Here is a 43,497-nt window from a genome sequence, read left to right on the forward strand (position 1 = left end):
GGCTACGCCGCCCTCGGCCCGCGGTCCCCCTCCCGCCGCTTCGCGGGGGAGGTGAAGCGCGGGGTCCGCTTCCAGCGCGCCTAACCCCCGCCGGCGCCGCGCTGGAAGCTTTCGACCAGGCTGCCGCAGACGAGGCGCCAGCCGTCGACCAGGACGAAGAAGATCAGCTTGAAGGGCAGGCTGACCACCACGGGGGGCAGCATCATCATGCCCATGCTCATCAGGACGCTGGCCACCACCAGGTCGATGACCAGGAAGGGGACGAACAGCAGGAAGCCGATCTCGAAGGCGCGCTTCAGCTCGGAGATCATGAAGGCGGGGGTGACGACCCGGATGGGGATGTCCTGGATGTTGGCCGGGCGCGGGGTCCGGGACAGGCGCATGAAGAGGCCCAGGTCGTCCTGGTCCACCTGGCTGAGCATGAACTGCTTCAGCGGCCCGCCCGCGGCGTCGAAGGCGGCGGGCAGCTCCATCTGCTGTTCCAGCAGGGGGCGGACTCCCTCGTTGTAGGACCGCTCGAACGTGGGCCCCATGACGATGGCGGTGAGGAACAGGCTGAGCGAGATGATCACCGCATTCGGCGGGCTCTGCTGCAGGCCGAGCGCCGTGCGCAGCAGCGACAGCACCACCACGATGCGCACGAACGAGGTGGTCATGATCATGATCGACGGCGCCAGCGACAGCACCGTCAGGAGGCCCACCAGCTGGACAACCCGTTCGGTGAGGCCGGCGCCCGTGCCGAGGTTGACGTTCAGCGTCTGGGCCACGGCGGCGGCCGGCAGGATCATGGCCGCCGCGGTGGTGATGGCCGCGATGAGGCCGGCGCGGCGCCAGTCCTCGGCGGGGAGCGTCCGGACCGCCTTCCAAAGCTCGCGCATCACGGGGCGTCCCGGGAGGGCAGGTCGCTCAGCAGCCGGCCTTCGCCCAGCAGGATCAGGCGCTCGCGCCCGTCGCACTCGACGATCAGGATGCGCCGGGCCGGGTCCAGCACCAGGCTCTCCACCACCTTCAGGCGGCGGTCCTTGCGCTGGCTGGCCAGCCGGGCCATGGCGTCCGGGCCGTACTTGCGCAGCGCGATGGCCGCGAGGCCGATCAGCCCCAGGGTGAGGGCCAGGGCGAAGACGGCTCTGAGGAAATTGGAAAGGTCCATGGGCGACGCTTCTGGCGGCGGATACGCGCCCATTCGCCCTTGAGTCTCTTAAGCGCGGATTAACCCTGTTGATTAAGGATCAGGTCCCATGAACCTGGCCGAAATCCCGCTCTTCTCGATGCTTCGGGGCCGCATGGGCTACCTCACCGAGCGCCAGAAGGTGATCGCGGAGAACGTGGCCAATGGCGACACGGCGAAATACGTCCCCAACGACCTGAAGCCCTTCAGCTTCGACGCCCGGATGGAGGCGCAGAAGAAGGCGCAAGGGATCGGCGGCCTGCCGATGATGGCCGCGACCCAGGCGGGACACATGGCGCCGAAGAACGAGCGGCGCGGCCTGGGCGCCCAGTACAAGACCATCAAGAGCCCCGACTCCGAGACCACGCTGAACGGCAACGCCGTGGTCCTGGAGGACGAGATGATCAAGATGAGCGAGGCGCGGATGAACTACGACGCCGCCATCAGCTTCTATCAGAAGTCCATGAACCTCCTGCGCATGGCCGCGCGCCGGCCCGGCGGCTAGGAGAGACTAGATGCCCGAGATCAAACCCGTTTCCGGCATCGCCCAGGCCGTCGCGGCCTCGGCCCTGCGCGCCCAGCAGGCGCGGATGCGGATCATCGCCGAGAACCTGGCCAACGCGAACTCGACGTCGCGGACCGCCGGCGGCGACCCTTACCGCCGCCAGGCGCCGGTGTTCGAGCCGACCAAGGTGGCCGGCGCCAAGGGCGTCAAGATGGCCAAGGTGGAGCCCGACCAGTCGGACTTCCGCCAGGAGTACGACCCCGGCCACCCGTCCGCCGACGCCAAGGGCTATGTGAAGCTGCCCAACGTGAACAGCCTGGTCGAGGCCATGGACATGCGCGAGGCGCAGCGAGCCTACGAGGCCAACCTGAACGTCATCGAGACGGCGCGCTCCATGGAGATGCGCACCCTCGATCTCTTGAAGAAGTAGGGCCTGACCGATGATGACGCCGCTTGCCGCCGCCAAGGCCTACGCCGCCACCCAGAAGGGCATGGGCGTGGGCGACAGCGTGGGCTCCACCGGGGCCCAGGCCCTGCCGCAGGGCGGCGGGTTCGCCGACGTGCTGAAGTCGGCCATGACCGACGCGGTCCACGCCTCGAAGCACGCCGAACACCAGATGGCCGCGCAGGTGGCCGGCAAGACCGAGCTGATCGACGTGGTGACCGCGATCTCGGCGGCCGAAGCCAGCCTGGAGACGGTGATGGCCGTCCGCGACCAGGTGATCTCGGCCTACCAGGAAATCATGCGGATGCCGATCTGACGGCTTGCCCTCCCCATCAAGGGAGGGAAGGGCCTATTTGATCTCGGCGCAGCCCACCCGGGCGCCCGCGCCGCCGATCGGCTGGCTCTGGTGGTCGTCGGCGCCGGCGTGGATCAGCACGGCTGAGCCGTCCGCGTCCTTCAGCGCCGCGAGCGTGGTGAGCGAGGAGAAGACCTCGGTCACGCCGGTCCCGTCCGCGGCGACGTAGAGGTTCGGCAGGTCGCCGGTCTCGTTGGCCTTGGGGTTGAGCAGGCCGTGCACCCGCTCGCCGCCGCCGTGGGTGTGGCCGCCCGCCGAGGTGAAGTCGGACTTGGAACAGTCGGCCTTCTCGTGGAAGTGCAGCCCGTGCCAGCCGGGCGTCAGGCCCTTGGCCTCCACCTTCAGCAGCACGCCCTTCGGCGCCTCGACGAGGGTCACCTTGCCGATCGCCTGGCCCGCCCCGTTCTTCAGCTCGGCCACGGCCTGGGGCGCCTGGGCGGTGGCGGACGAGGCGCAGAGGGCGGCGGCGGCGGTCAGGGCGAGCAGGCGAGGGGACATGGGGCGACTCCGGTTTGAACGGGAGGCTAACGTCTAGTCCTGCCCGACGGCTCCCCCAACCCCTCGCGAGGTGCTAGGCCTCGGCCATGGCCGCAGCGATCATCGAACTGGCAGGCGTGTCGAAGCGCTATGGCGGCCACGCGGCCCTCGACGAGGTCGGCCTGTCGGTCGGCGAGGGCGAGTTCGTGGCCCTGGTGGGCGGGTCGGGCTCCGGCAAGACCACCCTCCTGAAGACGATCAACGGGCTCGTGCGGCCCGACGCCGGCCGCATCCAGGTGGCCGGCGAGGACGTGGCGACGGCGCCGCCGCACCTGCTGCGCCGGCGGATCGGCTATGTCTTCCAGGAGGTGGGCCTGTTCCCGCACCTGAGCGTCGCCGAGAATATCGGGGTCACGCCGCGCCTGCTGGGCTGGGACAAGGCGCGCGTCGCCGCCCGCGCGGCCGAGCTTCTGGCCCTGGTCGACCTGCCGCCCGGCGTGGCGGAACGGCCCCCCGCGGCGCTGTCCGGCGGCCAGCGGCAGAGGGTGGGCGTGGCGCGCGCGCTGGCCGCCGAGCCGAAGCTGATGCTGATGGACGAGCCGTTCGGCGCCCTCGATCCCGTGACCCGCGACGCCCTCGGCGCCGACTACCGCGCGCTGCACGAGCGCCTGGGCCTGACCACGATCATGGTGACCCACGACATGGCCGAGGCGGTGCTGCTGGCCGACCGCATCGTGGTGCTGAAGGCGGGGCGGATCCTGGCCGACGGCGCGCCGGCGGCGCTGCTGGCGGGGAGCACGGATCCCGATGTGCTGGCGCTGCTGGAGGCGCCGAAGCGCCAGGCCCGGCGGCTGGCCGAGAGGCTGGGCGCGTGAGCGGCCCGCTGGCGGCCGCCTTCGACCTGCTGCCCGAGTATCTCGGCTGGCACGTGCTGCTCAGCCTCAGCGCCCTGGCGCTGGGGCTGGCCATCAGCCTGCCGCTGGCGGTGGCCGCCGCGCGGAGCCCGCGCCTGCGCTGGCCGGTGCTGGCCTTCGCCAGCCTGATCCAGACCATCCCGAGCCTCGCCTTGCTGGCGCTGTTCTATCCGCTGCTGCTGGCGCTCTCGGCCCTGTCGGAGGCGCTGGTGGGGCGGGGGTTCTCGGCGCTCGGGTTCCTGCCGTCGCTGCTGGCCCTGACCCTCTATTCCGTGCTGCCGATCCTGCGGAACGGGGTGGCGGGCATCACCGGCGTCGATCCCGCCATCGCCGAGGCGGCCGACGGCGTCGGCATGACCTCGCGCCAGAAGCTGCTGCAGGTGGAGCTGCCCCTGGCGGCGCCGGTGATCATGGCGGGGGTGCGCACGGCCGCGGTCTGGACCATCGGGGCGGCCACGCTCTCGACGCCCGTGGGCCAGACCAGCCTGGGCAACTACATCTTCGCCGGGCTGCAGACCGAGAACTGGGTGTTCGTGCTGTTCGGCTGCGCGGCCTCGGCGGCGCTGGCCCTGACGGCCGACCAGCTTCTGGGGCTGGTGGAGACGGGCGCGCGGACGCGGCGGCCGGCGTTCGTGGCCGCGGGGCTGGCAGGCCTGGCCATCGGGGCCGGCGTCGCCCTGGCGCCGCTGGCCAGCTTCGGCCACGCCGCCGCCTACACGGTGGGGGCCAAGAACTTCTCCGAGCAGTACATCCTGGCCGAGCTGATCGCCGGGCGGCTGGAGCGGGCGGGGGCGGCGGTCTCGCGCAAGGAGGACCTGGGCTCGGCCGTGGCCTATCGCGCCCTGGCGGCGGGCGAGATCGACGTCTACGTCGACTATTCCGGCACCCTCTGGACCAACGTGCTGGGGCGGGCGGACAATCCGGGCCGCAAGGCGGTGCTGGACCAGCTCACCGCGGAGCTGAAGCGGCGGGACGGGGTGCTGGTGCTGGGGTCGCTGGGCTTCGAGAACGCCTACGCCTTCGTGATGCGGCCCGACCGGGCGCGGGCGCTGGGGATCGCGAGCCTGGCGGACCTGGCCCGCGAGGCGCCGCGGCTGAAGCTGGGCTCGGACCTGGAGTTCCTCTCGCGGCCGGAATGGCGGGCGGTGGACGCGGCCTACGGCTTTGCATTCCGGTCCGAGCGGTCGTTCCAGCCCACCTTCATGTACCGGGCCCTGGCGGGCGGCGAGGCCGACGTGATCAGCGCCTTCTCGTCGGACGGCCGGATCGCCGCCGACCGGCTGGTGGTGCTGTCCGACCCCAAGGGCGCGATCCCGCCCTACGACGCCGTGATCCTGGTCTCGCCGAAGGCGGCCGCCGACCCGCGGCTGGTGGAGGCGCTGCGGCCGCTGGTGGGGGCGGTGCCCGTCGAAGCCATGCGGGCGGCGAACTACAGCGTCGACCGGGACGCCGGGAAAGTGACGCCCGCCGAGGCGGCCCGGGCCCTGGAGCGGCTCGTCGCCGGGAATTGAGGCGCCGCCCGCGACATCTACGCCTGAGGCGCGAACCCTGTTGCCGAAGCGTCACGCCGCCGTTGTAGGGTAAACGAAGTGTTTATGCGGGCCGCGGCCCGTCGTTGGGGGATCGTCTATGAAGTTCAAGAGTTTGGCGGCCGGGGCCGCGCTGGCGGCGCTGGTGTCGGCGGCTGTCGCCGGCCCCGCGGGCGCCGTGGTGATCAGCAACGGCCAGTTCAGCGTGGGGATCAACGAATACGGCCAGTTGTACGACTCCGGCGTGGGCTTCCGCCGCGACGCCGACGGCGCAGACGTGATCAGCCCGGGCACGGCGCGCGAGGCCTGGGGCCTCAACGCCGACTACGCTGACCTGGAGTTCTATGGCGTCAGCGGCGTCACGGCGGGCAGCTTCGATTTCACCGCCGACAGCGCGCTGGTGAGCGTCCTGACCGACGGCGGCTTCCTGGTGACCCAGTCGTTCGAGTTCGTGGCGCCGAACATCCTCGGCATCGTCACCCAGGTCACCAACACCACGGGCGGCGACCTCTCGGCCCTCTTCCAGCGGGTAGTGGACTTCGACGCCAGCGCTCTCGAGCCGGAGACGGACAACGTGTCCGGCGTCTACGGTCCGGGCGGCTTCGAGAGCGGCTTCTTCGGCTTCGAGGATCCGTCGCCGCTGAGCGGCGCCTTCCTGGGCCCCTGCGACGGCGGGTGCGACGAGACCGGCGACAACGGCGCGGCGATCCGCCTGAACCTGGGCGTGCTGGGCGCGGGCCAGAGCCGCAGCTTCACCTACTTCTACGGCCTGGGCGCCGTGGGCCAGAGCCGGGACGAGCTGATCGCCCAGACCCTGGGCGCCGGCGCCGGCAACGTCCTGGCCGCCGTGAGCCAGGACGGGTCGGTCAGCGCCACCATGGGCGCGGCGATGAGCGCCGCCGTTCCCGAGCCGGCCACCTGGGCGATGATGCTGCTGGGCTTCTTCGGCCTGGGCGGGATGCTGCGCCGCCGGCAGGCCGCGCTGGCCTGATCCAGCCCACCCGGCTGCGACAATCCGGACCCCCGGCGAGCCTCGCCGGGGGTCCGTTCGTTAATGGCCTCTAGCCCTTTGTTAACCATGTCGGGGGAGATTGGCGCGTCGGCGGGAGGTTCCGTCCGGCGAGTCTTCCCGAAGAGGTTTCCCATGAGCGGCGCCGAGGTTCTGGACGTCGGGCGCGACGCCATCTGGCTCACCATCCAGCTCTGCGCGCCGGTCATGCTGGTCGGCCTGGTGGTGGGCGTGGGCATCGGCCTGTTCCAGGCGCTGACCCAGATCCAGGAACAGACCCTGATCTATGCCCCGAAGATCGTCGCCATCTTCGTCTCGCTGCTGGTCTTCATGCCCCTGATGGGCGCGCTGATGAGCGGCTTCATGCGCAACATCGCGGCCCGCATCGCGGGCATGTAGGCGGGGAGGTCCGGCCCCGTGGAGTCGTACGCGACCGCCCAGCAGGTCTTCGCCGCCGGCCTCGTCTTCGCGCGGATCGGCGCGGTGATCATGCTGCTGCCCGGCCTGGGCGAGACCCTGGTGCCGCCGCGCATCCGGCTGTCGTTCGCCCTGGCCTTCACCCTGATGATCTTCCCCCTGATCGGCGGCGCGGTCCCGCCGATCCCCAGCGGCGCGGCCGACCTGGGGCTGGCGGTGATCAAGGAGGTCCTGATCGGCCTGATGATCGGCGCCATCCTGCGGCTCTTCATGACCTCGCTCTCGGCGGCCGGGGAGATCGTCTCGATGGCGACGACCCTTTCGTTCTCGCAGACGGCCAATCCGATGCAGGCCCAGCCCTCGACGTCGCTGGGCACCTTCCTCGGCATGATCGGCATCGTGCTGATCTTCGCCACCAACCTCGACCACCTGTTCATCGCCGCCATCGTCAACTCGTTCGAGCTGTTCCCCTTCGCCCGCGACATCCCCGTCGCCGACGCGGGCCAGCTGGCGGTGCAGACCGTCAGCCGCTCGTTCGGCCTGGGCCTGCAGCTCGCCGCGCCGGTGGTGGTGTTCTCGCTGATCCTCAACGTCGCCACGGGCCTGGTCGGCCGGGTGATGCCGCAGTTCCAGGTGTTCTTCGCCGCCACGCCCCTGATGGTGCTGGGCGGCCTGTCGATCTTCGCCCTCAGCCTGGGCGTCATCGGCATGGTCTGGATCGACCGTTTCCGTGAACTGGCCGGGACGTTCGCCGGCCAATGAGCGACGCGCCCGAAAAAGAGTCAAAAACAGAAGAGGCGACACCCCAGAAGCTCGAGAAGGCCAAGGCCAAGGGCGATGGGATCAAGACGCCGGACCTCGGGCCGTTCGCGGTCCTCGCCGCCGTGTCGGGTGTCCTGGTGATGGGCGGCGGCTGGATGGCGCAGAACCTGGCCCATCGCCTGCTGCCGTTCTTCGCCCATCCCGCCGACATGTCGCTGGAGGGCCGCGGCGGGGTCGAGATCCTGCGCTATGCGATGATGGCCGGCGCGCCGGCGCTGCTGATGGTGCTGCTGACCGCCGCCGTCGCCGGCTCGGGCGCCAGCCTCATGCAGACCGGCCTGCGGTTCACGCCCGACAAGCTGAAGCCGGAATTCTCGAAGATCTCGCCGAAGAAGGGCTTCGAGCGGATGTTCGGACCCGACGGCCTGATGCAGTTCGCCAAGTCCCTGGTGAAGGTGACGGTCATCGCGATCCTCGCCTGGTGGATCCTGAAGCCGGTGGTGCCGAAGTTCTCCTCGCTGTCGGCCCTGGACGTGGGCGCGATCCTGCCGTTCTGCCTCGACGTCCTGAACCGGCTGCTGTTCGCGGTGGTCGGCCTGAGCCTGCTGGTGGCGGGCGGCGACTGGTTCTGGCAGCGCCAGCGCTTCCTCACGCGCCAGAAGATGACGAAGGAGGAGGTCAAGGAGGACTACAAGAACAGCGAAGGCGACCCGCACGTGAAGGCGCGCCAGAAGCAGCTCCGCTATGAGCGCGCGCGCCGACGGATGATGCAGGCGGTGCCCGAGGCCACCGTGGTGGTCATGAACCCGACCCACTACGCGGTGGCGCTGAAGTACGAGCAGGGCGAGACCGCCGCGCCGATGTGCGTGGCCAAGGGGCTGGACAGCCTGGCCCTGAAGATCCGCGCCGTCGCCGAGGAGGCCGGCGTGCCGGTGATCGAGGACCCGCCGCTGGCGCGGGCGCTCTACGCCGCCGTCGACATCGACGAGATGATCCCGCCGGCCCATTTCGAGGCCGTGGCCAAGATCATCGGCTTCATCCTGGGCGCGGGGAAGCGCCGCGCCGCCCACCGGTAGAGGCGGTTCGCCGACTTTGCCCCCTGACGCCGTAAACCGTTGTGACACAATGCAGACCAACGATTCGCGAGAGGCGCTGACGCTGCCCATGGCCGAGCCTTCGTCCAAGCCTTCGAAGGTCGATCCGTTCATCGCGCTCGCGGTGTTCTTCTTCCTGCTGGCCGCCGCCTTCGCCTTCGCGCCCGCCCTCAACGCGGGTCTCGAAACCCTGGCCGGCACCATGCTGCTGGTGGGCCTGGCGGGGGTCTGCTGCCTGGGCCTCTTCGTGCTGCGGGGGCCGGTCGAGACGCCGGCCGAGACCGAGGCGGGCGCCGAGGCCTTCCTGTCGGCCCTGGGCGAGCCGTCGGCGGTCGCGGCGCCGGACGGGCGGCTGCTGACCACCAACCCGGCCTGGCGCGAGGCCATGGGCACGGCCCCCCGGCTGCCCAAGAGCGGGGCGGCCGCCTCCAGCCTGTTCGGCGCCCTGGCCTCCGCACGCCGCGGCGAGCTTGGACGGGCGATGGTCAAGACCGGCGGCCAGGAGCGCGAGGCGCTGGTCTCGCCGCTGGGGCCGCGCCGGTTCCTGGTGCGCCTGACCGGTCGCGGGACCGGCCCCCTGGCGTTGCCGTCTTCCGCCATGGAGGTGCTGAACGCCGTGGCCGGAGCCAAGGCGCCGCCGCCCAAGGTGCTGGACGCCTTCGCCGCCGCCTCGCCGTTCGGGGCGGCGCTGCTGGAGGGCGAGGACCCGTTCGAAGCCAAGATCATCGAGGCCAACCCCGCCCTGGCCGCGGTGGCCAAGGGCGGCGAGCCCGGCCAGGTGTTCGGCGATCTCATCGAGCCCACCAGCCGGCTGGACGCCGCCCTGCGCCTCAGCGAGGCCCGGGACGGGCACGCGCCGCTGGAGGTGCGCCTGGCGCACGACCCGACGCGTATCGCGCACCTCTACCTCTCGCAGAGCCCAGGCCGCTGGGTGGCCTATCTGGTGGACGTCTCGGACCAGAAGCAGGTCGAGCTGCAGCTCTCCCAGAGCCAGAAGATGCAGGCCATCGGCCAGCTGGCCGGCGGGGTGGCGCACGACTTCAACAACCTCCTGACCGCCATCCTGATGCAACTGGACGTGCTGTCGACGCGCCACCCGGTGGGCGATCCGTCCTACGAGGGCCTCAACGAGATCAAGCAGACGTCGATGCGGGCCGCCGACCTGGTCCGCAAGCTGCTGGCCTTCTCGCGCAAGCAGACCGTCCAGCGCGAGATCCTGGACGTGGGCGAGATGGTCTCGGAGTCCGAGGTCCTGCTGCGCCGGCTGCTGTACGAGGACGTGAAGCTGGTCACCGACTACGGCCGCAACCTGCCCCATGTGCGGGCCGACCGCAGCCAGCTCGACACCGCTGTAATGAACTTGGTGGTCAACGCCCGCGACGCCATCCGCAGCCACGGCGGCGGCGTGATCCGCATCCGCACCGCCCGGGTGACCCAGGAGGAGGCGCGCGGCCTGGGCTATCCCACCGCCCAGGGCGACCAGGCGATGATCGAGGTCTCGGACGACGGCCCCGGCATCCCGGCGGACGTGATGGACAAGATCTTCGACCCCTTCTTCACCACCAAGCCGGTGGGCGAGGGCACGGGTCTGGGGCTGGCCACCGTCTATGGGATCGTCAAGCAGTCCGAGGGCTGGATCGCGGTGGATTCCAAGCCCGGCCAGGGCGCGGCGTTCCGCATCTTCCTGCCGGTCCATATCGCCCCGGCGGCCGAAGCGCCCGTGGCCCCGGCGCCCGCCGCCGCGCCGAAGCGTCCCGCCGCCCGCGACCTCTCCGGCGCCGGCCGGATCCTGTTCGTCGAGGACGAGGATGCGGTTCGCGGCGTCGCGGCCAAGCTGCTCCGGGCGCGCGGCTACGAGGTCATCGAGGCGGCCAGCGGCGAGGAGGCCCTGGAGATCGCCGAGGAGCACGCCGGCCAGATCGACCTGATGATCTCGGACGTGGTCATGCCCGGCATGCAGGGGCCCGACCTTCTGAAACAGGCCCGCCAGTACCTGGGCAGCGCCCCGGTGATGTTCATCTCGGGCTATGCCGAGAGCGAGTTCTCGGACCTGCTGGAGGGCGAGCGCAACGTCTCGTTCCTGCCCAAGCCCATCGACATCAAGACCCTCGCCGAGCGCGTGAAGCAGGAACTGCAGAAGGCGGCCTGATTTAGATTCGACTTATATAAGTCAGAGCTGTAGAAAGCCCTTCGTTCATGGAGGAGCTGGCATGCTGTCGAACGCCATCGGCGCCGAATTCCGCGCGGTTACGGATCGGGAATGGGAGGGCCGCCCCGCCAAGGCGGTGGTCGCCGCCCGGGTCTATCCCACCGACCCCGACGACCTCTGGGACGCCCTCACCAACGCCGAGCGCCTGCCGCGCTGGTTCTCTCCCGTCAGCGGAGACCTCAGGCTGGGCGGCCGCTATCAGGTCGAGGGCAACGCCGGCGGGACCATCCTGCGCTGCGAGCCGGCGCAGGCCCTGGACCTGAGCTGGGAGTTCGCCGGGGCGACGAGCTGGGTGACCGTGAGGCTGGCCCGGGAGGGGCACGGCGTCCGGCTCACCCTGGAGCACATCTTCCCGGCCACCGATCTGGACGGAGAACACTGGCGGAAGTATGGGCCCGCCGCGGTGGGCGTCGGCTGGGACCTCGGCTTCCTGGGTCTTGGCCTGCACCTCGCCTCGGGCGAGGCCAAGCCCCCTGAGACCGATCCGGCCTGGATGGCCTCCGACGAGGCGAAGGGCTTCATGCGCGCCTCCGCCGACGCCTGGGCGGCCGCCCACATCGCGTCGGGCGAGGATCCCGAGACCGCACGTCGGATGGCGCAAAACACCGCGGCCTTCTACACAGGCGGCTGATGCATGCGTTCGATGTCCTGGGCGATCCTGTCCGCCGCCGGCTGCTGGAACTGCTGGCCGAGGGCGAGCGGTCGTCCGGCGACATGACCACCGTCGTCCAGGCCGAGTTCGGAATCACGCAGTCCGCCGTCTCGCAGCATCTGAAGGTCCTGCGCGAGGCCGGCTTCGCCAGCGTCCGGATCGACGGTTCGCGGCGGATCTATGCGGTGGACGCCGGGCCGATGCGCGAAGTCGACGCCTGGCTCGACCGTTTCCGGATGTTCTGGGCGCCCAAGCTGGAGGCGCTGGCCACCGAGGTGGCGCGGGGCAAGCGCAAGCGGGAAGGCTAGCGCTTGCGTCCGCCCCGCGGCGGCGCGATGGATCGTCCTTCCGCCAACCGGAGTATGGGCATGAGCGACAAGACCCTGCCCACCCAACGCACCGGCGCGACGGCTCTGGGTGCGAGCGCAACCGGGGCCACCGCCCTGTTCGCCGTGTCCGCCGGCGCCCTGGCCGTGGGCGCGCTCGCCGTCGGCGCCCTGGCCATCGGCCGGCTGGTGCTGGGCCGCGTGACGGCGCGGACGGTGCGGATCAAAAAGCTCGAGATCGACGAACTGACCGTGGGCCGGCTCACCGTCCGCAAGCCGGACTAGAGACCGCCCTTGCGCCCGGCCCGGCGCCGCGCGACCGTGCCGGCAATCAGAAAGAACGGTACGGGAGGACGATGGGATGGCGAGCGTGAACCCCAATGGGCCGCTGAAGGGCCGCACGGCCCTGGTCACCGGCGCGAGCCGCGGGATCGGCGAGGCGATCGCCGTGCGGCTGGCCATGGAAGGCGCCAAGGTGGTGGTGTCGGCACGCACGGCCGAGGCGGGCGAGAGCAAGCTGCCCGGGACGCTGCACGACACCATCGACCGCATCCGCCGCCTGGGGGGAGAGGCGGCGTTCGTGAAGGCCGACCTGTCCGACGCCGCCGACCGGGAGCGCCTGGTCGCCGAGGCGGCGGCGCTGTACGGGCCCGTCGACATCCTGATCAACAACGCAGCGGTGACCTTCTTCATCCCGGTGGAGACCTTCCCCAAGAAGCGGTTCGACCTGATGATGGAAGTCCAGGTCTGGGCGCCGTTCCACCTGAGCCAGCTGGTCCTGCCCTCGATGCGCGAGCGGAAGGCCGGCTGGATCGTCAACATCTCCTCGCCCGCGGGCCTGCACCCCAAGCCGCCGTACAACCGCCGGGGCGGGGGCACAGTGTATGGCATGTGCAAGGCGGCGCTGGAGCGGTTCACCACCGGCCTGGCCTCGGAGGTCCATGACGACGGCATCGCGGTGAACGTGGTCTCGCCGGGCCTGGTGGACACGCCCGGGGTGGCCGTGCACGGCCTGATCAACGACCAGACCCGGGATCGCGTGCAGCCGATCGAGTACATCGCCGAGGCCGTCTACCGCCTCGCCAGCGGCGACCCGAAGACCATGACGGGGCGTATCGACTACGCCGAGCCTTTGCTCAAAGAATTGGGGATCGCTCCCACCGAACTGGCCTGAACCCCATGCTCGAGCAGACCGTCGACATCGCCACCAAGGACGGAAAGACCACCACCTTCATCGCCCACCCCGAACGCGGCGGACCGCACCCGATCGTCCTGTTCTACATGGATGCGCCCGCGATCCGCGAGGAGCTGCGGGACATGGCCCGCCGGATCGCGACGGCCGGCTACTATGTGATGCTGCCCAACCTCTACTACCGGCGTGGGGTGCTGGAGCTGGCGAGCCTTCCGCCGCTGCCCGAGGCGGAGGCGCGGGCGCGCATGTTCGAACTCATGGGCTCGATCAACATTCCGCTGGTGATGGCCGACACCGACGCGCTGCTGGATTTCGCGGATCGCGATCCGGCGGCGAGCCCCGGCCCGGCGGCGGCCATCGGCTACTGCATGAGCGGGCAGTACGCGATCAACGCCGCCGCGCGCCATCCGGAGCGCATCGCCTGCGCGGCCTCGCTGTATGGCGTGCAGCTCGTCACCGACAAGCCCGACAGCCCGCACCTGGCGGCGCAGAAGACGAAGGCGGAACTGTATTTCGCCTGCGCCGAGCACGACACCTATGCGCCCCTGGAGATGGTGGAGGCGCTGGATGCGTCGCTGAAGAGCGCGGGGGCCAATGCGGAGGTCGAGATCTATCCCGGCGTCCACCACGGCTTCGCCTTCCCGCAGCGCCCGGTCTACGACAAGGGCGCGGCCGAGCGGCATTGGGAGCGGCTGTTCGCGCTGTTCAGGCGGAACCTGGGGTAGGGGGCGCCTGGGCCACCACCGGCGGGACCCAGCCCGGCTCCAGCGCCTTGCGGGGGTGGAGCGAGCTGACCATGCCCATGAAGGGCGGCCAGATGTCGTAGCCCAGCAGGGTCTGGAGGCGGCGCGACATGGTGCGGGCGCGCTCCGGCGGGACGCCGAGGAAGAAGTTCTCCTGCGTCCGGCCCCAGGGCTCGCAGTACTGGTTGGTGAAGGCCAGGCGGGGCTTGTCGCTGCGGTTGGCGCCGCCGCGGTGGACGGTCGTGCCGGCCATGACGAAGCAGGCGCCGGCCGGGATCTCCATCGGGACCAGCATGGCGGTCATCTCCTCGACCGTGTTCGGCCGGCCCCCGGCGCCGTGGTCGCCCCAGAGATGGCTGCCGGGGATCACCTCGGTGGCGCCGTTCTGCGCCGTAAAGGGATCGATCGCGCCGATGACGGTCATGCTGAGCGGCGGCCGGGGCCGGGGCTGGCGGTAGAAGCCGTCGTCGGTGTGCAGGTCCTGGGCGGCCTCGCCCGGGTTTATCTGGATCGACTGGCTGGCGGTCAGGAGGTAGCCCGGCTGCAGGAACCGGTCGAGCAGCGCCAGGATGCGCGGCTCCTCGGTCAGGTCCTCGAAGACCTTGGCCCGCGCGACCAGGGTGTAGATGCGCTCGGTGCTGAAGCCCTCGAAGGCGTTGCGGCCCCGGTGCGCGCCCATGTAGGGCGCCAGGCCCTCGCGCACCGCCTCAAGCGTGCCCTGGTCCATGAAGTCCCGGATCACCGTGAAGCCCTGCTCGCGGATCTCCGCGGCATGGGCGTCGGCGTCGAATCGGGCGGTGGGTTTGTCCATCTCGCTGCGCCTCCCTATTCTGCAAGCATAACACGACGACCGGAGGACGCCCGATGAGCCAGAGCCTGAACATCCGCCGCGTGGCCGGAGCGCTTGGGGCCGAGATCTCGGGCGTGGACCTGTCGCAGCCGCTGGCCGACGAGACCGTCGCCGCGATCCGCCGGGCCCTGGTCGAGCACCAGGTGATCTTCTTCCGCGACCAGGACCTGACGCCGGCCCAGCAGGTGGCGTTCGGCCGCCGGTTCGGACCGCTGAACATCCACCCCTACGTCACCGGCATGGCCGGCCATCCGGAGGTGATGGAGATCATCAAGGAGCCGTCCGACCGGATCAATTTCGGCGGCGGCTGGCACTCGGACATGAGCTTCCTGGAGACCCCGGCGATCGGCTCGATCCTCTATGCGGTCGAGCTGCCCGAGTGGGGCGGCGACACCCTGTTCGCCAGCCAGGCGGGGGCGTTCGAGGCCCTGTCGCCCGGCCTGCAGAAGACGCTGGAGGGGCTGAACGCGGTCCATTCCGCCAGCCGCGAATATTCCGCCCAGGGCCATTCGGCCCAGAAGCGGGGCGCGATGCAGGTGGCCGAGGCCGACGGCTATGTGGGCGAGTACGTCCACCCGATGGTGCTGGTCCACCCGGAGACGGGGCGCAAGGCGCTGTACGTGAACCCGGCCTTCACCCTGCGGATCGAGGGGTGGAAGACGAAGGAATCCAAGGCGCTGCTGGACTATCTGTTCGACCACTGCCGCTATGAGGCTTTCACCTGCCGGTTCGCCTGGGCGAAGGGCTCGGTGGCGTTCTGGGACAACCGGTCGGTCTGGCACTTCGCCCTGAACGACTACCCCGGCCAGCGCCGCCACATGCGGCGGGTGACGGTGGACCCTTGGCCGGCCGCCCAGGCGGTGGCGGCGGAGTAGGGTCCGCCCACGTTGTCATCCCGGTTTCGCGAAGCGAAGACCGGGACCCCGATGTGTTGAGCTTGAGGCGCCGCGCTGCGGTGCGAGCTCGCCTGGCGCATCAGATCGGGGTCTCGGTCTTTGGCCTGGCGGGATGACAAGCTTAGCGATCGAGCCACGCCTCCACACTGCGCGCGGCGGCGAGGCCGGTCGCGAAGCTGGCCTGGAGGAGGTAGCCGCCGGTGGGGGCTTCCCAGTCCAGCATCTCGCCGGCGACGAAGACGCCCGGGCGGGCCTTGAGCATCAGATCATCGTCCACGGCGTCCAGCCGCACGCCGCCGGCCGAGGAGATCGCGCGGGCGAGGCCCTGAACGCCGGTCAGGCGGACGGGGGCGGCCTTGATGGCGGCGGCCAGGGCGCCGGGCTGGGTGGGCAGGTCCTTGCCGTGGGCCTCGCGCAGCAGGTTGATCTCGACGGGCGACAGCTTCAGGGCCTTGCGCAGGTGGTTGGAGAGCGACTGGCCGGGCTTGCCCTGGCTGAGCCGCGCGGTGAGGGCGCCGGCCGTCATCTCGGGCCGCAGATCGAAGATCGCCTGCGCCGAGCCTTTCGCCGCGATGGCGTCGCGGAGCGGGGCGGAGAGGGCGTAGAGCGCGCCGCCCTCCAGGCCGTAGCGGGTGACCATGGCCTCGCCGCGGACGGTGCGGTCACCAAAGGCGAGGGCGATCCCCTTGAGCGGCTGGCCGGCGAAGGCCTGCATCACCGGGCTCCAGGCCACATCGAAGCCCATGTTCGCGGGGCGGAAGGGCGCCACGTCGCCCAGCCAGGCGGCCCAGCCGCCGTCCGAGCCGAGCCTGGGCCAGCTCGCGCCGCCGAGGGCGAGGAGGGTGGCGTCGGGGCGCTGGGTGGTCTCGCCGTCCGGCGTGCGGAAGCGCAGGGCGCCGTCGTCGGTCCAGCCCCGCCATTCGCTGCGGGTGCGGATGGAGACGCCCAGATCCGCCAGCCGCGCCAGCCAGGCGCGCAGCAGGGGCGAGGCCTTCAGCGCCTTGGGAAAGACGCGGCCGGACGAGCCGACGAAGGTGGGCTGGCCCAGCCCCTCGGCCCAGGCGACGAGGGCGGAGGGCGGAAAGGCTTCCAGCAGCGGACGCAGCCTGTCCGCCGCGGCGCCGTAGCGCCCGGCGAACGCTTCGAAATCCTCGGAATGGGTGAGGTTCAGGCCGCCGCGGCCGGCCATCAGCAGCTTGCGGCCCACCGAGGGCATGCGGTCGTGCAGGGTGACCGCATGGCCCGCCGCCGCCAGGGTCTCGGCCGCGAACAGGCCCGCGGGCCCGCCGCCGATCACCGTGACGGCGGCCATGCGCCTAGTCGCCGCCGGCCATCGCCAGCAGGGCGGCGAGGCCCACGGACATGCCCTTCAGGCTCTCCGGCTTGGCCACGTCGATCCACTCGTCGACCGCGTGGGCGCGACCGCCGACCCCGCCCGAGCCGATGGTCACGGCCGGGATGCCGAGGCTGATGGGGATGTTGGAGTCGGTGGAGCTGGCGCCCAGCACCGGGGTGTAGCCGGCGGCGCGCACGGCGGCGGCGGTCACGCGCACGATCTCGGCGTCTTCCCGGGTGGCGCCGGTGGGCCGCTCGCCGATCTGCTTGATGTCGGCCGAGATCTGGCCGGCGCGGGTGGAGCGGGCGGCGTTCTCGGCCTTCACGGCGGCGTCCACGATCTGCAGGAACTTCGCGTCGATCTTGGCGAGCTCCTCCTTGCTCTCCGAGCGCATGTCGACTTCGAGCCAGATGGCGTCGGGGATCGAGTTCACGCTAGTGCCGCCGCCGACCACGCTGGTGGCGTAGGTGGTCTTGGGCTGGGCGGGCGTGACGATCTTGTTCATCTCGACCACGGTCGTCCCCATGGCCGCCATCGGGTTGACGAGGCCGTAGGCGCCGTAGCTGTGGCCGCCGGGGCCCTTGAAGGTGACGCGATAGCGCTTGGAGCCGACGGCGCCGAAGGTGACCCGCTCGGCCGAGGTTCCGTCCATCGAGAAGAAGGCGGCGATGCGGTCCTTGTACTTGCCCTTGGTGAAGATGTAGCGGACGCCGCGCAGGTCGCCCGGCCCCTCTTCGCCCACGTTGCCGACGAACAGGATGTCCTTCTTCGTCCTGACCTTGCCGGCGTCCAGCGCGCGGACATAGCCCAGCAGCACCGCCAGGGAATGGGTGTCGTCGCCGACGCCCGGGGCGAACAGCTTGGTCCCCTCGCGGCGGACCTTCACGTTGGTCTCCTCGGGGAAGACGGTGTCGAGGTGCGCGGCGATCACCACCAGCGGGCCGCCGGCGGGGCCGGTCCCGCGGCGCAGGCCCATCACGTTGCCCTCGGCGTCCATCTCCACGTCGGTCAGGCCGTGGGCCCTCAGCATGGCCATGTAGGCCTCGGCCCGCTTCTGCTCCTTGAACGGCGGCGCGGGGATCTCGGTGAGAGTGATGGTGTCCTCGACGATGCGGTCGTGCTCGCGGTCCAGGGTTTTCATGGCGGCCTGGAAGCCGGCGCTGTCGCGGATCTCCTGGACGGTCCGCTCGGCGGACGAGGATCGCGGCGCGGCGGTCGCGCCGGCGGCCAGGGTGAGCGAAAGGACGGCGGCCAGCCCAAGCCGCGAGACGCGTAACATCGTGATGGAATCCTTGCTTGCGAGCGGGGTCATATCAACCGATCCGACCACCCTTCGCTAGGCCGGAAGGGCAGGATGTTCCGCATTACCGGGAATTAATGCGGCGATCCGTGCGCCTCGCTTGCCGGTCGCCTGCCGCGGCCTCTAAGCCTTCGCGTCACATAACCTGTAACTGGGAGGCGCGTTCGTGCAGAACCGTCGGCAGCTGATGATCGCCGCTGGGGCTCTCGCCACACTGGCGGCGACGAGGGCCACCGCTCAGGCCGGCGGGGCCGAAGCCCAGCTGGCCCGGTTCCTGGACGAGGTGTTCAAGGAGACTCTCGACGAGCAGCCCGAGCTGGTGACCTCGCTCGGCCTCGACAAGGGCGAGCGCGCCGCGGCCAAGGCCCAGCTGCACGACGCCTCCCTGGCCGGCGTCGAAAAGCGCAAGGCGCGCAACACCGACCAGCTCCGCCGGCTGAAGGCCATCGACCGCAGCAAGCTCTCGGGCATGGCGGCGGTGAACTACGACACCCTGCTGTTCGAGCTGCAGACCACCGAGGACGGCAACCGCCGGTTCAAGTACGGCGCCGCCGGCTCCGGCAGCCCCTATGTCCTGGCCCAGATCTGCGGGGCCTGGCAGGAGGTGCCGGACTTCCTGGACAGCCAGCACTCCGTCGAGACCCGGGAGGACGCGCAGGCCTACCTGGCCCGCCTCGAAGCCTTCGCCGCGATGATGGACGCCGAGGTGGAGCGCGTGCGGCACGACGTGGGGCTGGGCGTGATCCCGCCCGACTTCGCCATCGCCGGCGCCCTCAAGGGCATGGCGGTGCTGCGCGCGCCGGCCGACAAGTCGACCCTGGTCACCTCCCTGGCGACCAAGGCCAAGGCCAAGGGCGTGGCCGGCGACTGGATGGGCCAGGCGACGGCGGTCTACGACGGCAAGGTGATCCCGGCCCTGGACCGGCAGATGGCGCTGCTGGAGAGCCTGAAGCCCAAGGCTGTGCACGACGCCGGCTGCTGGCGCCTGCCCGACGGGGAGGCCTACTACGCCCAGGTCCTCTACGCCCAGACGACCAGCCGGATCACCCCGGCCGAGGTCCACAAGCTGGGCCGCGAGGTCACCGCCGAGCTCTCGGCGCGGGCGGACGTGCTGTTCAAGGAACTGGGCTTCACCAAGGGCACGGTGGGCGAGCGCTACATCGCGCTCTACGAGAGCAAGAAGGGCGTCTATCCCAACACCGACGAGGGCAAGGCCAAGATCATCGCCGACCTGAACCAGGTGGTGGCCGGCATCCAGAAGCGGCTGCCCGAACAGTTCGGAACCCTGCCCAAGGCGCCGCTGGAGATCCGCCGCATCCCGCCGGCCACGGAGGGCGGCGCGTCCACGCACTACGAGGCGGCCAGCCTCGATGGCTCGCGCCCCGGCGTCTACTGGCTGAACCTGCGCGACACGGCCGAGAGCCCGTACTGGTTCCTGCCCACCACGACCTATCACGAGGGCAATCCCGGCCATCACATGCAGATCACGCTGCAGCGCGAGGCCGACCTGCCGATGATCCGGCGCGTGATGGGCTTCGGCGCCTATGCCGAGGGCTGGGCGCTGTACTCCGAGCAGGTCGTCCAGGAGATGGGCCTCTACAAGGGCGAGCCGCTGAACGAGCTGGGCTACATCCACGACGCCCTGCTGCGCTCGGCCCGGCTGGTCACCGACAGCGGCCTGCACGACCTGCGCTGGAGCCGCGAGAAGGCCATCGCCGAGATGCGCGCCATCGAGGGCGACCCCGAGCCGCTGGCCGCCCAGGAGATCGAGCGCTACTCGGTGTGGCCGGGCCAGGCCTGCAGCTACATGGTCGGCAAGGTGACCATCCTGCGCCTGCGCGAGAAGGCGAAGAAAGCGCTGGGGGCCAAGTACGACCCGCGCAAGTTCCACGACGCGGTCCTGCTGTCGGGCTCCATGCCGCTCACGGCCCTGGAGAACGTCGTCGACCTCTACATCGCCGGAGCCAAGGCCTGATGGACCGCCGCACATTCCTCGCGACCGCAGCCGCGGCGGCGCTGGCCCCCGCCGCGTACGCCGCGACCCCGGAGGACGCCAAGCTCCGGGCCGTCTTCGACCGGTTCTTCGAAGACAACCTGGCCGACTCGCCCGAGGCGGTGACCCGGCTGGGCCTGGACAAGGGCCCCCGCGCGGCGGCCAAGTCGAAGCTGGACAGCGCCTCGCTGGAGAACCTGGCCCAGTCCAAGGCCCGCACGGTCCGCCACCTGGCCGAGCTCAAGACCATCGATCGCGCCAAGCTGAGCCCGTCGGAGCAGCCGAACTACGACGCCGTGCTGTTCACGCTGGAGGGCGATGCGGCGGCCGGCAAGCGCTACGCCTACGGCATGGAGGGGGCGGGCCAGCCCTACGTCCTGTCGCAGCTCACCGGCGCCTACCAGGACATCCCGGACTTCCTGGGCTCGCAGCACGCCATCGAGACCAAGGCGGACTGCGACGCCTACCTCGCCCGCCTCTCCGCCTTCGGGACGGTGATGGACGAGGAGGTGGCGCGGGTGCGCCACGACGTGGGCCTGGGCGTGATCCCGCCGGCCTTCATCCTGGAGCGGGCGCTGCAGCAGATGCAGGGCCTGCGCAGCTCGGCGCCCGCCGCCTCGCCGCTGACGACCCAGCTCACCAGCCGCGCTGCGGCGAAGGGTGTCGCGGGCGACTGGGCGGCGCAGGCGGAGAAGATCGTCGCGTCGGACGTCTATCCCGCCCTGGATCGCCAGATCGCCCTGCTGCAATCGCTGCAGCCCAGGGCGAACCGCGACGCCGGGGTCTGGAAGCTGCCCGACGGCGAGGCCTATTACCGCGACGCCCTGCGCAACTTCACCACCACCACGCTCACGCCGAAGGAGGTCCACGAGATGGGCCTCGAGACGGCCAAGGAACTGGGCGCGCGGGCCGAGGCGATCCTGCGCGGGCAGGGGATGACCAAGGGGACGGTGGGCGAGCGGATCGCCGCGCTCTTCAAGGACACGCGCTACCACTATGCCAACACGGACGAGGCCAAGGACAAGCTGATCGCGGACCTCAACGCCATCGTGGCGGAGATCCGGCCGCGCCTGCCGTCCATGTTCGGGACCGTGCCGAAGGCCAATGTCGAGATCCGGCGGGTGCCCAAGTTCATCGAGGCCGGCGCGCCCGGCGGCTACTACAACCGCCCCGCCCTGGATGGCTCGCGGCCGGGCATCTACTGGATCAACCTGCGGGACAGCGCCGAGAACCCGTCCTGGACGCTGAAGACCCTGACCTATCACGAGGCGGTCCCGGGCCATCACCTGCAGCGCTCGCTGCAGCAGGAGGCGGACCTGCCGATGCTGCGCAAGATGGCCGGCTTCCCGGCCTTCGCCGAGGGCTGGGCGCTCTACTCCGAGCAGGTCGCCCTGGAGATGGGCGAGTACAAGGACGATCCGCTGGGCGAGCTGGGGCAGATCCAGGCCTCGCTGTTCCGCGCCGCGCGCCTGGTGGTCGACACCGGCCTGCATTCCATGCGCTGGAGCCGCGAGAAGGCGATCGAGACCATGAGCTCGATCGACGGCAGCCCTGCGTCGTCCGCCACCACCGAGATCGAACGCTACTGCATCCGCCCGGGCCAGGCCTGCGCCTACATGGTGGGCAAGCTCACCTGGCTGCGCCTGCGGTCCAAGGCGCAGGCTGAGCTCGGACCCCGCTTCGACATCCGCAAGTACCACGACGCCGTGCTGCTCGGCGGCGCCATGCCCCTGACCGTGGTCGAGGGCGTGGTCGACCGCTGGATCGCGGCGCAGAAGGCTTGAGAGACCCGATGACCCAGATCGACCGCCGCCGCTTCCTCGTCACCACCGCCGGGGCCGCCCTCGCCACCGCCGCGCCGGCGTTCGCGCAAGGCGCGGCCGAGGATGCGAAGCTGCGCGCCCAGCTCGACAGGATGTTCGAGCAGACGGTGGACGACAGCCCGCGGTTCGCCACCTCGCTGGGCCTGGACAAGGGCGCCCGAGCGGCGCTGAAGAGCCAGCTCGACGACAATTCCGCCGCCGGCAAGCAGAAGCGCCTGGAGCGGGCCCGCCGCTGGGTAGGCGAGCTCAAGGCCATCGACCGCGAGAAGCTGTCGGCCGGGTCCAAGGTGGACCTGGACGTGGTGCTCTATGCGAACGAGCAGGCGGTCCGGAACGGCGACAAGTACCGGTTCGGTGACGTGGGCGGCAACTTCAGCCCCTACGTCATCAGCCAGCGGGGCGGCGCCTATGCCAACGTGCCCGACTTCCTGGACAGCCAGCACCGCATCGCCAATGCGGACGACGCCCAGGCCTACCTCTCGCGCCTGTCGGCCTTCGCCAAGGCCATGGACAACGACGTGGCGCGGCAGGCCACGGACGTCGCCGCCGGCGTCGTGCCGCCGGACTTCGTCTGCGACCTGGCGCTGGGCCAGATGCGGGCGTTGCGGGGCCAGCCGGCGGACAAGGTGATCCTGACCACCTCCATCGCCCGGAAGGCCGCGGCGGCGAAGCTGGACGGCGACTGGGCGGCCCGTGCGCAGAAGATCGTCGAGACCGAGGTCTATCCGGCCCTCGACCGGCAGATCGCGGCGATGGAGAAGGTTCGCGCCAAGGCCAAGCCGGACACCGGCGTCTGGGCCCTGCCGGGCGGGGACGCATACTACGCCGACGCGGTGAAGGCCTCCACGACCACCAACTATTCGCCGGAAGAGGTCCATCAGCTGGGCCTGACCCAGGTGGCCGAGATCGGGGCGCGCCTGGACGCGATCCTGAAGGCCCAGGGCCTGACGCAGGGCACGATCGCCCAGCGGCTGATGAAGCTGAACGAGGACCCGCGGCAGGTCTATCCGGCCACCGACGCCGGCCGCGAGCAGATGCTGGCCGACCTCAACAAGGACGTGGCCGACCTCTACGGCCTCCTGCCGCGCGCGTTCAACAGCCTGCCCAAGGCCAAGGTGGAGGTGCGGCGGGTGCCGGCGTTCATCCAGGACGGAGCGGCCAACGGCTACTACCAGAGCGCGGCGCTGGACGGCTCGCGGCCGGCGGCCTTCTACATCAACCTCAAGGAGACCAGCGACTGGCCGCGCTATAACCTCAAGACCCTGGCGGTCCACGAAACGGTGCCCGGCCACCACCTGCAGATCGCCCTGGCGCAGGAGAGCGACCGGATCCCCATGCTGCGGCGGGCGGGCTTCGGGTTCTCGGCCTTCTCGGAAGGCTGGGCGCTGTACTCCGAGCAACTGGCCGACGAGATGGGGGCCTATGAGGGCGATCCGCTGGGCCAGGCGGGCTACCTGCAGTCGCTGCTGTTCCGGGCCGCGCGCCTCGTGACCGATACCGGAATCCACTACAAGCGCTGGGGCCGGGCCAAGGCGACCCAGTACATGGTCGACACCATCGGCAACACAGAGAGCCGGGCCCAGCGCGAGGTCGAGCGCTACTTCTCCTCGCCCGGCCAGGCCAACAGCTACAAGGTCGGCCACACCGTCTGGGCCAAGGTCCGCGAGGACGCCAAGGCGAAGCTGGGCAGCAAGTTCGACCTCAAGGCCTATCACGACGCGGTGCTGCTCTCCGGCGCCATGCCGCTGACGGTTCTGGAGCGGCACGTGCAGGCCTGGGTCGCCTCCCAGGCCTGAGGTCGGGGAGGGTCTTTTCGGCCGTTCACGAAAAACCGACCGTCGGTACAGTCGTCATGGGCGCGGATTGGCGCCAACCTCCCGGCCTCGAAGGTTTGGGAGGGACAGCCATGAAGATCCGCGTCGCCTTGCTCGCCGCCGCCGCGGGCCTGTGGGCCGGCGGGGCCGCCGCCCAGCAGCACGACATGTCGAGGATGACCGGCATGAGCATGGGCCTGCCGCCCATGCCGTCGATCTACGCCGGCCAGGCCGACAAGCCGGGCGCGCCGGTGTTCCAGGGCCTGGGCGCCCACACCATGAAGGTGACGGCCACGCCCGAGGCGCAGAAGTTCTTCGACCAGGGCGTCAACCTGGTGTTCGGCTTCAACCACGCCGAGGCGATCCGCTCGTTCCGCGAGGCGGCGCGGCTGGATCCCAACTGCGCCATGTGCTGGTGGGGCGTCAGCTTCGCCCTGGGCTCGAACATCAACCTGCCGATGCCGGACGACGCGATCCCGGCGGCCTGGATGGCGCTGAAGAACGCGCAGGCGGCCGCGCCCAAGGTCAGCGAGCGCGAACAGGCCTGGATCGCTGCGCTCGCCACCCGCTACGCCGAGAAGAAGGGCGCCGACCGGGCGGCCCTGAACGCCGCCTTCGCCGCCGCCATGGGCGACCTGGCGGCCAGGTATCCCGACGACATCGACGCCCAGACCTTCTGGGCCGAGGCGATGATGGACACCCAGCCCTGGGATTACTGGGAAGCCGACGGCAAGACGCCCAAGGGTCACGGCGCCCAGATCGTCGCCACCCTCGAGAAGGTGATGGCCACGGCGCCGGACCATCCCGGTGCGCTGCACCTCTACATCCACGCCGTGGAGGCCTCGACCACGCCGGAGCGCGCGGAGGCGGCGGCGGACCGGCTGCTGAAGCTGATGCCGGGCGCCGGGCACGTGGTGCACATGCCCAGCCACATCTACTACCGGGTCGGCCGCTACGCCGACGCCGCGGCGGCCAACGAGGCCGCGGCCAAGGTGGACGAGGACTACATCATCGCCTGCAAGGCGCAGGGCTTCTATCCGGCCGGCTACTACGGCCACAACATCCACTTCCTCTGGACCTCGGCCGAGATGGAGGGGCGCTACCAGGCCGCCATCGACGCCTCGCGCCGGCTGGTGAAGGCGGTGGACGCGCCGAACCTCGCCAAGCAGCTCTCGGTGGCCGAGCTCTACAACTTCACCCCGACGGTCACCCAGCTGCGGTTCGGCAAGTACCGCGAGATCCTGGCCGAGCCGGCGCCGGACAAGATGCTCACGCTGGACACCGCCATGTGGCTGTATGCCCGGGCCTTCGCCCACGCGAACACCGGCGACCTGGCCGCCGCGCGGGCGGACCGCAAGGCGCTGGCGCCGCTGCAGACCGCCAAGTTCGACCGCTACGACGCCTTTGGGGTTCCGGCGGCCGGGATGATCGCGGTGGCCCTGGCCAGCGTGGACGGCGAGATCGCGCGAAAGTCGGGCGATCTGGCGGGCGCCATCGCGCACTTCCGCAAGGCCCAGACGCTGGAGCGGGCGCTGCCCTACACCGAGCCCGCCTACTGGCACCGGCCGGTGGCGCACCTCTTGGGCGCGGCGCTGATCGAGGCGGGCCAGCCGGCGGAGGCCGAGGCGGTCTACCGCGAGAGCCTCCACCACTATCGCCGCGACGGCTGGGCGCTGATGGGCCTGGCCAAGGCGCTGGAGGCGCAGGGCAAGTCCGCCGATGCGCAGAAGGCGATGGCCGAGTTCGGCGAGGCCTGGCGGCGCTCGGACACCCCGATCGCGACGTCGCGGCTCTGATCGAGGCGTAAGGCTGCAACAGGTGGCGCCATCCTGCTGACATGGCCCTGTCAGCAGGACGGGTGTTGAATGGCTCCGAACCCAAGGGAGCCCCCCGATGTCTGACATCGTCTTCTACACCAACCCCATGTCGCGCGGCCGGATCATCCGCTGGATGCTGGAGGAGGTCGGCCAGCCCTACGAGACCAAGGTCCTCGACTGGGCGGGCGGGGCGGCCAAGTCGCCCGAGTACCTGGCGATCAACCCCATGGGCAAGGTCCCGACCATCGTCCACGACGGGGTGGTGGTCACCGAGTGCGCGGCGATCTGCGCCTACCTGGCCGACGCCTTCCCACAGGCGGGCCTGGCCCCGCCGCCGGGCAGCAAGCTGCGCGGGCCGTACTATCGCTGGCTGTTCTTCGGCGCCGGGCCGATCGAGCAGGCCGTGGCGTTCGGGGCGCTCAAGGTCGACGTGCCGGCCGACCAGCGGGCGATGGTCGGCTTCGGCTGCATGACCGACGTGCTGGACGCGCTGGAAGGCGCGCTGAAGGGCCGCCAGTATCTCGCCGGCGACAGCTTCACCGCGGCGGACCTCTATATCTGCTCGCACCTGGCCTGGGGTATGAGCTTCGGCACCATCGAGAAGCGCCCGGCGTTCGAGGCCTATGTCGAACTCCACGGCAAGCGGCCGGCCGCGCTGCGGGCCGACGAGATCGACAACGCCCTCATGGCTCAGCAACAGCAGCCGGAGCCCGCTGAATAAGGTCGAACTTCGTGCCGTAGAGATCCTCGAACACCGCCACGGTCCCGTACGGCTCGTGGCGGGGTTCCTCGAGGAACCTGACGCCGGCCGCGCTCATGCGGGCGTGGTCGCCGGCGAAGTCGTCGGTCTCCAGGAACAGGAAGACGCGCCCGCCGGCCTGGTCGCCCACGGCGCGCGCCTGGTCCCCCACGGCCTTCGCCAGCAGCAGTGCGCCCTGCGAGCCGCGCGGCCGGACGACCACCCAGCGCTTGCCGCCGCCCATGTCGGTGTCCTCGACCAGCTCGAACCCGGCCTTGCGGACGTAGAAGTCGATGGCCTCGTCATAGTCGCGGACGAGGAGGGCGGTGAGGGCGAGTCTGGCAGGCATGAGCTTCAGTAGCATTCCTTCCCCGCTGGGGGAGGGGCGCCACGAAGTGGTGGAGGGGGCTCCGGCGCAAAACGATCGTCTTGAGCGGAAGCCCCGTCCGTCAGCTTCGCTGACAGCTCCCCCGACGGGGAGCAATTTCCGCGCCCCTAAGCCCTGGCCCCCTGCGCGGCCTCCTCGGCCAGGCGGCCGTGCAGTTCGCTCATGTGGTCGAAGTCGGCTTCGAAGGCGCCCAGGCCCTGGGTCAGGCCCCGCAGCTCGGCGATCAGGTCCTGGCGCTCGCTCTGCGGCAGGTAGGCCTCGATCCGCTCCCAGCCGCGCCAATCCTCGCGGGGGCCGAGGCCCAGGATCTGGCCGCGCCGGGCGGTCAGGGCCGAGGTGACGTGGCTGGCGCTGGGCGAGGGCGAATAGACCGTCAGCTTCTCGATCGGCTCCAGCAGGATCGAGCCCACGGTCTTCAGGGCCTCCTCGATGGCGAGCCGTCCGGCCGTGCGGAAGGCCATTTCCGAGGAGTCCACGCTGTGGGTCATGCCGTCGGTGAGGGTGACTTCCAGGTCGGTGACCGGGAAGCCCAGGGGGCCCTTGGCCAGGCCGTCGCGCACGCCCGTCTCCACCGCCGGAATCCACTGCCGGGGCACGGCGCCGCCGACGACCTTCGACTGGAAGACGAAGCCGGAACCGCGGGGCAGGGGCTTCACCTCGATGGTCACGTCGGCGAACTGGCCGTGGCCGCCCGACTGCTTCTTGTGTCGCGCCCGCTGGGTGGCCGCCCGGGCGATGGTCTCGCGATAGGGGGTCTTGGGCTGCAGGGTGTCGATCTCGACGCCATAGCGGCGCTTGAGCCGCTCGAGCGCGAGACGCACGTGACCTTCGCCCTGGCCGGACAGCAGGATCTGGCGCTGTTCGGGATCGTGGGTGAGGGACAGGCCCGGATCCTCCTCGACCAGCTTGCCCAGGGAGCCCGAGAGCCGGACGTCGTCGTTGCGGTTCTTGGCCATGAGGGCGACCGAGAAGAGGGGCCGCCGCGGCCGGGCCTCGGCCTTGGGGACCTGGGGCTGGCCGGTGGTGGACAGGATTTGGCCGGCGGCGGCCTGCTCCACCTTGCCGATGGCGCAGATGTCGCCCAGCGGCGCCTCGGCGATCTTCTTCAGGGCCGAGCCCTGGACCTGGGAGAGGCCGCCGGCGCGGCTCTTGGAGCCATCCGCCATGACGAACTCGGCGCCGTCGGCCAGCTTGCCGCCGAACACGCGCGCATAGGCCAGCTTGCCGGACTGTCCGGCATAGGCCGCCTTCAGGACATAGGCGCCCCCGGTGATCCCGAGCCGCTCAGCCGCCTTGCCGACCGGCGGGGTCTCGTGGCGGAGGGCCTTCAGCAGCCGGCGGATGCCGAAGCCGTTCTGGGCCGAGCCGAAGAAGACCGGGACGATCAGCCCGTCGTTCATCTCCCGCACCAGATCGGTGAAGACGGCGTCGCGGCTGGGCTGGACGTCGGTCAGCAACTGCTCCAGCAGCTCGTCGTCGAAGTCGGCGATCTGTTCCAGCATGTGGAAGCGGGCGTCCGCCTCCTCCTGGCGCAGGTCGGCGGGGATTTCGGCGAGCTCGCTGGGCTTGCCGGGCCGGTAGACGAAGCAGCGCTCCAGGGCCAGGTCGATGTAGCCGCTGACCTTGTCGCCGTTCCAGGTGGGGATCTGGCGGGCCACCAGCGGGGCGGACGAGACGGGCGCCAGGGCTTCCAGCAGCTCGTTCAGCGTCCCGTGGGCCTGGTCCATCTTATTGATGAAGAGGGCGTGGGGGATGCCCAGCCGCTCAAGCTCGCGCAGGGTGGGCTGCAGCAGGATCGCCTTGGCCGGGTCGGGCTCGGCGACCACGATGGCGAGGTCGACGGCCGGCAGGGCCTTGTCGATCTCGCAGCAGAATTCCAGGGATCCGGGGCAATCGACGACCACGTAGCGGTCGCCCATGAAGTCGAAGCCGGCGAGGTTCAGTTCGACGGAATGGCCGCGGGCCTTGGCCTCGGGGCTCGAGTCGCCCACCTCGCCGGGGCGGACGGCCTGGCCGGTGGCGGCTTCCAGCAGGGCCTCCATCAGGGCGGTCTTGCCGGCGCTCGTGGGGCCGACGAGCGCAAGCGCCCGAACCGACCCCGTGTCTCGGATTGCCATGGTCGCGTTCTCCCATCACCGAAGGCGCCGAGGGCGCCCGCCTTGCGGGAGGTCGTGGCGCCCTTGCGCGCGGTTAGGAGCGGTCGCGGACCGGTACAGGCCAGCCGACGCCGCCCTTACGGGAAGACCCTACGCCCGGAGTTTCGCGGGCCGCGCCTCAAGAAGTCGTGAGGGCCGCCTAGCGATCCAGGGCCGAGCGGATCGCCAGGGCGCCCGCACGGGCGCGTCCCCGGGCGCCGATGGAAACGTCGTTGGCCGGCGCCTCGCGGGCGCGGCCGTAGAGCCAGCCCTGGGCATAGTGGACCCCCGCCCGGCGGACGGCGTCCTCGGCCTCCGGCGTCTCGACCATTTCGGCCAGGGTGCGGACCTTGAGCTCGGCGCACATGTTGACGAGGTGCTTCACGAAGGTGGCTTCGCGGCCCCCATGGGCCAGGTCGCGGATGTAGCGCCCATCGATCTTCACCAGGTCCAGGGTGAGCTGCTGGAGATAGGCCAGGGAGGCGGCGCCGGCGCCGAAGTCGTCCAGGCACACCTCGCATCCGGCCGCGCGCAGGGCCTGCAGGCGCCGGTCCGCGGCGGCGAGATCCTCCACGGCGGCGCTCTCGGTGAGCTCGAACATCAGCCGGCCGCTGGCCCATGGCCGGCTCTTCAGCAGCCCGAGCGCGCCGTCGACATAGCTGTCGCGCATCAGACTGCGGCCTGAGACGTTGACGGCCAGGACCAGCGCCGGGTCGCGCTGCAGCGCCTGCAGCGTCTCTTCCAGGATGGCCATGTCGAGCGGCTCGATCAGGTCCATCTCTTCGGCCATGCGGATGGTCGGGAAGGGGCTGCCGTTCGATCCGAACCGCACCAGCACCTCGTGGTGGTGCAGCTCGCCGCTCTCCAGCGAGACGACCGGCTGGTAGGCCAGGGTGAACCGGCGGTGCCTGATCGCCGCACCCAGGGCGCCGGCGTTGCTGAGCGCGGTGCGCATCGCCTCGTCCAGCGCCTGGGACAGGTCGCCGGGCAGGGCGTGGGCGAGGCCGTCCTTGAGCACGAGGTTCAGGGCGTAGCGCAGCGCCTGGACCGTCGACTTGCGGGTCTCCACGCCGGTCATGGGAACGGCGGCGGCGGTGGCCTGCACCTTGCTCACCCCGGCGTCCGCCAGCACGCGGGCGATGCGCTGGGCGACGACGTCCGTGGGCTCGTCGCGGCCCCGCACCAGGGCGTAGCGGTCCGGGCCGACCTCGGTGGCCGCTTCGCCGCGATAGGCCTGGGCGCGAAGGGCTCCGGCCACGAGCGACTGGAACCTGGCCGGGTCGTCGGTGGCGGCGGCCGAACGGGACAGGCCGCCCAGTTCCACGAAGGCGAGTTCCAGCTCCTGGGAGGCGCCCGACATCAGTTCGGCGGCGCGCGCCTCGAAGGTTTCGCGGCTCTGCAGGCCCGAGGCGCCGCGGCCGCTCGCGCGGGAGAGGGCGCACGAGATCGCCCCGTCGTTCTGGGGAAGGCGGATGGCCGTGAGGCTGGCGTGCCCGGCGGCCTTGCCGGCGACCTTCAGCACCACCGGCCCGGCCCGGGTGCCGTCTCCAAGGCCTGTGAACAGGGCCTCGACCATCGGATGATCCTCGGGATCGAACAGGCTCTGCCACGGACGCCCCCCGAGCGCGCGGTCCTGGACCCCCAGCACCGCCTCGCCGGCGCCCAAGGCGAAACTCACCTTGCCGTCCGCGCGGACCTCCAGCAGGAGGTCGGCGGCGGCGAAGCCGAAACCCAGAAACCGATGTGCAGATGGCAAGGCTGAATCATCTCCCTGCCAAAGGCTAGGTTCCCGCGCCTTAAGATCGCGTATGCGCTGGGCTTTTCGGGCCCTCAGGCGTCGGCCTTGTTCCGGCGCAGCATCCGCCGCCGGGTCTCGAGCACCGAATAGAGCCTTTCGCGCTCCTGGGGTCCGACCGGAAGGGCCGGGCGGGCCTGCTGCACGTCCACGTCGCGGCTGGCCTCCTCGGCCAGGCGGTCCATGCCCCGCGGATCGACCCGCCACAGGGCGTCGATCAGGTCCGCTACAAGCAGCTCCAGCGTGGCGACGCGGGCGATCAGATCCCGCTTGCTGGTGGAGTCATCGTCCGACATGCGATGGTTCCGTTTCAAGTCCGCCGACGATTGGGGGAAGTGCTTAAGTCTTCGACAGCGGCGCCATGAGCATGACGGAAAAGTTGAGTCGCACACAACCGGAACGTCCGACCGCGCGCGTCCTTCTGTTCGACGCCCAGGACCGGATCCTTTTGATGAAGGGCCGCCTGCCCAGCGCGCCGGACCGGCCCGGCGCCTGGTTCACCGTCGGCGGCGGGGTGGAGCCTGGCGAGACCTTCGTCGAGGCCGCGGCCCGTGAGATCCGCGAGGAGACGGGGATCGTCGACTTCGTCCTGGGGCCGGTGGTCTGGGTGCGCGAGGGCGTCATGCGCCTGCCCGAGCCGACGCTGCTGAAGGAGTGCTACATCGTGGCGCGCTGCGACGGGGGCGATCCCGTCCGCGACGGCTGGAACGCCATGGAACGCGCGCTCATCGACGACATCCGTTGGTGGACCGTGGGCGATCTGCACCTGACGCCGGAAAGGATCTTCCCGCCGGGCCTTCCGCACCGCCTGCCGCCGATCATCGCCGGCCGGTTTCCCGCCGAGCCGGAGGTCATCCCGTGGACCTGAGCGTCATCGGCCCGTCGCGCTTTGGAGGCTAGGACATGGCCATGATCGCCGCCCTGCTCGCCGCCGCCGCCGTTTCCGCCGCCTGCGACCTGGAGAAGCCTTCCGGCGCGCCCGGCTGCACCCAGGCGGCCGTCGACGCCCTGCCGATGAACGCCCTTCAGGCCATCGGCACCCACAACAGCTACAAGATGGCCATCGCGCCGAACGAGCTCGCCACGATCCGCGCCGCGAACCCCCGGGAGGCCGACGGCATCGACTATAGCCACCCGCCGCTGGCCGTTCAGCTCGACGCCGGGGCCCGGCAGCTCGAGATCGACCTGGCCTACGATCCGGCGCCGGGGCTCTATGCCGCCCCGCTGGGCTTCCGGATGGCCGGCAAGGCTGCGGTCCCCTACGACTTCGCGCCGCTGAAGCAGCCGGGCCTGAAGGTGCTGCACGAGGCGTCGGTGGACTATCGGTCGGTCTGCCCCCTGTTCAGGCAGTGCCTCGAGGAGATCCGGGCGTGGTCCAGGGCCCATCCCGACCATGTGCCGCTCCTGATCCTGCTGAACCTCAAGGAGGGCGGCCTGTCCCTGCCCGGCGCGACGGTGGCGCCGCCCTTCGACGCTGAGGCGATGGACCGGATCGACGCCGAGATCCGCGCGGTGTTTCCGGATGCGTCGCTGATCACGCCGGACCAGGTGCAGGATCGGCGCGCCACCCTGCGCGAGGCGGTCGCGGCGGGCGGCTGGCCCACGCTGAAGACGGCGCGGGGCCGGGTGATGTTCGCCCTCGACTGCCCGCCGGAGCAGGTCGCCCGCTACCGGGGCGACCGCAAGGTCCTGGAGGGCCGCGTCGCCTTCGTGAACACCGACGAGACCTCGCCGGCCGCCGGCTACATCACCCTGAACGAGCCCCTGGCGCAGTCGGCCCGGATCGCGGCGGCGGTGAAGGCGGGGATCCTGGTCCGCACCCGCGCGGACGCGGACACCCGCGAGGCGCGGGCGAACGACACGGCCCGCCAGGCCGCCGCCTTCGCCTCGGGGGCGCAGTACGTCTCGACCGACTACATGACCCCCGACCTGCGCCTCGGCCCCTATGTGGCGAAGCTGCCGGGCGGCGGCGTGGCGCGGCGCTCGCCGGTCCAGCCTTAGGAGGGCGCTGCGGCCGAGGCGGTCTCGGTCAACGGCGGCGCCGCCGCCGGCTCGGCCACGGCGGCCTTGGCGGCGGTCTCGGCGGAGGGCGGGACCTCGACCACGGTGATCTCGGGGACCTTGTCCTCGTCGTCGCCGAACAGGCCCTTCGCCAGCTTCTTGCCGAGGAAGCCGCCGGCGAACTTGCCCACCGGCCCGGCGACAGCCGCCCCGGCCGCGCCGCCGGCCACGCCACCGGCCAGCGTTCCGAGCTTGTCGCCCAGGCCGTCCTTGTCCTCCTTGGCGACGATCACGGGCGCGACCTTGGTGGGCTCGGTAGGCGGAGTGGGGGCGACGGCCTCCTGCACCGGCCGGGGCGGCGGAGCGGCGGCGGTCGGGGGCGGCGCATCCGTCGTCGGCGCGACGGTGGGCAGGGGCGCGAGAGCCGGCGCCGTAGCGGCCGGGCTGGCGGATGGAACGATGGTGAGGTGGGGAACGTCCTGCGCACGCGCGGCGCCCGGGAGGGCGACCGCGCTACAGATGGCGAGGCTCAATAGATCACGCATTTCGCAACGCTCCACGAGGACTTCCTCGACGTGAGCGTTTGCAACGCGTTGCGGGCCCGCAGGTTCAGCGCGGCCCGGAATGGGGGCCCATCGCGAGGATGGGCCCGCCGGAGTGTCTTAGCCGCTGACCTTCAGGTTGGTCGCGGAGGTCTTGCCGCTGCGACGGTCCTGTTCGAGGTCGAAATTGACCCGCTGGCCCTCGTTCAGGCCGGACAGGCCCGCCTGCTCGACCGCGGAGATGTGGACGAAGATGTCCTGGCCGCCGCCTTCCGGCTTGATGAAGCCGAAGCCCTTGGTGGGGTTGAACCACTTCACCTCGCCGGTGCCCGAGCCCGACACGACGCCGCGCGGACGATCGCCGCCGCCGCCGCCGCCGCCGAAACCACGGTCACGACCGCCGCCGTAGCCGCCACCGCCGCCGCCGTAGCCGCCACGGTCGCCGTAGCCGCCGCGGTCACCACCGCCGAAGCCGCCGCCGCCCGAACGACGGGGTTGGGGCGCGCCCTTTTCCGTCACGACGATCTGGGTCGCCGCCAGCTTGCCGGACCGGCGGTCCTGCTCGAGTTCGTACTCGACCTTGTCGCCTTCATCGAGGCTGTCGAGCCCGGCCTGATTCAGGGCCGAGATGTGAATGAAGACGTCCGAACCGCCGTCGTCGGGTTGGACGAAACCGAAACCCTTCGCCGTGTTGAACCACTTTACCGTGCCGCTCGCCATATCGTCGCAACCTACAGAGATAAGTCCTACGCCGCCCATGAAGCGGCGCCCGGCTAATCGCCCTGATGAGCCGTGCTACAAGTTGTAGCGGCGGATTTTCCCCAAGGCCAGCCGTCGTGACACACGCCGGTATTCGGACTAAGGCAGCGACCCCTTCGCCACAGCGCTGCCGAGGCCCCTCTTGAAGAGCATCTGCGTCTATTGCGGCTCGTCCGCCGGAACCGATCCGCGGTTCCTGGACGAGGCCATCCGGAGCGGGACCGAGATCGCGAAGGCCGGGCTAACCCTCGTATATGGCGGAGGAAAAGTCGGCCTGATGGGCGCGGTGGCCGACGCCGCCCTGGCCGCGGGCGGCCGGGTCGTGGGGGTCATGCCCGAGGACCTGGTCAACCAGGAAATCGCCCACAAGGGCCTCACCGAACTGCACGTCGTGCGGTCGATGCATGAGCGCAAATTGGCCATGTCGGAGCTGGCCGACGGCTTCCTCTGCCTGCCCGGCGGGCCCGGAACGTTCGAGGAAATCTTCGAACAATGGACCTGGGCGCTGCTCGGCATCCACGCCAAGCCGTGCGGGTTCGTGAACGTCGCGGGCTACTACGACCTGATGCGCCAGACGATCCAGCAGATGGCCGACAACGGCTTCATCGGCCAGGCCTATGTCGACATGCTGGTCTATGCGGAGACGACCCCGCAGGTGCTGGACGCCTTCCGCGCCTACGTCGCCCCGCCGCCGAAGTGGAGCACGAACAACCCGTAGGCGCGGAGCGCGCCGCAGGCGCCATTGGAACCGCCAAGACGCAAAGAACGCCAGGAAGCCAACGTGGCTGAACCCCTTGGCGAACTTGGCGTCTTGGCGGTGAATCTATCGGCGCTCACGCGCCAATTCAGAGCTCCAGCCGGTAGACCTTCTTGGCCGTGCCGGAGAAGAGAGCCGTCTTCTCGGCCGCCGAGGCGCCCTTGGCGATGTGCTTGAAAGCGTTCCACAGCGTGGCATAGCTGCAGCTGCCCATGTCCACCGGGAAGTTGCTCTCGAACATGCAGCGGTCTGGCCCGAAGGCCTCGACGCAGGTCTCGATATAGGGGCCCCACTCCCGCGCCAGCTGTTCCGAAGGCGCCCGCGGCTCGGCCAGGAACGAGGGGAAGTTGCAGAAGGCCATGGCCAGGCCTCCCAGCTTCACGACCACGTTCGGCGACTTGGCCAGCTCGTGGATGTTCGCCTTCCAGCCAGGGAAGCGCTCGGGCAGCTTGCCTGTGTAGCTGGCCCGGCCCAGCGGGGTGCCGACGTGGTCCAGCACGATGGTGGTGTCCGGGAAGGCGCGGGCGAGGTCGATCACGTCGGGAAGCTGCGGCTCCAGCAGCCAGGCGTCGAACGACAGGCCCAGCGGAGCCAGCCGCTTGAAACCCTCGCGGAACGTGGCGTCGCGGTAGAGGCCGGCCTCGACCCGGTTCAGCGGGCCCAGCACGTCCTTGTCGGCGTCGAACGAGGCGCTGTTGCGGATCCCGCGGAAACGGCCGCCGCCCGACTTGATGTGGGTCTCCAGCACCGGCGCCACCGCATCGCCCAGCAGCAGGTCGGCGCGGCCCACGATCCCGGCGCAGGCGCGGAAATCGCCGTAGAGGCCGCTGGCGCTCATCGCCGCCACGCCGTTGACGAACTCGGTCTCGCCGATGGGCCGCAGTTCCACGGGGCCGTCGGCCTTGTAGAAGGCGCCGCACTCCACGAAGACCGTGGCGATCACATTGTGGCCGCTGGTGGTGTCGGCGACCAGTTCGTCCAGCAGATAGCGCGCCGCCGGCTGGATCGCGGTCATGAACGGGTGCGCGTTCGGATCGGGCGGGGTGGCCGGCCGGTTCCACAGGTGGTGGTGCGGATCGACGATCGGCAGCTCGGGTTCGAGGATGGCTTCCGGCATGACGTTCGCTCCCGCTTTGTGATTGGCGGCCACGCTAGAGGCGCGGGCGCCCGTCCTCAACCCGGGAACGGGCAGCCTTACGGATCCGGTGTTTCAGCAGGCTTCGGCGGGAGGCTGACCAGGATCACCGAGGTGACCGGCTGGCGCTGGTGGCGTTCCCACAGCTCGACCAGTTCGCCCGGGCGGGGCGCGGGCGGCTGCAGGCGCCAGGCGGCGATCACCGCGCTCAGCACCGCGAGGCCCACCAGGGCCGCGCCGATCAGGGCATCGTGCCGGCGGGTGACGCGCAGCTGGCCGACGCGCACCTCCAGCGGGTGCAGGCCGGCGGCGGGCCAGTAGCAGCCGAAGGGCAGGGGCTGGGCGGCCAGCTGGGTCTTCAGGAGGGTCCGGGCGTAGAGGGCGCGGTCTTCGGGCCGCCGGCGCAGGACGGCCGCATCGCAGGCCAACTCCTGGTCCAGCCGCATCACGTGGGCGGCGAGATGGACCAGGGGGTTGAACCAGCAGAGCGCCTGCAAGGCCGCGCTCGCCGCGCTGGCCCTGGGGTCGCAGCGGGCGACGTGCTCGCGCTCGTGGGCGCGGATCAGGGCGCGCTCCTCGGCGGTGTACGTCCCGTCGTCCGCCGGCATCACCAGGCGCGGCGCGATCACGCCGACCACCGAGGGGCCGCCCCGGCCACGCCGCACCTCGTCCATGAAGCGCGCCTGCGCCCGGGCCATGCCCGCCAGGACCAGCAGGGCCCCAAGCCCCCAGGCCGCGAGGGCGGGCGCCGACCAGTTGGCCACGGCGGCGGCCAGGGCGTGAACTTCGGGCGCCCCGTCCTCGACCCGGGCCGGCATCAGCGAGGCGAGGGCCGCCAGGGGCGGCGCCGCCCAGAGCCCGTAGGCCACCTCCGGTCCGAAGGCGCGCCGGACCGGCAGCCGCAGGGCGAGCACCGCCAGCACGCCGAGGGCCAGAACCAGGTTCGCCCGCAGCAGGGCGGCCAGGACCTCACTCGTCATCGGCTTCCAGCTCCGCGATGAGGGTCTTCAGGCGCGCGACCTCGGCGGCGGAGAGGTCGCGGTGACGGGCGTAGTGGGCGACGAGCGGCGCCAGCTGGCCGCCGAACAGCCGGTCCAGCAGGCCCTGGCTCTCGCCGGTGACGTAATCCTCGCGGGTGACGATAGGCCTGTAGAGCGCCCGCCCGCCCGTGCGCTCGGACTTCAGCGCCTTCTTCTTCAGGAGCCGGTTGATCAGCGTCTTCACCGTCGCCTCGCCCCAATCCTGGGCCGGGCCCACGGCCTGGAAGATCTCCTCGGCGGTCAGCGGTCCACGGGCCCAGAGGGCTTCCATCACTTGGCTTTCGGCGCCGGAAATCTTCGACATCTTACACTCGTAGCCCTCTCGCGAGATTACGCACGTAAATCCGGCTGTCAACCGGCTTCGGCCAGCGTAGCGAGCGCGGCGGCGAGGGCGGATTTATGGCGAAGGTCGGCAGGCCCTTCAGGGTCGGATGGCGTGCACCGGGGCGGCGACGACGCCGTCGCCTTCGCTGCGGACCCGACGCCGGTCGCCGCGGCGCTTGAGCTGCTCGATCCGCACTTCCAGCGGGTGGGTTCCGCGCGGCGACCAGCGGCAGCCGAAGGGCAGGGGCGTGGCGGCGAGCTGGGTCTTCAGCAGGGTGCGCGCGTAGAGCGCCCGCGCCGCCGGTCGGCCGCGGACCACCGCCGCGTCGCAGGCGAGTTCCTGGTCCAGGCGGATGAGGCGGGCGGCCAGGTGGACCAGCGGGTTGAACCAGCAGAGGCTCTGGAACACGGCCGCCAGCACCGCGGCGCGGGGGTCCTTGCGGGCCACATGCTCGCGTTCGTGGGCGCGGATCAGCTCGCGCTCCTCGGCCGTGTAGCGGCCGTCGTTGGCCGGCATCACGATCAGCGGGGAGATGAAGCCGATCACCGCCGGACCTGCGCGGCCGGTCCGCACCTCGCCCTGGAACCGCGCCTGCGCCACGGCGAACACGGCGGCCATGGCGACCGCGCCCAGCGCCCAGAGGGTCGCGAAGGCGGCCAGGACCGCGCCGCTGATCCCGAACACCCAGGGGTCGCCATGCGGCCGGACGATCTCGATCAGCAGGGTCAGCAGGGCCGCGGCGAGGGGCGCGCCCCACAGGTGATAGGCCGCGGCCGGCCCGAACGCCCGGCGCGCCGCGATGCGCGCGACAGCCACCACCCCGATCGCCAGCGCGGCGACCAGGTTCGCCTTCAGGAACGCCGCGGCCAGCGTCGCCGCCGGGTAGCCGCCCAGGACGACGTGCAGCGGATCACTCATCGTCCGCCTCGAGCTTGGCGATCAGGGTCTTCAGGCGCGCCACTTCCTCCGCCGACAGGGCGCGGTGGCGGGCGTAGTGGGCGACCAGCGGGGCGATCTGGCCGCCGAACAGGCGGTCCAGCAGGCCCTGGCTCTCGCCGGTGACGTACTCCTCGCGGGTGACGAGCGGATGATAGAGGGCCCGGCCGCCGGCGCGCTCGGACTTCAGCGCCTTCTTCTTCAGGAGGCGGTTGATCAGGGTCTTCACCGTCGCCTCGCCCCAGTCGTGGGCCGGCCCGACCGTCTGCACGATCTCCTCGGCGGTCAGCGGCCCCCGGGTCCAGAGGGCTTCCATGATGTGGCTTTCGGCGCCCGAGATCTTCGACATCTTACACCCGTAGCTTAGGCCGGACGCTATCCGCCCCACCCGAAGTGTCAAGCCGCTGTCGCAAAGGCTAGGCGCGTCCTCCGGCGGGTTCCATAGTCGCGCCCGAGTCCCGGGGGAACGCGATGGCGGACGCGACGGCAGGCCAGGCGGCGCGTCCCGAGGACGCCAAGATCGGCGTGCCGGGCGCGGCGGCCCTGGTCGCCGGCTCGATGATCGGCTCGGGCGTCTACCTGCTGCCGGCCACCATGGGCGCCATCGGCTCCATCTCGATCCTGGGCTGGATCGTCGCGACCCTGGCGGCCCTGGCGATCGCGGGCGTGTTCGTCTGGTTGTCGGCCGAGGTCGCCGGCGCCGAGGGCCTGCCGGGATATGTCCAGGCGGGGCTCGGGCGGTTCTTCGCGACCCAGACGGCGGTGCTGTTCTGGACCTCCTGCTGGGCCGGGACCGTGGCCATCGCCCTGGCCGCCGCCGGGGCCGCCGGCTTCCTGGTCCCGACGCTGGCCGGGCCGGCGGCGCGCCTGGCCACGACCGTCGCCATCCTCTGGGTCGCCGTCGGCCTCTGCTGGCTGGGCCCGCGGGCGGTCGCCCGCACCGAAGGCTTCACCCTGGGCGTCGGGCTGCTGCCGGTGATCCTGGCCGCCACGGTGGGCTGGGTCTTCTTCCGGTCGGACGTCTTCCTCGCCTCGTGGAATCCATCGGGCCTGTCCGTGAGCAAGGCGGTCGGGGCCTCGGCGCTCAACGCCTTCTGGGCCTTCCTCGGCATGGAGTGCGCCGCCGCAGCGGCCGGGGTCGTGCGCGATCCCACCCGCAACGTGCCGCGCGCCACGATCCTGGGCGTCCTGGGCGCCGCGGCGCTGTATATCGCCGCGACCTCCGCGATCATGGGCATCCTGCCCGCCGACGTCCTGGCGAGGTCGGATGCGCCGTTCGGGGATGCGGCGCGCGCGGCCCTGGGCGCGGCGCTTGGCGCGGCGATCGCGGCCTGCACCTTCCTGCGGACCGGCGGCTGCGTGACGGGCTGGACGCTGGTGGTGGCCGAGACCTCGCGCGGCGCGGCCGACCAGGGGGTGTTCCCGCGCGTGTTCCGGACCCGGCCGGGCGAGCGGGCGTCGGCGGCCAACCTGCTGACGGCGGGCGGACTGACGACCGCCTTCGCCCTGGCCACCGCCAGCCCGAACCTCGCTGAGCAGTTCTCGACGATCATCAACGCGGTGTCGCTGCTGTCGATCTACACCTACGTCCTGGCCGCCGTGTCGCTGGCCAGGCTCGCCGTGCGGTTCACGCCTGGCCGCCGCGCCGCGGCCCTGGCCAATGCGGCCGCCGCGGTCGCCTTCTCCGTCCTGCTGATCTCGGGCGCCAGGCCGATCGAGCTGGCGCTGTCCCTGGCGCCCCTGCCGCTGGCGGCGCTCCTGTATCTTCGCTTGCGGCGGGGTGATCCCTAACGCCCCTGGCGTGTTATGCTTCAGCATATCAACGGAGCCCGCAGATGAAGCTCTCCGACGAAGACCGTGATCGTCTGGCGCTGCACACCGCATTCGCGGTGCATCAGATCTCCCGCTGGATCGCCACCCGCGACGACGTGCCGAAGGACATCCGCGACCGCCTGCGCGGCCACATCAGCGCCCTGGAGGGCGTGATGGTGACCAGCGGCCACGACTGGATCCGCGACGAGATGGAAGCCACCGAGGCGGCGCTGCACGCCTGACGCCGTCATCCGTTCAGGCGCGACGGCGGGGCGCGAAGGCCAGACCTTCCAGTCGTCCGCTGGGAGTGCGCATGCGCCGTCTGCTCGTCGCCACCTGCGCCGTCGGCCTCGCCGCCGCCGGCGACGCCCCGATCGCCTATCCGGAGGACTTCCGCGCCTGGACCCACGTGTCGAGCGGCGTGGTCGGTCCGGGCCACCCGGCTGCGCCGAAGTACGAGGGCCTGCACGCGATCTACGCCAATCCGGCGGCCGTGGAAGGCTACCGGACCGGAAGATGGCCGGACGGGGCGACCATCGTCTACGACCAGTGGACCGCCGCGAAGGCCGGTTCGGACGCCGAGGGCCAGGGCGAGCGCAAGTTCATCGACGTCATGGTCCGCGACAGCCGCCGCTACGCCGCCACCGGCGGCTGGGGGTACACGGAGTTCGTCTGGCCGGGACGCGACCGCGCCGCGGAGATCGAACGCAACATGGCCAAGGCCTGCGGCGCCTGCCATGCGGCGTCCGCGCCGGGCGGGGACCACGTGTTCAGCACGCTCAAGGACTGAACGGCGGCCGACGCCCCGGACGCCACGTCAAAGGCGGGCGCTTTCCGCTTGCCTGCCCCCGGGGAGGCTCGCAAGGTCGGCTCAAACAAATGTTTGGGAGACGCCGCCGTGGCCATCGACTTCGAAATCCCCGCCGACGCCAAGGCCGTGCGCGAGCGCGTGCGCCAGTGGGTGCAGGATGAATGCATTCCCGCCGAGAAGCGGCTGGTGGACAAGGAGAGCTACAAGACCGTCCTGGCGGAACTGCGCGCCAAGGCCCGCGCCCAGGGCCTGTGGCTGCCCTTCGTGCCCAAGGAGTACGGCGGCATGGGCCTCGGGCCGCTGGCCAACGCTCTGGTGCAGATGGAGCTGGGGCAGAGCCACCTCGGCGCGCTCAGCATGAACAGCCAGGGCCCGGACGACGCCACCATCCTGACCCTGCTGGCCCACGGCACCGAGTTCCAGAAGGAGAAGTACCTCAAGCCGCTGCTGAACGGCGAGAAGCGGGTCTGCTACTCGATGACCGAGAAGGCCGCCGGCGCCGACGCCACCGGCATGCGGACCACCGCGGTCAAGGACGGCAACGAGAACTATGTGCTGAACGGCGAGAAGTGGTTCTCGTCGGCCGCCAGCGCGGCGGACCTGGCCGTGGTCATGGCCCGCACCGATCCGGACGCCCCGCGCCACCAGCAGTTCTCGACCTTCATCGTCGAGCTGCCCAACCCCGGCTATCGCATCAAGCGCGACATCCCGACGATGGCCGCGGAGAGCGAGCTGTCGCACATCATGGGCGGCGGGCACTCCGAGATCGAGATCAAGGACCTGGTGGTGCCGGCCGAGAACCTGCTGGGCGGGGAGGGGCGCGGTTTCGACATGGGCCAGCATCGCCTGGCCTACGGCCGCCTGCGGCACGGCATGCACAACATCGCCATGGCCCAGCGGGCGCTGGACCTGGCCGCGGCGCACATCACCAACCGCGAGACCTTCGGCAAGAAGCTGGACGAGCGCCAGGCCGTCCAGTTCATGATGGCCGAGTGCGCGAGCCAGCTCTACATCGCCCGGCTGATGCTGCTGCACATCGCCTACAAGGCCGAGCACGGCCTGGACATGCGGCAGGAGAACTCCATCGCCAAGGTCTATCTGGCGCACATGGTGCACCACGTGGTGGACACGGCGATCCAGCTGCACGGCGCCCTGGGCTACAGCCGCGATACGCCGCTGGCGGCCTGGTACACGCACATCCGCTCGCAAAGGCTGGTGGACGGGCCCGACGAGGTCCACCGCTGGACGGTCGGCCGCAACGTGATCAAAGCCTTCAAGGCTTCCGGTACTACGGCAGGCGCCTGTGGTGGTGATCTGCTATAGATAAGCAGGTTGACGTGAACGTCACTTCGTTTGTCTAGGCCTCGACTGCCTCCTCGCGGCGGGCGACGGATCTATAGCTCGCCGCGACTGCCGTGCAGACGCCCGACGACATGATGTCGCAGTGCAATATTCTGTCCCGAGAATTCAAGAAGTTGTCCCGCAGGATCAAACTGGCCGGCGGTTAACCATATAGGGCCTTGCCTCACGAATCAGCCCGGGGGGGTGCGACGGGAGGAGCAGGTTCGGCTCCGCCCCGCCGGAGTCCTTCGGGCGCCACGTCGCCCGAGGTCCCGTGCTGTCCATGCTGTCACCCAAGCCCGTCGATGGCCGCCCGCCGGCGGAATATCCGGCCCCTGACGCGGCCCGCGAACTCAGGAGCCTCCTGGCCGTCCTGACCGGCGTCTGCGAGTCGTTGGTGGAGGGGCTGGACGGGCAAGGTGAGCCTCGGGAACTGGCGCGCGTCGGCCTGCGCGCCGCCCGCAAGGCGTCGACGCTCGCGGCCGGCCTCGCCGCCCAGGCGCCGCACGGGGAATCCGAGGCGGCCGGCGCCCCCGGTCCCGTCGTCCTGATCGCCGACGACGATCCCGATCTGCTCAAGCTGATCACCGCGGCCTTCGCCCGGGCCGGCTATCGCGCCTATCCCGCCCGCAACGGCCGGCTGGCGGCGCAACTGGTCCGCGCCCTGAAGCCGGACCTGCTGGTGACCGACATCGTGATGCCCGAGAGGGAGGGCATCGCCACCATCATCGAGACCAAGGCCGTCGCGCCCGACACCGCGGTGATCGCCATCTCGGGCGGCGGGGCGTTCGGCCGGACCGACGCCTTCCTGCAATGGGCGACCGAACTGGGCGCGGACGAGGTGGTGGCCAAGCCCTTCGCCATGTCCCGGCTGCTCGCCGCCGCAGAGGCCGTCCTGGAGCGCCGCGGCGTGCGCTCGACCGGGCGGCTGGCCGACCGATAGCGCGGCGCGAGGCGACCGCCTCCGCTCCGACCAGCAACATCAGACAGGGGCCGCGGGCGCCGCGGCGAGGAGGACTTGGGTGCGTGTGCTTTTGATCGAAGACGACCGGATGATGGCCCGCAGCATCGAGATGATGCTGAACGCCAGCGGTTTCATCGTCGAGAAGACCGACGCCGGCGAGGACGGCATCGATCTGTCGGGGGTCTATGACTACGACCTCATCCTGCTGGACCTGAGCCTGCCGGACATGTCGGGCCTCGACGTGCTGCGCGCCCTGCGCCGGAGCCGGAACGAGACCCCGATCATGATCCTGTCGGGCACGGCCGAGATCGACTCGAAGGTGAAGGCGCTGAGCCTCGGCGCCGACGATTACATGACCAAGCCGTTCCACAAGGACGAGCTGGTCGCCCGC

At 70.8% G+C, this 43,497-nt stretch carries 47 protein-coding genes and 1 pseudogene; 30 read left to right on the plus strand and 18 right to left on the minus strand.

Annotated features, from left to right (window positions below; translation table 11 throughout):
• Positions 1 to 80: 80 nt before the first annotated feature.
• Positions 81 to 881, minus strand: coding sequence for a flagellar type III secretion system pore protein FliP (gene fliP, locus AX721_RS09490; RefSeq protein ID WP_068875774.1), 801 nt, complete (start codon positions 879 to 881; stop codon positions 81 to 83).
• Entirely contained in the window at positions 878 to 1,150 is a 273-nt protein-coding gene (locus AX721_RS09495) for a flagellar biosynthetic protein FliO (RefSeq protein ID WP_068875775.1), read from the minus strand. Before AX721_RS09495 ends, fliP begins: the two co-directional genes overlap by 4 nt.
• A gap of 88 nt (positions 1,151 to 1,238) precedes the next feature.
• On the opposite strand from AX721_RS09495, the gene flgB reads away from it, so the two are divergent.
• Genes flgB through fliE form a run of 3 tightly spaced genes read left to right on the plus strand, consistent with a single transcriptional unit; the run spans position 1,239 to position 2,434 of the window.
• Positions 1,239 to 1,673 carry a flagellar basal body rod protein FlgB gene (gene flgB / locus AX721_RS09500; protein WP_068875776.1) on the plus strand — a complete coding sequence of 145 codons (435 nt, stop codon included), beginning with the start codon at positions 1,239 to 1,241 and terminating at the stop codon, positions 1,671 to 1,673.
• A 10-nt stretch (positions 1,674 to 1,683) separates the two neighbouring features.
• Positions 1,684 to 2,103, plus strand: coding sequence for a flagellar basal body rod protein FlgC (gene flgC, locus AX721_RS09505; RefSeq protein WP_068875777.1), 420 nt, complete (start codon positions 1,684 to 1,686; stop codon positions 2,101 to 2,103).
• A gap of 10 nt (positions 2,104 to 2,113) precedes the next feature.
• A complete protein-coding gene (gene fliE, locus AX721_RS09510) occupies positions 2,114 to 2,434 on the plus strand; it encodes a flagellar hook-basal body complex protein FliE (protein ID WP_068875778.1) in 321 nt (106 codons plus the stop codon).
• A 33-nt stretch (positions 2,435 to 2,467) separates the two neighbouring features.
• On the opposite strand, the gene AX721_RS09515 is transcribed toward fliE, so the two are convergent.
• Positions 2,468 to 2,971 (minus strand): superoxide dismutase family protein, encoded by a 504-nt coding sequence (locus tag AX721_RS09515; protein ID WP_156467097.1) that lies wholly within the window; start codon positions 2,969 to 2,971, stop codon positions 2,468 to 2,470.
• A gap of 86 nt (positions 2,972 to 3,057) precedes the next feature.
• Here AX721_RS09515 and AX721_RS09520 point away from each other — a divergent pair, with 86 nt between their 5' ends.
• The 12 genes from AX721_RS09520 (at position 3,058) to AX721_RS09575 (ending at position 13,779) form a co-directional block, all read left to right on the plus strand.
• On the plus strand, positions 3,058 to 3,825 hold the full coding sequence (locus AX721_RS09520) for an ABC transporter ATP-binding protein (protein ID WP_068875779.1): 768 nt from the start codon (positions 3,058 to 3,060) through the stop codon (positions 3,823 to 3,825).
• On the plus strand, positions 3,822 to 5,375 hold the full coding sequence (locus AX721_RS09525; RefSeq protein WP_068875780.1) for a glycine betaine ABC transporter substrate-binding protein: 1,554 nt from the start codon (positions 3,822 to 3,824) through the stop codon (positions 5,373 to 5,375). The genes AX721_RS09520 and AX721_RS09525 overlap by 4 nt, the downstream gene beginning before the upstream one ends.
• A 118-nt stretch (positions 5,376 to 5,493) precedes the next feature.
• Positions 5,494 to 6,384: a PEPxxWA-CTERM sorting domain-containing protein gene (locus AX721_RS09530; protein WP_068875781.1), complete on the plus strand. Its 891-nt coding sequence runs from the start codon at positions 5,494 to 5,496 to the stop codon at positions 6,382 to 6,384.
• Between the two features lie 153 nt (positions 6,385 to 6,537).
• Positions 6,538 to 6,801 (plus strand): flagellar biosynthesis protein FliQ, encoded by a 264-nt coding sequence (gene fliQ / locus AX721_RS09535; protein ID WP_068875782.1) that lies wholly within the window; start codon positions 6,538 to 6,540, stop codon positions 6,799 to 6,801.
• A gap of 18 nt (positions 6,802 to 6,819) precedes the next feature.
• Positions 6,820 to 7,581 carry a flagellar biosynthetic protein FliR gene (fliR, locus tag AX721_RS09540; protein WP_068875783.1) on the plus strand — a complete coding sequence of 254 codons (762 nt, stop codon included), beginning with the start codon at positions 6,820 to 6,822 and terminating at the stop codon, positions 7,579 to 7,581.
• Entirely contained in the window at positions 7,578 to 8,657 is a 1,080-nt protein-coding gene (gene flhB / locus AX721_RS09545) for a flagellar biosynthesis protein FlhB (RefSeq protein WP_068875784.1), read from the plus strand. Before fliR ends, flhB begins: the two co-directional genes overlap by 4 nt.
• Positions 8,658 to 8,706: 49 nt before the next feature.
• On the plus strand, positions 8,707 to 10,824 hold the full coding sequence (gene cckA, locus AX721_RS09550; RefSeq protein ID WP_082765528.1) for a cell cycle histidine kinase CckA: 2,118 nt from the start codon (positions 8,707 to 8,709) through the stop codon (positions 10,822 to 10,824).
• Between the two features lie 61 nt (positions 10,825 to 10,885).
• Positions 10,886 to 11,515, plus strand: coding sequence for an SRPBCC family protein (locus AX721_RS09555; protein WP_068875785.1), 630 nt, complete (start codon positions 10,886 to 10,888; stop codon positions 11,513 to 11,515).
• Positions 11,515 to 11,844, plus strand: coding sequence for a helix-turn-helix transcriptional regulator (locus tag AX721_RS09560; RefSeq protein WP_068875786.1), 330 nt, complete (start codon positions 11,515 to 11,517; stop codon positions 11,842 to 11,844). The genes AX721_RS09555 and AX721_RS09560 overlap by 1 nt, the downstream gene beginning before the upstream one ends.
• A 60-nt stretch (positions 11,845 to 11,904) precedes the next feature.
• Positions 11,905 to 12,147 (plus strand): hypothetical protein, encoded by a 243-nt coding sequence (locus AX721_RS09565; protein WP_068875787.1) that lies wholly within the window; start codon positions 11,905 to 11,907, stop codon positions 12,145 to 12,147.
• 76 nt (positions 12,148 to 12,223) lie between these two features.
• Positions 12,224 to 13,036 (plus strand): SDR family NAD(P)-dependent oxidoreductase, encoded by an 813-nt coding sequence (locus AX721_RS09570; RefSeq protein WP_068875788.1) that lies wholly within the window; start codon positions 12,224 to 12,226, stop codon positions 13,034 to 13,036.
• A 5-nt stretch (positions 13,037 to 13,041) separates the two neighbouring features.
• Positions 13,042 to 13,779 carry a dienelactone hydrolase family protein gene (locus tag AX721_RS09575; protein ID WP_068875789.1) on the plus strand — a complete coding sequence of 246 codons (738 nt, stop codon included), beginning with the start codon at positions 13,042 to 13,044 and terminating at the stop codon, positions 13,777 to 13,779.
• Here the strand turns inward: AX721_RS09575 and AX721_RS09580 are convergent.
• Positions 13,760 to 14,608: a phytanoyl-CoA dioxygenase family protein gene (locus tag AX721_RS09580; protein ID WP_068875790.1), complete on the minus strand. Its 849-nt coding sequence runs from the start codon at positions 14,606 to 14,608 to the stop codon at positions 13,760 to 13,762. The two genes, AX721_RS09575 and AX721_RS09580, sit on opposite strands and share 20 nt — an antisense overlap.
• A gap of 53 nt (positions 14,609 to 14,661) precedes the next feature.
• On the opposite strand from AX721_RS09580, the gene AX721_RS09585 reads away from it, so the two are divergent.
• On the plus strand, positions 14,662 to 15,522 hold the full coding sequence (locus tag AX721_RS09585) for a TauD/TfdA family dioxygenase (RefSeq protein ID WP_068875791.1): 861 nt from the start codon (positions 14,662 to 14,664) through the stop codon (positions 15,520 to 15,522).
• A gap of 142 nt (positions 15,523 to 15,664) precedes the next feature.
• On the opposite strand, the gene AX721_RS09590 is transcribed toward AX721_RS09585, so the two are convergent.
• Both AX721_RS09590 and AX721_RS09595 read right to left on the minus strand, forming a co-directional pair.
• Entirely contained in the window at positions 15,665 to 16,855 is a 1,191-nt protein-coding gene (locus AX721_RS09590) for a TIGR03862 family flavoprotein (RefSeq protein ID WP_068875792.1), read from the minus strand.
• A 4-nt stretch (positions 16,856 to 16,859) separates the two neighbouring features.
• A complete protein-coding gene (locus tag AX721_RS09595) occupies positions 16,860 to 18,158 on the minus strand; it encodes a M20/M25/M40 family metallo-hydrolase (protein ID WP_068875814.1) in 1,299 nt (432 codons plus the stop codon).
• 187 nt (positions 18,159 to 18,345) lie between these two features.
• On the opposite strand from AX721_RS09595, the gene AX721_RS09600 reads away from it, so the two are divergent.
• The 5 genes from AX721_RS09600 (at position 18,346) to AX721_RS09620 (ending at position 26,347) form a co-directional block, all read left to right on the plus strand.
• A complete protein-coding gene (locus AX721_RS09600) occupies positions 18,346 to 20,154 on the plus strand; it encodes a DUF885 family protein (RefSeq protein ID WP_082765527.1) in 1,809 nt (602 codons plus the stop codon).
• Entirely contained in the window at positions 20,154 to 21,956 is a 1,803-nt protein-coding gene (locus AX721_RS09605; RefSeq protein ID WP_082765526.1) for a DUF885 family protein, read from the plus strand. Before AX721_RS09600 ends, AX721_RS09605 begins: the two co-directional genes overlap by 1 nt.
• A gap of 8 nt (positions 21,957 to 21,964) precedes the next feature.
• Entirely contained in the window at positions 21,965 to 23,791 is a 1,827-nt protein-coding gene (locus AX721_RS09610) for a DUF885 family protein (RefSeq protein ID WP_156467098.1), read from the plus strand.
• A gap of 110 nt (positions 23,792 to 23,901) precedes the next feature.
• Entirely contained in the window at positions 23,902 to 25,605 is a 1,704-nt protein-coding gene (locus tag AX721_RS09615) for a tetratricopeptide repeat protein (RefSeq protein WP_068875793.1), read from the plus strand.
• Between the two features lie 97 nt (positions 25,606 to 25,702).
• A complete protein-coding gene (locus tag AX721_RS09620) occupies positions 25,703 to 26,347 on the plus strand; it encodes a glutathione S-transferase family protein (protein ID WP_068875794.1) in 645 nt (214 codons plus the stop codon).
• Here the strand turns inward: AX721_RS09620 and AX721_RS09625 are convergent.
• From AX721_RS09625 to AX721_RS09640, 4 genes are all read right to left on the minus strand, one after another.
• Complete coding sequence (locus AX721_RS09625; protein ID WP_068875818.1) at positions 26,310 to 26,714, minus strand: VOC family protein; 405 nt, start codon at positions 26,712 to 26,714, stop codon at positions 26,310 to 26,312. The two genes, AX721_RS09620 and AX721_RS09625, sit on opposite strands and share 38 nt — an antisense overlap.
• A gap of 146 nt (positions 26,715 to 26,860) precedes the next feature.
• The gene (locus tag AX721_RS09630) at positions 26,861 to 28,870 is read right to left on the minus strand and encodes an elongation factor G (protein ID WP_068875795.1); all 2,010 of its coding nucleotides are present in this window, start codon (positions 28,868 to 28,870) and stop codon (positions 26,861 to 26,863) included.
• 178 nt (positions 28,871 to 29,048) lie between these two features.
• Positions 29,049 to 30,644, minus strand: coding sequence for an EAL domain-containing protein (locus tag AX721_RS09635; protein ID WP_068875796.1), 1,596 nt, complete (start codon positions 30,642 to 30,644; stop codon positions 29,049 to 29,051).
• A gap of 74 nt (positions 30,645 to 30,718) precedes the next feature.
• Positions 30,719 to 30,979 (minus strand): hypothetical protein, encoded by a 261-nt coding sequence (locus AX721_RS09640; protein ID WP_068875797.1) that lies wholly within the window; start codon positions 30,977 to 30,979, stop codon positions 30,719 to 30,721.
• 71 nt (positions 30,980 to 31,050) lie between these two features.
• Here AX721_RS09640 and AX721_RS09645 point away from each other — a divergent pair, with 71 nt between their 5' ends.
• Positions 31,051 to 31,551 (plus strand): NUDIX hydrolase, encoded by a 501-nt coding sequence (locus tag AX721_RS09645; protein ID WP_082765530.1) that lies wholly within the window; start codon positions 31,051 to 31,053, stop codon positions 31,549 to 31,551.
• 35 nt (positions 31,552 to 31,586) lie between these two features.
• Entirely contained in the window at positions 31,587 to 32,684 is a 1,098-nt protein-coding gene (locus tag AX721_RS09650) for a phosphatidylinositol-specific phospholipase C1-like protein (protein ID WP_231733309.1), read from the plus strand.
• On the opposite strand, the gene AX721_RS09655 is transcribed toward AX721_RS09650, so the two are convergent.
• From AX721_RS09655 to AX721_RS28285, 3 genes and pseudogenes are all read right to left on the minus strand, one after another.
• A complete protein-coding gene (locus tag AX721_RS09655) occupies positions 32,681 to 33,229 on the minus strand; it encodes a hypothetical protein (RefSeq protein WP_156467099.1) in 549 nt (182 codons plus the stop codon). The genes AX721_RS09650 and AX721_RS09655 overlap by 4 nt on opposite strands.
• 117 nt (positions 33,230 to 33,346) lie before the next feature.
• Positions 33,347 to 33,568: a cold-shock protein gene (locus AX721_RS28280; RefSeq protein WP_231733312.1), complete on the minus strand. Its 222-nt coding sequence runs from the start codon at positions 33,566 to 33,568 to the stop codon at positions 33,347 to 33,349.
• A gap of 180 nt (positions 33,569 to 33,748) precedes the next feature.
• Positions 33,749 to 33,946: pseudogene (locus AX721_RS28285) on the minus strand (cold-shock protein); the annotation flags it as partial.
• Positions 33,947 to 34,127: 181 nt separating this feature from the next.
• Between AX721_RS28285 and AX721_RS09665 the strand changes: the two are divergent.
• On the plus strand, positions 34,128 to 34,703 hold the full coding sequence (locus tag AX721_RS09665) for a TIGR00730 family Rossman fold protein (protein WP_068875801.1): 576 nt from the start codon (positions 34,128 to 34,130) through the stop codon (positions 34,701 to 34,703).
• 127 nt (positions 34,704 to 34,830) lie between these two features.
• On the opposite strand, the gene AX721_RS09670 is transcribed toward AX721_RS09665, so the two are convergent.
• The 5 genes from AX721_RS09670 to AX721_RS09690 form a co-directional block, all read right to left on the minus strand.
• Positions 34,831 to 35,859 (minus strand): amidohydrolase, encoded by a 1,029-nt coding sequence (locus AX721_RS09670; protein WP_068875802.1) that lies wholly within the window; start codon positions 35,857 to 35,859, stop codon positions 34,831 to 34,833.
• Positions 35,860 to 35,936: 77 nt separating this feature from the next.
• Positions 35,937 to 36,857 carry a M56 family metallopeptidase gene (locus AX721_RS09675; RefSeq protein WP_068875803.1) on the minus strand — a complete coding sequence of 307 codons (921 nt, stop codon included), beginning with the start codon at positions 36,855 to 36,857 and terminating at the stop codon, positions 35,937 to 35,939.
• Entirely contained in the window at positions 36,847 to 37,221 is a 375-nt protein-coding gene (locus AX721_RS09680) for a BlaI/MecI/CopY family transcriptional regulator (RefSeq protein WP_068875804.1), read from the minus strand. The genes AX721_RS09675 and AX721_RS09680 overlap by 11 nt, the downstream gene beginning before the upstream one ends.
• A gap of 117 nt (positions 37,222 to 37,338) precedes the next feature.
• Positions 37,339 to 38,160: a M56 family metallopeptidase gene (locus AX721_RS09685; RefSeq protein ID WP_068875805.1), complete on the minus strand. Its 822-nt coding sequence runs from the start codon at positions 38,158 to 38,160 to the stop codon at positions 37,339 to 37,341.
• Positions 38,153 to 38,527 (minus strand): BlaI/MecI/CopY family transcriptional regulator, encoded by a 375-nt coding sequence (locus tag AX721_RS09690; RefSeq protein ID WP_068875806.1) that lies wholly within the window; start codon positions 38,525 to 38,527, stop codon positions 38,153 to 38,155. The genes AX721_RS09685 and AX721_RS09690 overlap by 8 nt, the downstream gene beginning before the upstream one ends.
• A 122-nt stretch (positions 38,528 to 38,649) precedes the next feature.
• On the opposite strand from AX721_RS09690, the gene AX721_RS09695 reads away from it, so the two are divergent.
• The 6 genes from AX721_RS09695 to AX721_RS09720 all read left to right on the plus strand — a co-directional run.
• Positions 38,650 to 39,969 carry an amino acid permease gene (locus AX721_RS09695; RefSeq protein ID WP_068875807.1) on the plus strand — a complete coding sequence of 440 codons (1,320 nt, stop codon included), beginning with the start codon at positions 38,650 to 38,652 and terminating at the stop codon, positions 39,967 to 39,969.
• 44 nt (positions 39,970 to 40,013) lie between these two features.
• Positions 40,014 to 40,232: a hypothetical protein gene (locus AX721_RS09700; RefSeq protein WP_068875808.1), complete on the plus strand. Its 219-nt coding sequence runs from the start codon at positions 40,014 to 40,016 to the stop codon at positions 40,230 to 40,232.
• Between the two features lie 71 nt (positions 40,233 to 40,303).
• The gene (locus AX721_RS09705) at positions 40,304 to 40,780 is read left to right on the plus strand and encodes a cytochrome P460 family protein (protein ID WP_068875809.1); all 477 of its coding nucleotides are present in this window, start codon (positions 40,304 to 40,306) and stop codon (positions 40,778 to 40,780) included.
• A gap of 108 nt (positions 40,781 to 40,888) precedes the next feature.
• On the plus strand, positions 40,889 to 42,124 hold the full coding sequence (locus AX721_RS09710; RefSeq protein WP_068875810.1) for an acyl-CoA dehydrogenase family protein: 1,236 nt from the start codon (positions 40,889 to 40,891) through the stop codon (positions 42,122 to 42,124).
• A gap of 301 nt (positions 42,125 to 42,425) precedes the next feature.
• Positions 42,426 to 43,085: a response regulator transcription factor gene (locus AX721_RS09715; protein ID WP_156696793.1), complete on the plus strand. Its 660-nt coding sequence runs from the start codon at positions 42,426 to 42,428 to the stop codon at positions 43,083 to 43,085.
• 79 nt (positions 43,086 to 43,164) lie between these two features.
• The coding region (locus AX721_RS09720) for a response regulator (protein WP_156467100.1) at positions 43,165 to 43,497 on the plus strand (333 nt) is incomplete at its 3' end.

Origin of the sequence: Phenylobacterium sp. CCH9-H3 (genome assembly GCF_001557235.1) — a bacterium.
Classification (GTDB): domain Bacteria; phylum Pseudomonadota; class Alphaproteobacteria; order Caulobacterales; family Caulobacteraceae; genus Phenylobacterium.

Bases quoted from the DNA above. Each gene is read 5' to 3' on its own strand.
- AX721_RS09630 (WP_068875795.1), bottom strand. From the start codon at position 28,870: ATGGCAATCCGAGACACGGGGTCGGTTCGGGCGCTTGCGCTCGTCGGC.
- AX721_RS09695 (WP_068875807.1), top strand. From the start codon at position 38,650: ATGGCGGACGCGACGGCAGGCCAGGCGGCGCGTCCCGAGGACGCCAAG.
- AX721_RS09560 (WP_068875786.1), top strand. From the start codon at position 11,515: ATGCATGCGTTCGATGTCCTGGGCGATCCTGTCCGCCGCCGGCTGCTG.
- AX721_RS09680 (WP_068875804.1), bottom strand. From the start codon at position 37,221: ATGTCGAAGATTTCCGGCGCCGAAAGCCAAGTGATGGAAGCCCTCTGG.
- AX721_RS09705 (WP_068875809.1), top strand. From the start codon at position 40,304: ATGCGCCGTCTGCTCGTCGCCACCTGCGCCGTCGGCCTCGCCGCCGCC.
- AX721_RS09570 (WP_068875788.1), top strand. From the start codon at position 12,224: ATGGCGAGCGTGAACCCCAATGGGCCGCTGAAGGGCCGCACGGCCCTG.
- AX721_RS09620 (WP_068875794.1), top strand. From the start codon at position 25,703: ATGTCTGACATCGTCTTCTACACCAACCCCATGTCGCGCGGCCGGATC.
- AX721_RS09610 (WP_156467098.1), top strand. From the start codon at position 21,965: ATGACCCAGATCGACCGCCGCCGCTTCCTCGTCACCACCGCCGGGGCC.
- AX721_RS09625 (WP_068875818.1), bottom strand. From the start codon at position 26,714: ATGCCTGCCAGACTCGCCCTCACCGCCCTCCTCGTCCGCGACTATGAC.
- AX721_RS09605 (WP_082765526.1), top strand. From the start codon at position 20,154: ATGGACCGCCGCACATTCCTCGCGACCGCAGCCGCGGCGGCGCTGGCC.
- AX721_RS09685 (WP_068875805.1), bottom strand. From the start codon at position 38,160: ATGAGTGATCCGCTGCACGTCGTCCTGGGCGGCTACCCGGCGGCGACG.
- AX721_RS09675 (WP_068875803.1), bottom strand. From the start codon at position 36,857: ATGACGAGTGAGGTCCTGGCCGCCCTGCTGCGGGCGAACCTGGTTCTG.
- AX721_RS09640 (WP_068875797.1), bottom strand. From the start codon at position 30,979: ATGTCGGACGATGACTCCACCAGCAAGCGGGATCTGATCGCCCGCGTC.
- AX721_RS09495 (WP_068875775.1), bottom strand. From the start codon at position 1,150: ATGGACCTTTCCAATTTCCTCAGAGCCGTCTTCGCCCTGGCCCTCACC.
- AX721_RS09645 (WP_082765530.1), top strand. From the start codon at position 31,051: ATGACGGAAAAGTTGAGTCGCACACAACCGGAACGTCCGACCGCGCGC.
- flhB (WP_068875784.1), top strand. From the start codon at position 7,578: ATGAGCGACGCGCCCGAAAAAGAGTCAAAAACAGAAGAGGCGACACCC.
- flgC (WP_068875777.1), top strand. From the start codon at position 1,684: ATGCCCGAGATCAAACCCGTTTCCGGCATCGCCCAGGCCGTCGCGGCC.
- AX721_RS09615 (WP_068875793.1), top strand. From the start codon at position 23,902: ATGAAGATCCGCGTCGCCTTGCTCGCCGCCGCCGCGGGCCTGTGGGCC.
- AX721_RS09690 (WP_068875806.1), bottom strand. From the start codon at position 38,527: ATGTCGAAGATCTCGGGCGCCGAAAGCCACATCATGGAAGCCCTCTGG.
- flgB (WP_068875776.1), top strand. From the start codon at position 1,239: ATGAACCTGGCCGAAATCCCGCTCTTCTCGATGCTTCGGGGCCGCATG.
- AX721_RS09700 (WP_068875808.1), top strand. From the start codon at position 40,014: ATGAAGCTCTCCGACGAAGACCGTGATCGTCTGGCGCTGCACACCGCA.
- AX721_RS09585 (WP_068875791.1), top strand. From the start codon at position 14,662: ATGAGCCAGAGCCTGAACATCCGCCGCGTGGCCGGAGCGCTTGGGGCC.
- fliE (WP_068875778.1), top strand. From the start codon at position 2,114: ATGATGACGCCGCTTGCCGCCGCCAAGGCCTACGCCGCCACCCAGAAG.
- cckA (WP_082765528.1), top strand. From the start codon at position 8,707: ATGCAGACCAACGATTCGCGAGAGGCGCTGACGCTGCCCATGGCCGAG.
- fliQ (WP_068875782.1), top strand. From the start codon at position 6,538: ATGAGCGGCGCCGAGGTTCTGGACGTCGGGCGCGACGCCATCTGGCTC.
- AX721_RS09590 (WP_068875792.1), bottom strand. From the start codon at position 16,855: ATGGCCGCCGTCACGGTGATCGGCGGCGGGCCCGCGGGCCTGTTCGCG.
- AX721_RS09580 (WP_068875790.1), bottom strand. From the start codon at position 14,608: ATGGACAAACCCACCGCCCGATTCGACGCCGACGCCCATGCCGCGGAG.
- AX721_RS09565 (WP_068875787.1), top strand. From the start codon at position 11,905: ATGAGCGACAAGACCCTGCCCACCCAACGCACCGGCGCGACGGCTCTG.
- AX721_RS09655 (WP_156467099.1), bottom strand. From the start codon at position 33,229: ATGCGTGATCTATTGAGCCTCGCCATCTGTAGCGCGGTCGCCCTCCCG.
- AX721_RS09650 (WP_231733309.1), top strand. From the start codon at position 31,587: ATGGCCATGATCGCCGCCCTGCTCGCCGCCGCCGCCGTTTCCGCCGCC.
- AX721_RS09520 (WP_068875779.1), top strand. From the start codon at position 3,058: ATGGCCGCAGCGATCATCGAACTGGCAGGCGTGTCGAAGCGCTATGGC.
- AX721_RS09575 (WP_068875789.1), top strand. From the start codon at position 13,042: ATGCTCGAGCAGACCGTCGACATCGCCACCAAGGACGGAAAGACCACC.
- AX721_RS09515 (WP_156467097.1), bottom strand. From the start codon at position 2,971: ATGTCCCCTCGCCTGCTCGCCCTGACCGCCGCCGCCGCCCTCTGCGCC.
- AX721_RS09555 (WP_068875785.1), top strand. From the start codon at position 10,886: ATGCTGTCGAACGCCATCGGCGCCGAATTCCGCGCGGTTACGGATCGG.
- AX721_RS09595 (WP_068875814.1), bottom strand. From the start codon at position 18,158: ATGTTACGCGTCTCGCGGCTTGGGCTGGCCGCCGTCCTTTCGCTCACC.
- AX721_RS09670 (WP_068875802.1), bottom strand. From the start codon at position 35,859: ATGCCGGAAGCCATCCTCGAACCCGAGCTGCCGATCGTCGATCCGCAC.
- AX721_RS09530 (WP_068875781.1), top strand. From the start codon at position 5,494: ATGAAGTTCAAGAGTTTGGCGGCCGGGGCCGCGCTGGCGGCGCTGGTG.
- AX721_RS09715 (WP_156696793.1), top strand. From the start codon at position 42,426: ATGCTGTCACCCAAGCCCGTCGATGGCCGCCCGCCGGCGGAATATCCG.